Source organism: Pseudomonas morbosilactucae (assembly GCF_023241715.1).
Classification (GTDB): domain Bacteria; phylum Pseudomonadota; class Gammaproteobacteria; order Pseudomonadales; family Pseudomonadaceae; genus Aquipseudomonas; species Aquipseudomonas morbosilactucae.
In genome coordinates this window covers 1-43,146 of record NZ_JALQCW010000011.1, presented here as the reverse complement: position 1 = coordinate 43,146, position 43,146 = coordinate 1, and the positions used below count along the sequence as shown (strand labels likewise).

Annotated in this window: 48 protein-coding genes and 2 pseudogenes; 33 read left to right on the top strand and 17 right to left on the bottom strand. The window is 62.5% G+C overall.

Features of this window, described 5'->3' with window-relative positions:
* On the top strand, positions 1–1,410 hold a 1,410-nt coding region (locus tag M1B34_RS06390), incomplete at its 5' end, for an AMP-binding protein (RefSeq protein ID WP_268264695.1).
* Between the two features lie 73 nt (positions 1,411–1,483).
* Here the strand turns inward: M1B34_RS06390 and M1B34_RS06385 are convergent.
* On the bottom strand, positions 1,484–1,861 hold the full coding sequence (locus tag M1B34_RS06385; RefSeq protein WP_123328535.1) for a hypothetical protein: 378 nt from the start codon (positions 1,859–1,861) through the stop codon (positions 1,484–1,486).
* Between the two features lie 198 nt (positions 1,862–2,059).
* On the opposite strand from M1B34_RS06385, the gene M1B34_RS06380 reads away from it, so the two are divergent.
* The 3 genes from M1B34_RS06380 to def all read left to right on the top strand — a co-directional run bounded on the left by M1B34_RS06380 (position 2,060) and on the right by def (position 3,911).
* Positions 2,060–2,251, top strand: a complete 192-nt coding sequence (locus M1B34_RS06380; RefSeq protein ID WP_123328534.1) for a CsbD family protein — start codon at positions 2,060–2,062, stop codon at positions 2,249–2,251.
* 173 nt (positions 2,252–2,424) lie between these two features.
* Positions 2,425–3,369: a YihY/virulence factor BrkB family protein gene (locus M1B34_RS06375; protein WP_268264694.1), complete on the top strand. Its 945-nt coding sequence runs from the start codon at positions 2,425–2,427 to the stop codon at positions 3,367–3,369.
* Between the two features lie 2 nt (positions 3,370–3,371).
* Positions 3,372–3,911: a peptide deformylase gene (def, locus tag M1B34_RS06370; protein ID WP_123328532.1), complete on the top strand. Its 540-nt coding sequence runs from the start codon at positions 3,372–3,374 to the stop codon at positions 3,909–3,911.
* A gap of 13 nt (positions 3,912–3,924) precedes the next feature.
* Here def and M1B34_RS06365 read toward each other — a convergent pair whose 3' ends face one another.
* From M1B34_RS06365 to gstA, 3 genes are all read right to left on the bottom strand, one after another.
* On the bottom strand, positions 3,925–4,749 hold the full coding sequence (locus tag M1B34_RS06365; RefSeq protein WP_268264693.1) for a class I SAM-dependent methyltransferase: 825 nt from the start codon (positions 4,747–4,749) through the stop codon (positions 3,925–3,927).
* 60 nt (positions 4,750–4,809) lie between these two features.
* Entirely contained in the window at positions 4,810–5,247 is a 438-nt protein-coding gene (locus M1B34_RS06360) for a GNAT family N-acetyltransferase (RefSeq protein ID WP_268264692.1), read from the bottom strand.
* 275 nt (positions 5,248–5,522) lie between these two features.
* Positions 5,523–6,125 (bottom strand): glutathione transferase GstA, encoded by a 603-nt coding sequence (gstA, locus tag M1B34_RS06355; protein ID WP_123328529.1) that lies wholly within the window; start codon positions 6,123–6,125, stop codon positions 5,523–5,525.
* Between the two features lie 99 nt (positions 6,126–6,224).
* Between gstA and M1B34_RS06350 the strand changes: the two genes are divergently transcribed.
* The 3 genes and pseudogenes from M1B34_RS06350 to M1B34_RS33995 all read left to right on the top strand — a co-directional run bounded on the left by M1B34_RS06350 (position 6,225) and on the right by M1B34_RS33995 (position 8,920).
* Positions 6,225–7,097 carry a LysR family transcriptional regulator gene (locus M1B34_RS06350; protein WP_268264691.1) on the top strand — a complete coding sequence of 291 codons (873 nt, stop codon included), beginning with the start codon at positions 6,225–6,227 and terminating at the stop codon, positions 7,095–7,097.
* A gap of 503 nt (positions 7,098–7,600) precedes the next feature.
* Positions 7,601–8,374, top strand: a pseudogene (locus M1B34_RS34000) (PAS domain-containing protein); the annotation flags it as partial.
* A 6-nt stretch (positions 8,375–8,380) separates the two neighbouring features.
* Complete coding sequence (locus M1B34_RS33995) at positions 8,381–8,920, top strand: methyl-accepting chemotaxis protein (RefSeq protein WP_425273497.1); 540 nt, start codon at positions 8,381–8,383, stop codon at positions 8,918–8,920.
* A 69-nt stretch (positions 8,921–8,989) separates the two neighbouring features.
* On the opposite strand, the gene M1B34_RS06340 is transcribed toward M1B34_RS33995, so the two are convergent.
* The 3 genes from M1B34_RS06340 to M1B34_RS06330 all read right to left on the bottom strand — a co-directional run bounded on the left by M1B34_RS06340 (position 8,990) and on the right by M1B34_RS06330 (position 10,814).
* On the bottom strand, positions 8,990–9,505 hold the full coding sequence (locus M1B34_RS06340) for a hypothetical protein (protein WP_268264689.1): 516 nt from the start codon (positions 9,503–9,505) through the stop codon (positions 8,990–8,992).
* Between the two features lie 164 nt (positions 9,506–9,669).
* Positions 9,670–10,299 carry a glutathione S-transferase family protein gene (locus M1B34_RS06335; RefSeq protein WP_268264688.1) on the bottom strand — a complete coding sequence of 210 codons (630 nt, stop codon included), beginning with the start codon at positions 10,297–10,299 and terminating at the stop codon, positions 9,670–9,672.
* Positions 10,300–10,382: 83 nt separating this feature from the next.
* The gene (locus M1B34_RS06330) at positions 10,383–10,814 is read right to left on the bottom strand and encodes a PACE efflux transporter (protein WP_268264687.1); all 432 of its coding nucleotides are present in this window, start codon (positions 10,812–10,814) and stop codon (positions 10,383–10,385) included.
* Positions 10,815–10,946: 132 nt separating this feature from the next.
* Between M1B34_RS06330 and M1B34_RS06325 the strand changes: the two genes are divergently transcribed.
* The gene (locus tag M1B34_RS06325; RefSeq protein ID WP_123328524.1) at positions 10,947–11,858 is read left to right on the top strand and encodes a LysR family transcriptional regulator; all 912 of its coding nucleotides are present in this window, start codon (positions 10,947–10,949) and stop codon (positions 11,856–11,858) included.
* A 3-nt stretch (positions 11,859–11,861) separates the two neighbouring features.
* Here the strand turns inward: M1B34_RS06325 and M1B34_RS06320 are convergent, their stop codons facing one another.
* The gene (locus M1B34_RS06320; protein ID WP_268264686.1) at positions 11,862–12,791 is read right to left on the bottom strand and encodes a LysR family transcriptional regulator; all 930 of its coding nucleotides are present in this window, start codon (positions 12,789–12,791) and stop codon (positions 11,862–11,864) included.
* Between the two features lie 66 nt (positions 12,792–12,857).
* Here M1B34_RS06320 and M1B34_RS06315 point away from each other — a divergent pair, with 66 nt between their 5' ends.
* Positions 12,858–13,466, top strand: coding sequence for a LysE family transporter (locus M1B34_RS06315; RefSeq protein WP_268264685.1), 609 nt, complete (start codon positions 12,858–12,860; stop codon positions 13,464–13,466).
* A 6-nt stretch (positions 13,467–13,472) separates the two neighbouring features.
* Here M1B34_RS06315 and gntR read toward each other — a convergent pair whose 3' ends face one another.
* The gene (gene gntR, locus M1B34_RS06310; RefSeq protein WP_123328521.1) at positions 13,473–14,504 is read right to left on the bottom strand and encodes an HTH-type transcriptional regulator GntR; all 1,032 of its coding nucleotides are present in this window, start codon (positions 14,502–14,504) and stop codon (positions 13,473–13,475) included.
* 215 nt (positions 14,505–14,719) lie between these two features.
* On the opposite strand from gntR, the gene M1B34_RS06305 reads away from it, so the two are divergent.
* Both M1B34_RS06305 and M1B34_RS06300 read left to right on the top strand, forming a co-directional pair.
* The gene (locus M1B34_RS06305; protein WP_123328520.1) at positions 14,720–15,253 is read left to right on the top strand and encodes a gluconokinase; all 534 of its coding nucleotides are present in this window, start codon (positions 14,720–14,722) and stop codon (positions 15,251–15,253) included.
* 84 nt (positions 15,254–15,337) lie between these two features.
* A complete protein-coding gene (locus tag M1B34_RS06300) occupies positions 15,338–16,690 on the top strand; it encodes a GntP family permease (protein WP_123328519.1) in 1,353 nt (450 codons plus the stop codon).
* Positions 16,691–16,793: 103 nt separating this feature from the next.
* Here M1B34_RS06300 and alaC read toward each other — a convergent pair whose 3' ends face one another.
* Positions 16,794–18,005 (bottom strand): alanine transaminase, encoded by a 1,212-nt coding sequence (gene alaC, locus M1B34_RS06295; protein WP_123328518.1) that lies wholly within the window; start codon positions 18,003–18,005, stop codon positions 16,794–16,796.
* A gap of 259 nt (positions 18,006–18,264) precedes the next feature.
* Between alaC and M1B34_RS06290 the strand changes: the two genes are divergently transcribed.
* From M1B34_RS06290 to M1B34_RS06280, 3 genes are all read left to right on the top strand, one after another.
* Positions 18,265–18,927: a LysE family translocator gene (locus M1B34_RS06290; protein WP_268264684.1), complete on the top strand. Its 663-nt coding sequence runs from the start codon at positions 18,265–18,267 to the stop codon at positions 18,925–18,927.
* Positions 18,928–18,995: 68 nt separating this feature from the next.
* A complete protein-coding gene (locus tag M1B34_RS06285; RefSeq protein WP_268261705.1) occupies positions 18,996–19,484 on the top strand; it encodes a GyrI-like domain-containing protein in 489 nt (162 codons plus the stop codon).
* Positions 19,485–19,595: 111 nt separating this feature from the next.
* Positions 19,596–20,093, top strand: coding sequence for a GNAT family N-acetyltransferase (locus M1B34_RS06280; RefSeq protein ID WP_123328515.1), 498 nt, complete (start codon positions 19,596–19,598; stop codon positions 20,091–20,093).
* Positions 20,094–20,147: 54 nt separating this feature from the next.
* Here M1B34_RS06280 and M1B34_RS06275 read toward each other — a convergent pair whose 3' ends face one another.
* Complete coding sequence (locus M1B34_RS06275) at positions 20,148–20,633, bottom strand: GNAT family N-acetyltransferase (RefSeq protein ID WP_185039072.1); 486 nt, start codon at positions 20,631–20,633, stop codon at positions 20,148–20,150.
* A 186-nt stretch (positions 20,634–20,819) separates the two neighbouring features.
* On the opposite strand from M1B34_RS06275, the gene M1B34_RS06270 reads away from it, so the two are divergent.
* The 4 genes from M1B34_RS06270 to M1B34_RS06255 all read left to right on the top strand — a co-directional run bounded on the left by M1B34_RS06270 (position 20,820) and on the right by M1B34_RS06255 (position 23,429).
* The gene (locus M1B34_RS06270) at positions 20,820–21,254 is read left to right on the top strand and encodes a YybH family protein (protein WP_268264683.1); all 435 of its coding nucleotides are present in this window, start codon (positions 20,820–20,822) and stop codon (positions 21,252–21,254) included.
* Positions 21,255–21,321: 67 nt separating this feature from the next.
* The gene (locus M1B34_RS06265; protein WP_123328512.1) at positions 21,322–21,666 is read left to right on the top strand and encodes a YciI family protein; all 345 of its coding nucleotides are present in this window, start codon (positions 21,322–21,324) and stop codon (positions 21,664–21,666) included.
* 30 nt (positions 21,667–21,696) lie between these two features.
* On the top strand, positions 21,697–22,188 hold the full coding sequence (locus tag M1B34_RS06260; RefSeq protein WP_268264682.1) for an SRPBCC family protein: 492 nt from the start codon (positions 21,697–21,699) through the stop codon (positions 22,186–22,188).
* On the top strand, positions 22,188–23,429 hold the full coding sequence (locus tag M1B34_RS06255; protein ID WP_123328510.1) for an RNA polymerase sigma factor: 1,242 nt from the start codon (positions 22,188–22,190) through the stop codon (positions 23,427–23,429). Before M1B34_RS06260 ends, M1B34_RS06255 begins: the two co-directional genes overlap by 1 nt.
* A 51-nt stretch (positions 23,430–23,480) precedes the next feature.
* On the opposite strand, the gene M1B34_RS06250 is transcribed toward M1B34_RS06255, so the two are convergent.
* A complete protein-coding gene (locus M1B34_RS06250; protein WP_268264681.1) occupies positions 23,481–24,206 on the bottom strand; it encodes an SDR family oxidoreductase in 726 nt (241 codons plus the stop codon).
* Positions 24,207–24,317: 111 nt separating this feature from the next.
* Between M1B34_RS06250 and M1B34_RS06245 the strand changes: the two genes are divergently transcribed.
* The gene (locus tag M1B34_RS06245) at positions 24,318–25,160 is read left to right on the top strand and encodes a LysR family transcriptional regulator (RefSeq protein WP_268264680.1); all 843 of its coding nucleotides are present in this window, start codon (positions 24,318–24,320) and stop codon (positions 25,158–25,160) included.
* A 7-nt stretch (positions 25,161–25,167) separates the two neighbouring features.
* Here M1B34_RS06245 and M1B34_RS06240 read toward each other — a convergent pair whose 3' ends face one another.
* Positions 25,168–26,022, bottom strand: coding sequence for a LysR family transcriptional regulator (locus M1B34_RS06240; protein ID WP_268264679.1), 855 nt, complete (start codon positions 26,020–26,022; stop codon positions 25,168–25,170).
* Positions 26,023–26,111: 89 nt separating this feature from the next.
* Between M1B34_RS06240 and M1B34_RS06235 the strand changes: the two genes are divergently transcribed.
* Entirely contained in the window at positions 26,112–26,546 is a 435-nt protein-coding gene (locus M1B34_RS06235) for a multidrug/biocide efflux PACE transporter (RefSeq protein WP_123328506.1), read from the top strand.
* A gap of 12 nt (positions 26,547–26,558) precedes the next feature.
* Here M1B34_RS06235 and M1B34_RS06230 read toward each other — a convergent pair whose 3' ends face one another.
* Positions 26,559–27,206 carry a TetR/AcrR family transcriptional regulator gene (locus tag M1B34_RS06230; RefSeq protein WP_268264678.1) on the bottom strand — a complete coding sequence of 216 codons (648 nt, stop codon included), beginning with the start codon at positions 27,204–27,206 and terminating at the stop codon, positions 26,559–26,561.
* 168 nt (positions 27,207–27,374) lie between these two features.
* Between M1B34_RS06230 and M1B34_RS06225 the strand changes: the two genes are divergently transcribed.
* The 4 genes from M1B34_RS06225 to M1B34_RS06210 are packed head-to-tail and all read left to right on the top strand — an operon-like array spanning position 27,375 to position 30,862.
* The gene (locus M1B34_RS06225; RefSeq protein ID WP_123328504.1) at positions 27,375–27,983 is read left to right on the top strand and encodes a paraquat-inducible protein A; all 609 of its coding nucleotides are present in this window, start codon (positions 27,375–27,377) and stop codon (positions 27,981–27,983) included.
* Positions 27,983–28,597: a paraquat-inducible protein A gene (locus tag M1B34_RS06220; protein ID WP_123328503.1), complete on the top strand. Its 615-nt coding sequence runs from the start codon at positions 27,983–27,985 to the stop codon at positions 28,595–28,597. The genes M1B34_RS06225 and M1B34_RS06220 overlap by 1 nt, the downstream gene beginning before the upstream one ends.
* Positions 28,590–30,281, top strand: coding sequence for a PqiB family protein (locus tag M1B34_RS06215; RefSeq protein WP_268264677.1), 1,692 nt, complete (start codon positions 28,590–28,592; stop codon positions 30,279–30,281). Before M1B34_RS06220 ends, M1B34_RS06215 begins: the two co-directional genes overlap by 8 nt.
* Positions 30,278–30,862 (top strand): PqiC family protein, encoded by a 585-nt coding sequence (locus M1B34_RS06210; protein WP_268264676.1) that lies wholly within the window; start codon positions 30,278–30,280, stop codon positions 30,860–30,862. The genes M1B34_RS06215 and M1B34_RS06210 overlap by 4 nt, the downstream gene beginning before the upstream one ends.
* Before the next feature lie 12 nt (positions 30,863–30,874).
* Here M1B34_RS06210 and M1B34_RS06205 read toward each other — a convergent pair whose 3' ends face one another.
* On the bottom strand, positions 30,875–31,792 hold the full coding sequence (locus M1B34_RS06205; protein ID WP_268264675.1) for a LysR family transcriptional regulator: 918 nt from the start codon (positions 31,790–31,792) through the stop codon (positions 30,875–30,877).
* A gap of 198 nt (positions 31,793–31,990) precedes the next feature.
* Between M1B34_RS06205 and M1B34_RS06200 the strand changes: the two genes are divergently transcribed.
* The 6 genes from M1B34_RS06200 to M1B34_RS06175 all read left to right on the top strand — a co-directional run bounded on the left by M1B34_RS06200 (position 31,991) and on the right by M1B34_RS06175 (position 37,744).
* Positions 31,991–32,749 carry a 5-oxoprolinase subunit PxpA gene (locus M1B34_RS06200; protein ID WP_123328499.1) on the top strand — a complete coding sequence of 253 codons (759 nt, stop codon included), beginning with the start codon at positions 31,991–31,993 and terminating at the stop codon, positions 32,747–32,749.
* A gap of 94 nt (positions 32,750–32,843) precedes the next feature.
* The gene (locus M1B34_RS06195; protein ID WP_011062806.1) at positions 32,844–33,086 is read left to right on the top strand and encodes an acetyl-CoA carboxylase; all 243 of its coding nucleotides are present in this window, start codon (positions 32,844–32,846) and stop codon (positions 33,084–33,086) included.
* A 10-nt stretch (positions 33,087–33,096) separates the two neighbouring features.
* Complete coding sequence (locus M1B34_RS06190) at positions 33,097–34,470, top strand: acetyl-CoA carboxylase biotin carboxylase subunit (protein WP_123328498.1); 1,374 nt, start codon at positions 33,097–33,099, stop codon at positions 34,468–34,470.
* The gene (locus M1B34_RS06185) at positions 34,467–35,339 is read left to right on the top strand and encodes a 5-oxoprolinase subunit B family protein (protein ID WP_268264674.1); all 873 of its coding nucleotides are present in this window, start codon (positions 34,467–34,469) and stop codon (positions 35,337–35,339) included. The genes M1B34_RS06190 and M1B34_RS06185 overlap by 4 nt, the downstream gene beginning before the upstream one ends.
* Positions 35,336–36,310 (top strand): 5-oxoprolinase subunit C family protein, encoded by a 975-nt coding sequence (locus M1B34_RS06180; RefSeq protein ID WP_268264673.1) that lies wholly within the window; start codon positions 35,336–35,338, stop codon positions 36,308–36,310. The genes M1B34_RS06185 and M1B34_RS06180 overlap by 4 nt, the downstream gene beginning before the upstream one ends.
* A gap of 111 nt (positions 36,311–36,421) precedes the next feature.
* Positions 36,422–37,744 carry a purine-cytosine permease family protein gene (locus M1B34_RS06175; protein ID WP_268261692.1) on the top strand — a complete coding sequence of 441 codons (1,323 nt, stop codon included), beginning with the start codon at positions 36,422–36,424 and terminating at the stop codon, positions 37,742–37,744.
* 26 nt (positions 37,745–37,770) lie between these two features.
* On the opposite strand, the gene M1B34_RS06170 is transcribed toward M1B34_RS06175, so the two are convergent.
* Together M1B34_RS06170 and M1B34_RS06165 are read right to left on the bottom strand one after the other, a co-directional pair.
* Positions 37,771–39,381 (bottom strand): inorganic phosphate transporter, encoded by a 1,611-nt coding sequence (locus M1B34_RS06170; protein ID WP_268261691.1) that lies wholly within the window; start codon positions 39,379–39,381, stop codon positions 37,771–37,773.
* 225 nt (positions 39,382–39,606) lie between these two features.
* Positions 39,607–40,629 (bottom strand): transporter, encoded by a 1,023-nt coding sequence (locus M1B34_RS06165; RefSeq protein WP_123328493.1) that lies wholly within the window; start codon positions 40,627–40,629, stop codon positions 39,607–39,609.
* Between the two features lie 204 nt (positions 40,630–40,833).
* Here M1B34_RS06165 and M1B34_RS33990 point away from each other — a divergent pair.
* The 3 genes and pseudogenes from M1B34_RS33990 to M1B34_RS06155 all read left to right on the top strand — a co-directional run.
* Positions 40,834–41,586 (top strand): annotated as a pseudogene (locus M1B34_RS33990) (methyl-accepting chemotaxis protein); the annotation flags it as partial.
* A 165-nt stretch (positions 41,587–41,751) separates the two neighbouring features.
* Positions 41,752–42,519 (top strand): methyl-accepting chemotaxis protein, encoded by a 768-nt coding sequence (locus M1B34_RS33985; RefSeq protein ID WP_425273399.1) that lies wholly within the window; start codon positions 41,752–41,754, stop codon positions 42,517–42,519.
* A 109-nt stretch (positions 42,520–42,628) separates the two neighbouring features.
* Positions 42,629–43,075, top strand: coding sequence for a hypothetical protein (locus M1B34_RS06155; RefSeq protein WP_123328491.1), 447 nt, complete (start codon positions 42,629–42,631; stop codon positions 43,073–43,075).
* Positions 43,076–43,146 lie beyond the last annotated feature (71 nt).

Below are 43,146 nucleotides of genomic sequence, written 5' to 3'. Positions count from 1 at the left end.
TCGGGTGCCATCCGCGCCGGCCTGATCGTGGTCAACACCAACCCGCTGTACACCGCGCGGGAGATGGAACACCAATTCAACGACTCCGGGGCCAAGGCCCTGGTCTGCCTTGCCAACATGGCCACCTGGCCGAGGCGTGGTGCCAAGACCGGCGTCAAGCATGTGATCGTCACCGAAGTGGCGGACTTGCTGCCGCCGCTCAAGCGCCTGCTGATCAACAGCGTGATCAAGTACGTGAAGAAAATGGTGCCGGCCTACCACCTGCCCCAGGCGATTCGCTTCAACGATGCTTTGAGCAAGGGCCAGGGCCAGCCGGTCAAGGAAGCCAACCCGGCCAGCGGCGATGTTGCCGTGCTGCAATACACCGGCGGCACCACGGGCGTGGCCAAGGGCGCGATGCTGACGCACCGCAACCTGGTGGCCAACATGTTGCAGTGCAAGGCTCTGATGGGTGCCAACCTCAATGAAGGGTGTGAAATCCTCATCACCCCGCTGCCGCTGTACCACATCTATGCCTTCACCTTTCATTGCATGGCGATGATGTTGATCGGCAACCACAACATTCTGATCAGCAACCCGCGTGACCTGCCGGCGATGGTCAAGGAACTGTCGAAGTGGAAGTTCAGCGGTTTTGTCGGCCTCAACACCCTGTTTGTGGCCCTGTGCAACAGCGAAGCGTTTCGCAAGCTGGACTTCTCCGCCTTGAAAGTCACCCTGTCCGGCGGCATGGCCCTGCAACTGGCGGCCGCCGAGCGTTGGAAAGCCGTGACCGGCTGCCCGATCTGCGAAGGCTACGGCATGACCGAAACCAGCCCGGTGGCCACGGTCAACCCGATCCAGAACATCCAGATCGGCACCATCGGCATTCCCGTGCCTTCGACCTTGTGCCGGGTGATCAACGACGCCGGTGAAGAGCAGGCACTGGGTGAGATCGGCGAGCTGTGCGTCAAGGGCCCACAAGTGATGAAGGGCTACTGGCAGCGCCAGGACGCGACCGACGAAGTGCTCAGCGAAGGCTGGTTGAAAACCGGTGATATCGCGCTGATCCAGCCTGATGGCTATATCCGTATCGTCGACCGCAAGAAGGACATGATTCTGGTCTCCGGCTTCAACGTCTATCCCAACGAGCTGGAAGATGTGCTGGCGGCGTTGCCGGGTGTGTTGCAGTGTGCCGCCATCGGCGTGCCGGATGAAAAATCAGGCGAGACCATCAAGATCTTCATCGTGGTCAAGCCGGGCGCGACCCTGACCAAGGAAGAAGTGATGGCGCATATGCGCGCCAATGTCACCGGCTACAAAGTGCCCAAGGCCGTTGAGTTCCGTGATGCGTTGCCGACCACCAACGTCGGCAAGATCCTGCGGCGCGAGCTGCGAGACGAAGAGCTGAAGAAGCTTGGGCTGAAGAAGTAACGTCGCCCTCCAACAAAAAGCCCCGCTCATGCGGGGCTTTTTGTTGGGCGCTGGGGTCGTGGTCCCTGCAGTTTTACTGTTGGAACTGGGCGAAGTTGACGCCGGTGCCGGCCGGGCGGACGTCGGTGAGGAACGAGTCCTTGTCAGCGCTCAGTTCCAGGCTCAGGGCCGCCTTGCGTTTGCCTTCATTGCGTACCACCAGGCCTTCGAGTTTTTCCCGCAGGAACAGGGTCGGCACCTTCAGGTGCAGCAACTGGTCGCTGCTTGGGGTGTGCAGCAGCAGGTGAACCCATTCGTACTGACCGATGGCCAGGCGGGTGACTGGCAGGTCGAACCACCAGATGTTGCGGTTGCGGTTCAACTCCGCGAAGTGGCAGTTGTTGAGCCCCAGCACCGCACCGCCCAGTTCCAGGTTTCTGCGGGCAATGGCCGCCTTTTTATCGAGTTTCATAACATTCCTACGGGATTGGCTCTTCAGTACACGGCCTGAATACGTTGCGCATTCTCAAGGGTTGGCCGGCAAACATAAAGCCCAACCTGTCGTGGGCGACGAAATCGCCGGCTGAAAATAATTGAAACTCTGCGCAACACCCCAGGGTCAGTTTTTAGGTAACGCATTGAACCCATGATTGTTCACCGGAGAAACACCATGAGCAGCGCATCGGATAAAGCAAAAGGTTTGGCCAACGAAGCGATCGGTAACATCAAGCAAGGTGTCGGCAAAGCCACTGACAACACCAAGCTGCAAACCGAAGGCAAGATCCAGGAAAAGAAAGGTGAGGCCCAGCAAACCCTTGGCAAAGCCAAGGACGCGGTCAAGAAAACCGTCGACAAGGCTTGATAGTGTCGAGGGTGTGAATGCAGCACGACGCCATCCTCGGATGGCCGTTTGCATTCAGGCACGGCACTAAAACAGCCGAAATGGTTCAAAGTCGCCAACTGGGCTAATTTGATGTAGAAAACGGCCTCTGAGTCGCCCCCTGACCACGACCTATTGCGGCGAAAGGAGACGCTATGATTTTTCCGGATTTGAAAGGGTTACCCCTGCATCGCGTGCTGGTGCGCACGATCAAGGAGTTTGTCGACGACGAGATGTCCACCTACGCCTCGGCGCTGGCGTACCAGATGCTGTTCTCGTTGTTCCCCTTCATCCTGTTTCTGATTGCCCTGATCGGTTTCCTCCATCTGCCGGATTTCTTTACCTGGCTGCGTCTGCAGTCGGAGCTGGTGTTGCCGCCCCAGGCCCTGGAGCAGGTCAACCCGGTGATCGACCAATTGCAGCAGTCCAAGGGCGGCCTGTTGTCGGTGGGTATCGTGATTGCCTTGTGGACCGCCTCGGCGGGTGTACGGCTGATGATGAGCGCAATGAACGCCGCTTACGATGTGGTCGAGGCGCGGCCGATCTGGAAGCGTTTCCCGCTGTCGATTTTCTACACCATTGGCATCGCCGGGATGTTGCTGGTCGCCGCCGGGCTGATGGTCCTGGGGCCGCAGGTGATGGCCTGGCTGGCAGGGCAGGTCGGGCTGGAAGACTTTATCGTGACGCTCTGGACCGTCCTGCGCTGGCCGCTGATCGTGCTGTTGCTGATGATCGCGGTGGCCTTGATGTATTACGTGATGCCCGATGTGAAGCAGGAATTCCGCTTTATCACCCCGGGTTCGGTGCTGGCGGTGGTGGTGTGGATCATCGCGTCCCTGGGTTTTGGTTATTACGTAAAAACCTTCTCTGACTACAACGCCATGTATGGCAGTATCGGCGCGATCATCGTGCTGTTGCTGTACTTCTACATTTCCGCGGCGGTGCTGCTGCTGGGCGCGGAGATGAACGCGGTGATCGAACACATGTCGGCCGAGGGCAAGAATCCTGGTGAAAAGGACCCCGCCGAGCATGAAACCAAACACCACGTATCGGGACTGGGCCGAGACCACTCGCTCAAGCCGACCACTGACGAAGCCTGAACATGATCCGTGAAATCCTCAAGATGGGTGACGAGCGCCTGTTGCGTATCGCACCACCGGTGCCGCCCGAGATGTTCGACAGCCCGGAGCTGTGGCAACTGATCGACGATATGTTCCAGACCATGGAAAGCGTCGGCGGGGTGGGCCTGGCGGCACCGCAGATCGGCGTCGACCTGCAGTTGGTGATTTTCGGTTTCGAGCACAGCGAGCGTTACCCGGACGCCGAAGCGGTGCCCCAGACTATTCTGATCAACCCCTTGATCACGCCCCTGAGCCCGATCCTGGAAGAAGGCTGGGAAGGCTGTCTCTCGGTGCCGGGGCTGCGGGGGGCGGTGCAGCGTTATGAACACATCCGCTACGAGGGGTTTGATCCCAAGGGCGAGCCCGTGGTGCGAATCGCCTCGGGGTTTCATGCCCGGGTGGTGCAGCACGAGTGCGATCACCTGATCGGCCGCCTCTACCCGTCGCGCATCAGCGACTTCAGCAAGTTCGGCTTTACCGAAGTGCTGTTCCCCGACCTGGACCCCGCTGCCGACGATTGAGCCGGCGACGCGCTCAAGCCCCGGGCTTGATAAAGCGCAGGGTCATGCGATCCGACTCCCCGATGGCCTGGAACCTGGCCTTGTCCTGTTCCCCGAGCTTGAACGCCGGGGGCAGGGTCCAGACACCGTCGGGGTAGTCCTTGGTGTCTTTGGAGTTGGCATTGATCTCGCTTTGCCCGTCGAGGACAAAGCCTGCGTCGGTGGCCAGTTTCACCACGTACGCGGTGGTCAGGTAGCCGCTGTGCTTGATGTCTTCCAGGGACGCACCGTCCTTGGCCCGGTGATCCACCACACCCAACACGCCCCCTGGCTTGAGGACCTTGAAGAACGCCTGGAACAGGTTGGGCGCGGTGTCGGCCAGCACCCAGTTGTGCACATTGCGAAAGGTCAGGACTCGATCGGCCGAGCCGGGCGGGCCGAGTACCGGGGCCTTGGGATCGAATTCGACGAACGCAGCCTCGCCGTAGCGGGCCGGGTCGGCGGCGAACTTCTGGCGCAGGCCGTCGGCGGATTTTTTGTAATAGTCACCGCTGGCCGGCGCTTGCACGGCGGCAATGTACTGCCCTTGCCGCTTGAGCAGCGGCGCCAGCAACTCGCTGTACCAACCGCTGCCAGGGGTGATTTCGATCAGCCGCTGGTTAGCCTGCAGGCCAAAAAACTCCAGGGTCTGTTGGGGGTGGCGATAGACGTCCCGGTCGCTGTTGCCGGGGGCGCGCCAGGAACCGGCGAGGACTTTGGCGTATTCCTGGCGGGTCAGGGCCGGGGCAGATTCGCTGGCTTGAGACACATTGCTCAGCATAAGGGCACTGATGGACAGCGCCAGAAGCATGGGTTTCATGGATCATCCTGATAAGTCACGAAGTGCCGGCGAGGCTAGCACGGGCCTGGCGTGGGCCGATCAGCCAATATCTTTGGTGCTTCTAACCAACGGTTCTATACCCATGGCCACCAGGCTTTTACTGCGGCTGTAGCGGGCCAGTCGGTCGGCCAGGGCCTGGGGTAAACAGGGGGAGGTGGAAAACCCCATACGTTGATACAGCGCTTGCAAGTCCGGGTGGCAGAACAGCCACACCGGTCCTTCGAGCGGGCCGAGGGCCTGTGCCACCAGTCGCTCGGCAAGTCGCCGGCCACGGTGTTGCGGGGCGACGAACAGGCCTGTCAGCCAATGCCCCTGGGCGACGGCTGTCAGGCTCATGCCGGCCAGCAGTTCATCGCGCCTGGCCACCCACAGTTGCCCCTCGCCGGAAGCGCGCATGGGTGAGCCGTGCTGGCGGTAGAACTTGTTCAGCAGCGGGCGCTCAAGGTCGGTCAGCCGGGCGATGTTCAGGTGAGGCATGGTCGTTCCGGGTTGGGCAGCGGGGGCGGCGGATTATAAAGGAACCCCCAGGCGCCATAGGTGGTATACCTGACGTCTATCCCGCATCAGTGGAGTGAGCATCATGTCCAAAGGTATGAATTCCAAGAAAGCCGCGAAAAAGAAACCGGCCAAGACCGCCGATGAAAAGCGCGCCGACAAGAAAGCCAAGAAAGTCGAAGTGAATGTCTTCGGTCATTGATCGCTCCCTCCGAAGCCCGCTTGGCGGGCTTCCTCTTTTCTCTCCCCGAATCAAATCAGCTCAGCTCCAGGACCAAGGCCTCCTGCACTGAGCGCCGTTCACCAATCCGCACCTGAAAGCGCTCCAGCCCGGGCCATTGCTGCAAGTCGATGGCAAAGCCCTCGGTCCAGCGCAGCACGCTGAACAGATAGGCATCCGCCACTCCGAAACTTCCCCCTAGCAGGTAGTCCTGGCGCACCAGGGTCTGGTCAAGCAAGGCGAAGCGCTTGAACAGCCGTTCGCGGAACAGGGCTTTGACGGCGTCATCAATCGCCGTGCTGAACAGCCAGGCCATGCCCCCATGCACTTCGCTGCTGATGAAGTTCAGCATCTCTTGCAGACGCACCCGCTCCCAACTGCCATTGGCCGGGGCCAGGCCAGCCTTGGGCTGCAGGTCCGCCAGGTATTGCAGGATCGCTGGGCCCTCGGTCAGCACCTGTCCGTTGTCCAGTTCCAGGGCGGCGACGTAACCCTTGGGGTTGATGGCCAGGAAGTCCCGGCCATCGGCGGTGAGTTTGCTGCGGTTATCGACGCGCACGGGATCAAAGGCCAGCCCCAGTTCGCGCAGCACGATATGGGGCGCCAGCGAGCAGGCTTGGGGGGCGTAATACAGCTTCATCGGCAAGGTTCCTGATAAGGGTGCGCGCCAGTGTCCGGGCGGCCATTGTCCTGGGTAAAATTAATCTTTCAGAAAACTGCCATAAGGACAGCTACTGGCATGATGAACCTGATGCATTGGCGGCTGCTGGTGGCGATCGCCGACAGCGGCAATATCACCCGCGCCGCCGAGCGGGTCGGCATGACCCAGTCCGGGGCCAGCCAGGCTTTGGCGCTGCTGGAAGACATGCTGGAGGTGCAGCTGTTCAGCCGGGAAAACCGGCAAACCCTGCCCACCGCCATCGGCCTGCAGGTGATTGAACAGGCCCGGTTGATGCTCGGCGCGTTGGAGAACATTCGCAGTCGTGTGGAAAACAGTCGGGAGATCCAGCGTGGCACCTTGCGCCTGGCCAGTTTTCCCATGGTCCTGGCGGCGTTTCTGCCGCCGTTGCTGCGGCGCTTCAAGCAGCTTTATCCGGGCATTCAAGTGGTGGCCCTGGAGGTCAGCGACGACGAAGTGGAAGCCTTGCTCAGCGCTCAACTGGTGGACCTGGGCGTGGTCCTCAACCCCGCGCCGGTGCGTAACGCCGGGTTGTTGGGGCGCGACACCTGGGTCGCGGTGTTGCCCCAGGGCCATCCTTTGGCCCGGCGGGCCGGTGACGGTGCGGTGCCCTTGGCGGAGTTGGTGGCCCAGCCGTTTGTGCTGGCCACGGGCGGCTGTTCGGTGAATGCCCGCAGCCTGGCGGCAGACGCCGGCTTGTGCTTGGCGGATGTGCGGGTTGAAGTGCGCGACTGGAGCAGTGCCTTCACCTTGGTGCGGGAGCAGGTGGGTGTCAGCCTGGTCCCTGAGATGACCTTGCCGGACAGCCGCCAGGGCCTGCGCATCCTGCCCCTGGCCGAGCCGCTGCATCGTGAGTTCGGGCTGGTGGCGGCCCCAGGCCGTGAGGCCTCACCGGCGGTGCGGGCGCTGCTGGAGATGTTGGCGCAAGCCTGAGTCAGTTCGCGCTGGCATAGGCCAGTGGACCTCGGCGGTGCGAGCCTTGCTGAGGGTTTAAATAATGGCTGATTAATGGCCTTGCATAGCAACCATGGCTGGCTATGCTCATTTGTGTCCGTTTATGTAGCCGATTATTTGAACAGTAAAATAAGGTCAGCTAGTTGCTGCTTGCTGTTCAAGAGGGTTATCCAAAAACCGTTAAGGACAGGTTGAACATCTCTGAAGAGTTCGCCACTCAAGGCGCCGTGATGATAAGGGAGTTGTTGCTTAAATGGACTTACTTGCCCCAGTTAGGTTGAACCGGCTAACGGTTCGTCAAGAAAAGGATGGCTTGATAAGAGCGTTGCATTATGGACTCTCCCATTAATCATCATTTATCACCTGACACTTTCTCCTTATTGGAGAGAGGCGCTTGCCATGTTTCATGGAACGTTGTGTGGATCAGTTGAAAGACTCGGAACTTCCGTCAATCAAAAGACAGCGTTGAAGGTGATACAACCATGTTCAATCTACATCACAAGGCTGACCTGCTTGAGATCGAGCGATTTACCTGTGCCCTGACCGAGGCCAATGCCAAGTTACTGGCCATCAGCCGTTCCATGGCACTGATCGAATTCTCGCCCGATGGCATCGTGCTGGATGCCAATGACAACTTCTGTAAGACCATGGGGTATTCCGTCGAGGAGTTGCGTGGCAAGCACCACCGGATTTTCTGCGAAGAGGCGTTTTACCGCAGTGAGGCCTACAGCACCCTGTGGCGTGACCTGGCCCGTGGCGAACCCCTCAGCGGTACCTTTCTGCGTTTGGGCAAGAGCGGCCAGGAGATCTGGCTCGAAGCCAGCTACATGCCGGTGTTCGGCCCCGATCGTCAGGTCCGGAGTGTGATCAAGGTGGCCGCGGATGTGTCTGAGCGCATCCATATCGAACATGAAAACCAAAGCCTGTTGAATGCCATTGGCCGTTCCATGGCAGTGATCGAATTCACGCCCGAAGGCAAGGTCATCAGCGCCAACGACAACTTCCTCAAGACCATGGGCTACGCCCTCAATGAAATCGTTGGCCAGCACCACAGCATGTTCTGCCACCGCGCCGAAGCGGAGTCCGCAGAATACCGAGCGTTCTGGGCCTCCCTCAATCGTGGCGAATACCACTCCCACCGCTTCGAGCGAGAAAACAAATACGGCCAGACGGTGTTCCTCGAGGCCTCCTACAACCCCCTGTTCGATGCCAAGGGGCGCTTGTACAAGGTGGTCAAGTTCGCCAGCGATATCACCCAGCAGATGACCACCTTGCAGAGCGCCGCCGAGTCCGCCCACAGCACCTCGGTGCAGAACGATGCCTGCGCCCAGAAGGGCTCGCAGGTGGTGCAGCAGACGGTGCAGATCATCGAGCAAATCTCCCGCGACCTGAACGAGGCGGCGGTCAGTATTGATGCGGTGAGTAAGCAGTCGGACATCATCGGCAGCATTGTCCAGACCATCCGCAGCATCGCTGACCAGACCAATCTGTTGGCCCTTAACGCCGCCATCGAGGCGGCCCGGGCCGGTGAGCAAGGTCGTGGATTTGCCGTGGTGGCCGATGAGGTGCGCAGCCTGGCGGCGCGGACCAGCCAGGCGACCCTGGAGATCGTCGATGTGGTGCGCCGGAACCACGACCTGTCCCTGAGTGCGGTGACCAGCATGCAGTCGAGCCTGAGCCGCACCGGGCTGGGGGTGGAGCTGGCCAATGAGGCGGGGGAGGTGATCCTGGAGATTCAGCAGGGCTCACGGCACGTGGTGGAAGCCATCGCCCAGTTCAACTCCACCCTGCAGTTGCAATAATTCGGCTGCGTCAGTTTGGCCTAAAAAAAAGGGTTCCCAGTGGGAACCCTTTTTGGCCTGCGCCAGCTATTACAGCGAAGCGAGGAACTTGTCTTCAAGCTGGGCGCCGGTGCTGCTGGTGCCGTTATCTTTGTCGGCTTGCGCCAGCTTCATCTTGTCTTCCATGCGCTCGGCAATCTGCTTGCCGATGGCCAGTTGCTGCTCTGGCGACATGGATTGCAGGCTTTCCTCGGTAATCCCCAATTCCTTGAGGATCTGGTCGCGCATCCGCTGTTCAGGGGACTTGCTCATGTACTCCTTGAACTCGGCGGTGGCGGAGGCATCCGTGGCCGTGGTGGCTTCCGGCGTGCTGGTGGCCGGCGGCGTGGCTTGCAGCAACACGCGAGTCTTGGCGAACGCCGCTTCGACGTTATCGTCCACGGTGCTGCTGGCCTTTTGCACGGCCTGGGACGCTTGGAACGTCGCCGCATTCTGTACGTTTTGCATCAAGCCGCTGTAGATAGCGCTGGCGGCTGCGGTAGTCGGGTCCATATCGGAGCGCTGGCTTTTCTGCACCGCGGAGGACGTTTGGGCGTTGACCAACATGATTGGGCACCTGTCTGTGAGAGCTGTCCCGGGATAGTCAGCAAGTTCCGTGCCGTTGTATGGCGGCCTTTAATATCAATGACTTGGCTCAAGAGCCCTGCAAGTGCCTGCCTGCAAGCGGAGAGGTTTTGCCGCTTTCAGGCAAGCGCTATGGGGGCAGGGGCTCAAGGAATGCCGTTGCACCCATGCAGAACGAAGCCTGGGCGTTCGCTGAGGCGCTGGTAGTAGGCGGCAACGGCGGGGTAATCCGGGTGCTCCATGGGCGTCATCTGCCAACGATGCACCGACAGCCCGAGCACGATGTCGGCCAGGGTCAGTTCCTCGCCGAGCACGAAGGCGCCGCTGCGGCTCAACTGTTGTTCCAGGATCGCCATCTTGCTGTTCCAGCCCTGAAGGCCGGCGGCAATGCGTTGAGGGTCCTGAAACTCCGGGTTTTGCCGCACCAGAGCGACAAAGGCGTAGCTCCAGGACGGATTGAGCTCCGTGGCCTGCCAATCCATCCACTGTTCCACCAGGGCCCTGGCCCGTGGTGCTTGCGGCAACAGGCGCTGGCCCGGGGTCTTGTTGGCCAGGTAGCGGCAGATGCTGTTGGATTCCCACAGCACGCCGGCTTCGTCAATCAGCACCGGCACCTGGGCATTGGGGTTGAGTTCGAGAAAGGCCGCGGCCTGGGTGGACTGGAAACCGCTGCCCCAGTCTTCGCGTTGGTAGGCAAGCCCCAGTTCCTCACAGGTCCACAGAACTTTCCTGACGTTGATCGATGACGCTTTACCGAGAACCTTGAGATGTTCCATGACGCATCCTTGGCGGTATTGGAGGGCCTGGAGAATCTAACAGCGCGGTTGCGCTTCGGCGATGGGGACTTTGCCCGTTTTCTTCAGGCCGGGTCCGGCAGTGCCGAAGCCGGAAGGCCGAAGACCCGGTCGAACAACCAATTGAAGGCGAAGGTGTAGCAGGGGATGAACAGGATCAGTGCCAGGTCGAGGAGAAAGGCTTGCAGCAGGCTGATGTCCATCCACCAGGCAATCAGCGGAATCAGGAACATGATCAGCGTCAACTGGAAGCCGACGGCATGGGCGATGCGCCGCTTGACCGTGCGGGTGCGCGAGACCTGGCGGCTTTCCCAGCGCTCGAACAAGGTGGTGTAGATGAAGTTCCAGGTCACCGCGATGCTGGTGATGGCCACGGCCAAGGGGCCGGTGCTGCTGGGGGAGGTGCCCGAAAGCAGGGCCAGGCCCAGGGCCGAGAAGGTCATGCCGAAGACCTCGAACAACGACACGTACACCAGTTTGCGCTTTACGCCTTGCATGCCTGCTTCCTCTTTGCGAATACGGCTGGCCAGTTCGATTAGCATCGAGACTGGCGCGGGGCGCAGAAGATAGCTTCACTATGGCTGACAGAAAAAGTCGGTAGCTTTCAGTTTTACTGATAGGTTGTTCCCATGAATTTTTCCAGTGACAGCATTCAGTTATTCCTTGCCGTGCTTGAACGCGGCTCCTTTTCCGCCGCCGCCCGTTCCCTGGGCAAGGTGCCTTCGGCGGTGAGCATGGGTATTGCCAACCTGGAGGCGGAGTTGGGCTATGCGCTGTTCGATCGCAGCCATCGCGAGCCGGTGCCCACGGCGCTGGCCCTGGCTCTGGCGCCCCATGCGCGGTTGATCGCCGACCAACTCAAGCAGCTTCAGGTGCATGCCATCGAACTGTCCCTGGGGCTGGAAAGCAAGCTGTCGATCGCAGTGGTGGATGACATCGACAAACAGCGGGTACTGGCGGCCATCAAGTTGATTGCCGAGCGTTATCCGTTGCTCGACGTGGAGGTGCTCAGCGCCCCCCAGGATGACGTGCTGCAACTGCTGCACAGTGGTCGGGTCAGCGTGGCCGTGGCCTTTGCCGGTCTGAGCGTGAATGCCTTGGAGTACTTCCAGTACATCGGCAGCGAGCGAGTGATTGCCTGCCTCTCGCCCCGGCACCCCGTGTTTCTGGCCAGCGATGGTTCGCTGTTCCTGGAGGAGTTGATCCGGGTTCGCCAGGTGGTGGTGGCCAGCCGCGACCTGCCCATCAGCGATACCCGGCCTCTGGTGGGCGAGTCGCTGTGGCGCACCGACAGCCTGGCCATGGCGGTGCACATGGTGGAAGCGGGGATTGGCTGGGGCAATTTCCCCTTGTCGGTGATCCAGCCGTGGCTGGACGCCGGGCGCCTGCAACGGCTGCACTTCAAAAACATCGAGAACGGCCTGCAGTTGCCGGTGCATGCGGTGTGGCTGAAGAACCAGCCGTTGCAGAAGGGCGCCTTGGCGTTGGTGCAGTTACTCAGTGGCGAGGACCCGGCACTGGGTGCGCCACCCGCGCTATAGGGCTTAGGCCAGGGCCTGCTTGCGTAACCAGAGCAGTAGTTGCCCGGCTGCCGAGTCATCGCTTATCGCCTGCGGCGACAGCAGGTAGTAGGCACTGCCGTCGGCGACGAAATCGAAAGGCGCGCACAACAGCCCGCTGGCCAGATCGTCCCGCACCAGTTGCCAGGGCGCGATGGCCAGCCCCAATCCCGCCACCGCAGCTTGCAGGCTGAAGTAGAAGTGTTCGAAAACCTGTTCCTGTTGCACCGGGCTGCAAGGTCGTTGTTGGATCTGGAACCACTGCTCCCAGGCCTGCCGGCGCGTGGCGCTGTGCAGGCGCGGTGCCTGGCTGGCCAATTGTCGCTGGCCCTGTTCCAGCGGCGCCCATTGAGCCTGCTGCTGCGGTCGGCACACCGGGCCTATGGCTTCGTCGAACAGCCAATGCGCCTGGGTGTCGCTGCTCCAGGCAAAGTCGTTGCGGCGGATCGCCAGGTCGATCCCGGCATTGAACGAGAAGGGCCCGCCGCCCGCCACCAGTTGGATCGACAGCCCTGGGTGGCAGGCATGGAAATCCGCCATGCGCGGGATCAGCCAGCGCATCAGCAGGGTGGGTTCGCAGGACAGCACCAGCGGCGCCTCGGGGCTGGGTGCCCGCAAGCGACTGGCGGTGCTTTCGATCAGGTCCAGGGCCTGGGTCACGCTGTGCAGCAAGTCGGCACCGGCCGGGGTCAGAAATACCCGGTGACTGCGGCGTTCGAACAGAGCGATGCCCAGGTCTTCCTCCAACGCGCGCACGGCGCGGCTGATGGCGCCGTGGGTCAGGTGCAGGGCGGCGCCGGCCTGGGTAAAGCTTTCCAGGCGCGCCGCCGCTTCGAAGCAGCGCAAGGCACTGAGGGGCGGCAGGCGTCGTCGCAATATCTGTGAGTTTTTATCACCGAGAGTGTCAGTTTTCATCGTTGGCTGTCCCCATGCCGATCCCCATACAGTAGCGCCTGATTCTATAACCAAGGCGCATGCAACGTGACCGAACTGTTAGCCGTAATCACCATCACCGTCCTCGCGGTACTCAGCCCCGGGGCCGATTTTGCCCTGGTCACGCGCAACAGCCTGATGCTTTCGCGCCGCCATGGGGTGCTCACAGCCCTGGGGATCGGGCTCGGAGTCATGGTGCATATCGGCTACAGCCTGTTGGGTGTGGGTGTGCTGCTGCAGCAATCGCTGCTGTGGTTCACCGGGCTGAAGATCGCCGGGGCCATGTACCTGATCTACCTGGGGGTCAAGCTGTTGCGCTGTCCGGCGCAAGGCGGGGCGGAGGTGGCGAAGGCCGCGACCGAGATGTCGTCCTGGGCGGCCTTGCGCAGCGGCGTCCTGACCAACGCGCTGAATCCCAAGACCATGATTTTTGTCCTCAGCCTGTTTATGCAGGTGATCGAGCCAGGCACGGCATGGCCGGTGCAGGTTGGCTATGGGGCGATCATCGTCTTGGCCCACGTGCTGTGGTTCGGCTTGGTGGCGCTGTTTTTTTCGACACCGGCGATCGCCAGCCAGTTGGTGGCGTACAAGCGCCGTATCGATCAGTTGTTCGTGGGTTTTGGGTTGTTGCTCAGTGCCTTGAGCCTGAAGCCCTGAGGCGGCTCAGGTGCTCTCCCGCACCTTCAGCTCAAAGCCCATGTCTACCACTGGCTCGGCCACGGCATTGCCGGCCATCAGGGTCAGCATCTGTTCCGCGGCGCGGCGGCCAATGGCTTCGCGCGGGGTGCTGATGCTGCTCAGGCGCGGCACCATGTGGGCCGAGGAGGGCAGGTCGTTGAAGCCCAGCACCGCCACCTGTTCGGGGATCTTGATACCGCTGCGCATGGCTTCCAGCAGGGCGCCGTGTGCCAGGTCGTCGTTGCCGAAGAAGATCGCGTCGACCTGGGGCTGGCTGTGCAGCAATTGCAGGAACAGCTCGCCGCCCAGGCCCACGGACGACGGGCGTGGGGTCAGCACTTCGAGGTCGGGGTTGTAGAGCCCCGCCTGTTGCAGGGTTCGGCGGAAGCCTTCGCCACGCAGCAGGGTGCGCTGGTCCAGTTGGGCGCCGATGTAGGCCAGGTGCTTGCGCCCACGGGAGATCAGGTGCCGGGCAGCGGTTTCGCCGGCGCTCAGTTGGGAGAAACCGACGCAGTTCAGGCCCGCGCCGGCGTCCAGTTCCATCATGTACACGCAGGGGATGTTGCTGGTCTCGATCATCCGCCGGGCGCTTTCGGTGCGATCGAAACCGGTCAGCAGCAAACCCCGCGGCTGATAGGCCATGTAGTTGCGCAGCAGGTTTTCTTCTTCATCACGGGAATAGTGATAGTTGCCGATCAGCACTTCGAAGCCCTTGGGACGCAGCACCTGATGGATGGCTTCCAGGGTTTCGATAAACAGCAGGTTGGACAGCGACGGCACCAGCACCACCACCGATTGGCTCTGAGCCGAGGCCAGGGCGCGGGCGGCGGGGTTGACCACGTAGTTGAGCTCGCGGGCGGCCTGCTGGACCTTTTCCACCAGTTCGGTGGCCACGCTGCTGATACCGCGCAGGGCTCGGGACGCAGTGATCGGACTCACGCCTGCCAGGCGCGCCACCTCATTGAGGGTGGGGCGGCCAGTGGTGCGCGTGTTTTTATCGTTTTTGTGGGTGGTCATCAGACGGCTTGCCAAACAAAATTCAAGTCACTAAGGTAGCGCTGTCTCAAAACAGCTGCAATGCGTGAGCGCGGTCTGCCTGATCTGCGCTCTTTGGTTTCGGGGCCTATATACGCGGCAACCCACAAAAATGACAAGAAGGCGTCGGCAGAAACTATTTTTGCACTAGGCTTTCACAGAGCGAAGGTAGCGCTGTCTGCGCGCTGAGGTGTTACATGAGTCAATCCATCACGGCCCTGGTCATCATGGGCGTTGCCGGTTGCGGCAAGTCCAGCGTCAGCGAAGCCCTATGCCAGCGCAGCGGCGCCACAGCCATTGAAGGCGATACGTTCCACCCTGCCGCCAATATCGCCAAGATGAGTGCCGGTATTCCCCTGAACGACGACGACCGCGCCGGCTGGCTCGACAGCCTGTGCGATGAACTGCGTCGCGCCCTGGCTGCCGGCCAGCGTCCGGTGCTGACCTGTTCGGCGCTCAAGCACCAGTACCGCGAGCGCTTGCGCAGCGCCACGCCGGGCCTGGGCTTTGTTTTCCTCGAATTGACCCCTGAAGTGGCGGCTGACCGCGTGGCTCACAGGCCCGGGCATTTCATGCCGTCGACCTTGATCGACAGTCAATTCGCGACCCTTGAATCCCCCGTTGGCGAACCGCGCACCCTGGCCCTGGATGCCAGCACCCTGAGCGTCGCCAGCCTGGCTGAGCGGGCCCATGCCTGGTGGCTGGAACACGGCCTGGAACCATCACGTTAAGTGCTGGTTCGAAAAGGTAGCGCTATCCCAATCGGCTCACGTTTTTAACGCTTTAATAAAAACAACAAACCGGAGGCAAACCCCATGTTTGGCATGTCCCAAGAGACCTATCTGCTGGTGGATGCAGTGGTCACCATCATCGGGCTGATCGTGCTGATCACCCGTTTCAAGCTGCACCCCTTTATTGCCCTGACCATCGCCGCGGGTTTCCTCGGCCTGACGTCGGGCATGCCGGTGGACAAGATCATCAAGGCGTTCCAGGACGGCTTTGGCGGCGTGCTCGGTTTTGTCGGCATCATCCTGGCCCTGGGCACCATGCTCGGGAAAATGATGGCCGAGTCGGGCGGGGCGGATCAGATTGCCCAGACCCTGATCCGTGCCTTCGGCAAGGAGCGGGTGCAGTGGGCAATGATGTTCGCCGCCTTCCTGGTGGGCATTCCGCTGTTCTTCGAAATCGGCTTTGTCCTGCTGATCCCGCTGGTGTTCATCGTTGCACGGCGTACCGGCGTGTCGCTGATCAAGATCGGTATCCCGTTGCTCGCCGGCCTGTCGGCGGTTCACGGCCTGGTGCCTCCGCACCCGGGTCCGTTGCTGGCCATCGGCGTGTTTGGTGCCGATATCGGCAAGACCATTCTGTACGGTCTGATTGTGGCGTTGCCGACGGCGATCATTGCCGGTCCGATCTACGGCACCTTCATCTCCAAGTACATCCCGGGCAACCCGTCCCAGGAATTGGTCGACCAGTTGGCGCGTGAAAATACCTCGCAGAACCTGCCGAGCTTCAGCGTGACTTTGCTGACGGTGTTGCTGCCGGTGTTCCTGATGCTGCTCAAGACGTTCGCCGACGTGGCGCTGCCGGACGGGCATTTCTTCCGCATCTGGATGGACATGATCGGCCACCCGATCAGTGCCTTGCTGCTGGCTTTGCTGCTGTCGCTCTACACCTTCGGCTACAAGCAGGGCATCGGCTCCAAGCAGATTCTCGGCTTGCTCGACGCCAGCCTGGCGCCGACGGCGGCGATCATCCTGATCATCGGTGCCGGCGGTGGCTTCAAGCAGATGCTGGTGACCAGTGGCGTAGGTGACGTGATCGGCCATATGGCGGTTAACGCGCAAATCTCGCCGATCCTCCTGGCGTGGCTGGTGGCGGCGGTGATTCGCATCGCCACCGGTTCGGCCACCGTGGCGACCATCACGGGCGCGGGCATCGTGGTGCCGGTGGTGGGGATGATCCCCGGGGTCAACCGTGAGCTGCTGGTGCTGGCCACCGGCGCCGGCTCGTTGATCTTGTCCCACGTCAACGACGCCGGGTTCTGGCTGGTGAAGCAGTACTTCAACATGACCGTGGCCGAGACCTTCAAGACCTGGACAGCGATGGAAACCATCCTGTCGGTGGTGGGCCTGATCTTTATCCTGCTGTTGTCGTTGGTGGTTTAAACGGCTTCGCCGGCAAGCCGGCTCCTACAAAGTGGGGGCCAGTTGGTGAAACAGGGGCACAAAAAAACCGCATCGCTGCGGTTTTTTTGTGGCTGAAGGGTTATCAGCTTTTCTGCACCAGGCCATCGGCGCGGAACATGCCGCGAATACCGCGGACGGCCTGACGAATCCGGTCCTGGTTCTCGATCAGCGCAAAGCGCACATGATCGTCGCCGTACTCACCGAAACCCACCCCTGGCGAGACGCAGACCTTGGCTTCGGCCAGCAGCTTCTTGGCGAACTCCAGGGAGCCCAAGTGCGCGTAGGCCTCGGGAATCTTGGCCCAGACGTACATCGAGGCTTTCGGGTTCTCGACCATCCAGCCCAGCTCGTGCAAGCCCTTGACCAGCACATTGCGGCGCTGGCGGTATTGCTCGGCAATGTCCTTGACGCACTGTTGGTCGCCTTCAAGTGCGGCGATGGCTGCTACCTGCAGCGGGGTGAAGGTGCCGTAGTCGTGGTAGCTCTTGATCCGCGCCAGGGCGTTGACCAGCTCCGGGTTGCCGACCATGAAGCCGATGCGCCAGCCGGCCATGTTGTAGCTCTTGGACAGGGTGAAGAACTCCACCGCGATGTCCTTGGCCCCGGGCACCTGCATGATCGACGGGGCTTTCCAGCCGTCGTAGACGATGTCGGCGTAGGCCAGGTCGTGGACCACCAGCACGTCGTACTGCTTGGCCAGGGCAATCACCCGTTCGAAGAAATCCAGCTCCACGCATTGGGCGGTGGGGTTGGACGGGAAGCCGAGGATCATCATCTTCGGCTTGGGGATCGAGCCGCGAATGGCCCGCTCCAGCTCGGCGAAGAAGTCCACACCGGGCACCAGTGGCACCGAGCGCACCTGGGCGCCGGCAATCACCGCACCGTAGATGTGAATCGGGTAGCTGGGGTTGGGCACCAGCACGGTATCGCCCTGGTCCAGGGTCGCCAGCATCAAATGCGCCAGGCCTTCCTTGGAGCCGATGGTGACGATGGCTTCGCTTTCCGGGTCGATGTCGACCTCGTAGCGGTCCTTGTACCAACGGGAAATAGCGCGGCGCAGACGCGGAATGCCTTTGGAGGTGGAGTAGCCGTGGGTGTCTTCACGCTGAGCGACGGTGACCATTTTCTCCACGATATGGGGAGGTGTGGCGCCGTCCGGGTTACCCATGCTCAAGTCGATGATGTCTTCGCCGCGCCGACGCGCAGCCATCTTCAGCTCGGCAGTGATATTGAACACGTAAGGGGGGAGTCGATCGATGCGCGCAAAGCGGCGCGGCGAACCTTGTTCGGCCATTGTTGCCTCGAGAGTACGTAAGCGCCCGGAACCGTCCGAGCGACGTTGGCCACTGCGGTGGCCTGCGGCGCTGAAGATAAGGGCGCTGGCCGGCGCTTGTCCAGAGGGCGAGAAAAAATAGTTCAGGGGCGGGGCGGGCGTTTTCCCGGGTATTTGCGAGTGCGCCGGTTTTGCCGCTATAACGTGCACGCTTCTTGCCTGACTCAGCAGCGCTCCATGACGGGGCACTCTCGAACAACCGCATCAAACAGGATCAATCATGGAGTTTACCAGCGGCTTTTTGCTGAGCCTTTCGTTGTGCCTGGACATCGGCGTGGCCAATATCGCGATGATCACCCTGGCCATGCAGCGTGGCTATTTCCAAGGCTTCTGCCTGGGCCTGGGCACCTGTGTCGGCGATCTGATCTACGCCGTGCTGGCCCTGGCCGGCATGACCGTGCTGCTGCAATACGAAAGCGTGCGCTGGGTGCTCTGGGTCGGCGGTTCGGCGTTGCTGGTGTACTTCGCGGCGAAGATGATCTACGCCGCCATCCATCACAGCTCGGTGCTGGTCGAGGCCGGTGAGGTGGACAACGGGTCGCCACGCAAAGAGTTTTTTCGCGGGATTTTCCTCGCCATGTCATCGCCTACCGCGATCCTCTGGTTCGCCGCCGTGGGCGGGACCTTGATTGCCCGATCCGGGGGCGGCGGGGTGGCCAGTTCCGGCTTGTTCCTGGCCGGGTTCTTCTGCGCCGGGCTGGTCTGGACCATGGGCTTGTGCCTGGCTGCGACCCAGGGCGGCAAGCTTCTGGGGGATAAATTGCTGCGCTACTCTTACCTGGCATCGGCGGCGATCTTCTGCTATTTCGCGGTCTACGTGATCCTTTCGGGTTACCAGGAATTTATCGTGGGGGCCGCCTCGGCCGAACTGCCAGGGCTTTGACGGGGGATTTCGGGTTTGCTTTCTATACTGGATGCCGAACCCGTTTTTCACTGCCAGGAGTGGTTTTCATGGATGACCTAAAACAGGGCGTCGCCCTGCAGCCGCGCTTCGAAAAGGAGCGTTTTTTATTGGTTGCCGGCTTTGGCCAGCGTTTTACCCAGGACACTTCCGGGGCGATTCCTGAGCTCTGGGAGCGCTTTGTGCCCCACATCGGCAAGGTCCCGAGCCAGGTGGGCGAGGTGACCTACGGCGTCTGCTGCAACACCGACCAGCAGGGCGGGTTCGACTACATCGCTGGGGTGGAAATCAGCAAGCTCGATGACCTGCCGGAGCGTTATCGCTGGGTCGAGGTGCAACCGCAGCAGTACGCGGTGTTCGAGCACCAGGGGCCACTCCACGGGTTGCCCCAGACCTTTCAATACATCTGGAACACTTGGCTGCCACAGTCAGGCCGCACGGCGGCGGATGCACCGGGGTTCGAGCGCTACAGCGCCGATTTCAATCCGCGCACCGGGGCGGGCGTGCTGGAAATCTGGGTGCCTCTCAACGCCGCCTAATGGCCACCCTGACGGGCGCATGCGGGCGTCCGCCAGGGGCTGAGTGATCGATAAGACGGGGCGATTGCTCTATGATTGCGGCTCTTTTTTCTACGCAGCCCCGTGTTCGCCATGACCTCATTCCCCGTTGTTATCCGCCAGGTCCAGCCCACTGACCTGGACCGTTGCTTTGCCATTGAAACCCAGGCCTATGAAGGCGACGAAGCGGCTACCCGGGAAAAGATCGCGATCCGTATCGCCACCTGGCCCCAGGGTTTTATCGTTGCAGAGGCATCGGGCGTAGTGGCCGGTTTTATCAACGCCGGCGCGGCGTTCGAGGTGGCCATGGCCGATGAGGCCTTTAAGGAGCTGATCGGCCATGACCCGGCAGGACCCAACGTGGTGATCATGTCCGTGGTGGTGCACCCGGACTTCCAGGGGCGCGGCGTGGCCAAGCAGTTGATGCAGGCGTTCATCCAACGCATGACCGAGATGGGCAAGTCGAGCATCCACCTGATGTGCAAGGAGCGCCACGTGCCGCTCTACCAAGGCTTCGGTTTTGTCTACATCAAGGCCTCGGATTCGGACCATGGCGGCATGGCCTGGCACGAGATGCTCCTGCAGTTGTAACGCCCGCTCCAGACGGGGCTTGGCCGTCGCGCGAGCCCGGCCCCGGTCGTTGATTCAGAACCTCAGCGCCATCCGCCGTTCGTAACCGATGCGGCCTCGGTAGGCTTCGCCGCTGTCGATCCAGCCTTGTTGCCGGTAGAGGTTGAGGGCGGCCTGATTACCGGCATCCACCGACAGCATCAGGCTGTTGATCTCTGGCCAGGTTTGGCGCGCGGCGGCGGGCAGGGCGTGCAGGAAGGCCTTGCCGTAACCCCGCCCCTGGAACCTGTGGTCCACCTGCAAGGCGTGCAGCGTGGCGCTGTCGGCGTCGGCCCAGGCTGGCAGGCAGGGCGGGCGCCTGAGCAGCAGGAAGGCCACGGGGTATTCCTCGGCCAGCAGGGCAAAGCCCTTGATCCCCGGCCCGCGTGCGTTCAGCAGGGTGTAGAGCGCGGAGTCGATGTCCCCGGAAAACGCCTTTTGCTGTGGCAGCACTTCCAGGGCCTGCAGTTGTTCGCGCTGCTGCTCGTTGAGCTGTTCATAGGCGACGAGTCGAGTGCTCACAAGGGGGCTCCATGGCCGGGCAAAGTAGGCGGCGATTCTAGCGATTTGCCCGGCGCCTGAATTATTTTTCTGTGGCCTGTCGATTAACCGGTTCGCCAGACGACTAAGGGTGTCTGGAGGTTTCTGGCGCTGTCCGAAAAGGCCGCGCCTGGAGCTTCTACCGTTCACTCAGTCGGGAGATTCGCCATGCACAGTCATGCCACAGACGCGCAGATCCGCACCTTGATCGACGCCTGGCAATACGCAGTGATTGCCAAGGATATCGAACAGATCGTCAGCTATTACGCCGATGACATCACCTCTTTCGACGCCGTCGGCGCCTTGCAATTCAAGGGCAAGGCGGCCTACCGGGCGCACTGGCAAGAATGCATGAAGGTCTGCCCCGGCCCGGGCATCTTCGAGTTCCATGAATTGCATGTGGTGTCCGCCGAGGACAGCGCCTTTGCCCATTGGCTGGCCCGCTGCGGCGGCACTGACGAACAGGGTGAAACCAAGGCCTGCTGGATGCGCGTGACCGCCGGTTACCAGCGCCTGCAAGGCGAGTGGAAAGTGGTGCATGAACACTGGTCGGCGCCCTTCGATATGCAGAGCGGCACGGTGCTGTTCGACCTCGAACCCTGATCGTCGGGTGGTTCGCCAAAGTCCGAAACAGCAGCCATAGTGGATCAGCCTTTGCCGGGAGAACCTCATGAAATATCTCTGCCTTGTGTACAGCGACGAGCAGTTGCTGCACAGCTTGCCCGAGAGTCCCAAGGATGCCGAATGCCTGGCCTACGCCGAGGCGGTGCAAGGCAGCGGCCGCATGCTTGCGGCCCAGGCCCTGGAGTCGGTGCAGACCGCCACCACGGTGCGTATGCGCGGCGGCAAGCTGTCGATCACCGACGGTCCGTTCGCCGAAACCAAGGAGCAATTGGCCGGCTTCTACCTGATTGAAGCCCGTGACCTGAACGCTGCCATCCAGGTGGCCGGGAATATTCCGGCGGCCCGGGTCGGCAGCGTCGAGGTCCGCCCCGTTCGTGAATTGAATCCCTGATAACACCCCTAAAAGAACAGGAGTTTCGCGATGAGCCACGACCTGTCGGGCCGCTCGCCCGCCCCCTTTGAACTGTCCATCAGCCGCCTGATCGATGCACCGCGTAATCGCGTATTCCGCGCCTGGACCGAGCCGCACCTGCTGGCCCAATGGTGGGGGCCCCACGGCATGACCACCCCGGAATGCGAAATGGACCTCTGGATCGGCGGCCAGTTTCGCACCCTGATGCGCGCGCCCGATGGCAGCGAGTACCCGACCATGGGCGTGTTTCTGGAGATCGTCGCGCCGTCGCGGCTGGTCTTCACCGACGCCTACCTGCCGGGATGGATCCCGTCCGCCAAGCCGTTCATGACCGCGCAAGTGACCTTTGAGGAACAGGACGGCCAGACCCTGTACACCGCCCGGGCCATGCACTGGTCCGCGGAGGACCGCCAGGCCCACGAAGCCATGGGTTTTCATGAGGGCTGGGGGCAGAGCCTGGAGCGCCTGGTGGCCCTGGTCACCCAAGGGATGAAGGACTGATGCCGACGCCGCCGGGCGCAACCGTCCCAACCCGGGTGGAGACGGTTTACCGCACGGAGTCGCGGCGGGTTCTGGCGACCCTGATTCGCCTGCTGGGGGATTTCGATTTGGCGGAAGAGGCCTTGCACGAGGCCTTTTTTGTCGCCGTGGAGCGTTGGCAACGCGATGGCGTACCGGACAACCCGCGAGCCTGGCTGGTGTCCACCGGGCGTTTCAAGGCCATCGACGGCCTGCGCCGCCGCGCCCGTTTTGCCGCGTCCCAGGCCTTGCTGGCCAGCCAGTTGGAAGAACTGGAACAGGCGGACTGGAGTGGCGAAGAGGTGGAAGACGATCGCTTGCGCTTGATTTTTACCTGTTGCCACCCGGCGTTGGCGGCGGACGCCCAGGTGCCGCTAACCCTGCGGGAAATCTGTGACCTGACCACCGAGGAAATCGCCCGGGCCTTTCTGGTGAGCCCGGCCACCATCGCCCAGCGCATCGTGCGCGCCAAGGCCAAGATTCGCGATGCCGGTATTCCCTATCAGGTGCCGTCCATGGCCGAGCTGCCCGAGCGCCTGGAGAGTGTGCTACGGGTGATTTACCTGGTGTTCAACGAGGGTTACTCGGCGTCCATGGGCAGTGAGCTGACCCGCGATGAACTGACCCGCGAGGCCATTCGCCTGGGGCGCTTGCTGATGGAGTTGCTGCCGGAGCCCGAAGTCATGGGGCTGCTGGCCCTGATGCTGCTGCATGAGTCACGACGCCAGGCGCGGGTTTCGGCCAGCGGTGAGCTGATCCTGCTGGATGAGCAGGACCGTTCGCTGTGGAATGCCGAGGCGATGGCCGAGGGGTGTGCGCTGGTCGAACGGGCCTTGAGCTATCGACGTAGCGGGCCCTATTGCCTGCAGGCGGCCATTGCCGCGGTACACGCCGAGGCGAGCAGTGCGCAGGCCACCGACTGGGAGCAGATTGTCGGCCTGTATGACGTGCTGTTGCGGCGGGTGCCCTCGCCGGTGATCGAACTCAACCGGGCCGCAGCCATTGCCCAGCGCGACGGGCCTTTGGCGGGGCTGGAGCGGGTGGAGGCGATTTTGCAGCGCGGGGATCTGCAGGATTACCACCTGGCCCACTCGGCCCGTGCCGAGTTTTGCCGGCAGCTAGGCCAGGTGGAGCAGGCACGGGCGTCGTATGAGCGCGCGCTGGCCTTGACCCAGCAACTGCCCGAACGGCGCTTTATCGAGCGCCGCCTCCAGCAGCTTTAAGTGCTGGCAGTCGGGTGCTGGTGACCGTTGGAGCGCGCCCGGGAATGAGCGTCAGGCCTGCTGGTGGGTGGCAGCCAGGACGATTTCGCGGATGCACACGTGGGGCGGCTGTTCGTAGGCGAACTGGATCGCCCCGGCCACGTCCTCGGCGCTGAGCACGGTGCCGCCCATGTCCTGTTTCCAGGCCTGGTAGCCGCTCTTGATGCCTTCGTCGGTGGTGTGGCTCAGCAGTTCTGTCTCCACCGCTCCTGGAGCAATGGTGATGACCCGCACATTGTGTGGCGCCAGCTCTTCGCGCAGGTTTTCCGACAGGCCATGGACCGCGAACTTGGTGCCCACGTAGGCCACGTGATTGGGGAAGGTCTTGCGCCCGGCCACCGAGCTGACGTTGATCAGGGTGCCGGCCTTGCGCTCGATCATCCCGGCAACCACGGCATGCACACCGTTGAGCAGGCCTTTGACGTTGACGTCGAGCATGCGGTCCCACTGTTCGGGGTCCTGCTTGCTCATTTCCCCCAGGAGCATCACCCCGGCGTTGTTGATCAAGGCGTCTGCCGGGCCGAACCGGGCTTCGGCGTCCTGGACCGCCGCCAGCAGCGCGGCACGATCGGTGATGTCGACGCCGCGGCTCAGGGTATTGGGCAGGCCCAGAGCCTCCAGGCGTTCGATGCGTCGGGCCAGCAGCAACAGCGGATGGCCGGCCGCCGACAGGGCCCGGGCAACGGCTTCACCGATACCGGAACTGGCGCCAGTGATGATGACCAGTGGCTTGCTCATGGGATGACTCCTGAAATAAGAAAAACAAATGACGAGTGCTGGTCGGCAGTGTATTTACTGCGTGCATAACTGAAAAATGCCTTATTCCTCTCTCTGGTATCGGAATTTCCTATGGATATTCGCCATCTCAAAGCCTTTCTCGCGGTGTTCGAGGAACGCAACATCACTGTCGCCGCCCAGCGCTTGTTTATCAGCCAACCCACCTTGTCGGTGACCATCAAGCAACTGGAAGAGGAACTGGGAACCACGCTGTTTGTGCGTCAACCCCGTGGTGTGGAGGTCAGTGAGCAGGCCCGGGTTTTGTATCCCCAGGCTCGGCGCATGGTGGCTGAAGCCGAGGCCCTGGGCCGACTGTTTCGCGGCCAGGAAGACCGCTCGCCACTGACGTTGGGGGTGGAGGGGGACGTTGCCGACAGTCAGGTGGGCGCCTTTGTGCGTATGGCTCACCAGGCGTTGCCCGGGCTGTTGCTGACCCTGCAAGAGGGCTGTGTGGGCGATGCCCGGCTGGCGGTGGAGGAGATGTGCTGCGAGGACGAATTGTTTCTGCCGCTGTGGGAAGAGTCCTATGTATTGGCGTTGCCCGCAGCCCATCCCATGGCCCAGTCGCCGGCCGGGCAAGCCTGGGTGCCGATCGATGACTGGATCACCTGCCCGCAGCACCCTTCTCACCAACGCTTGATGGCACTGTATGGCCGTTCGCCGCAGACCCTGGCCGGGCATGCCGGATCGCTGAAACAGGCCCTGCACCTGGTGGCCGCAGGCGTGGGCGTGGCGATGCTGCCCCAATCCCTGCTGCTGGGGCGGGAAGGGGTGGTGACCCGCGCTCTGCACCTGCCGGCACCGAGCCGGCGGGTGGGGCTGTGCTACGCCGCCCAGTCCCTGGAATCAGGCACCTTGCGCACCTTGCTGGAGTACTTCCAGAGCCACCCACCAGCGCGCACAGTTGCCGCCTGACGGCGGGTTATTCGAGCATTTTCGCCAACAGCCAACTGCCCGCCGGGCCCGGTGGATGCAGGCGCGACCACAGTGCGTCCACCGCCACCGGGCGGGGCCAGCCACGGGCGTTCAGTTCTTGCAGCGTGCCGGCGCCAAAACGCTCCACCAACCAGCGGGGCAATGCGGCCCAACCGAAGCCGCCTTGGGCCATTTCCAGCAGCATCAGGTAGCTGGCCGCCGACCAGACCCGGCCCCGCGCGCGGCTTTCATAGGGGTTGATGATTGTTGCCAGGCGCAGTTCGCGGTGCTGTTCCAGGTTCTCTGGGTGGAGCTGTTTGAGTTGCGCCAGGGGGTGATCACGGGCAACGAACAGGGCGATTTCGGTGCGCTCTTCCACGGTGGCGTGTTCCAGGTCCGCCGGGTAGCTGGGTTGCATCTCGGCAAAGGCGATTTGCGCCCGGCCGCTTTGCACCAGGGCCACCAGGTCTTCGCATTCGGCAATCAGGCATTCCAGTTCCAGGTCCGGGTAGCGCGCTTCGAACGCTTGCAGCGACGCTTCGAAACGATCCGACTGATAGGTGTCGGACAGGGCCACTGTGAGTTTGGCTTCCACGCCCTGGGACAACTGGCTGGCGGCCATTTCCAGGCGGCTGGTGGCGGCCAGGATCTCTTCCGCACGCTGCAATAACACGTAGCCCGCTGGGGTCAGGCCGGGTTTGCGGCTGCTGCGGTCGAAGAGTTGCACATTGAGGTCGATTTCCAGGCTGGCTACGGCGGCGCTGATGGTCGACTGGCTCTTGCCCAACTGGCGTGCCGCTGCGGAAAACGAGCCCTGGGTGGCCGCCTGGACAAAGGCCAGCAGCACTTCATGTGAGGCCATGAACTATCGCCTTGATCGATGGTTATTGGTTATGAAGTATCGGGCCGCTCCTGGATGATCGCAACCTCATTCACTCACGGAGCAGGACCATGAACACCTCTAAATCGTTGACCGAACGGGTTTGTCAGGCGGTGGGTTTCGAGTTGCTGGCGGTATTGATCTGCACCCCGTTGCTGGCGTGGGTGATGGACAAACCCATGGTCGACATGGGCGCGGTGACCATTGGCATCGGCCTGCTCGCCCTGGCCTGGAACGTGGTTTTCAACGCCCTGTTCGACCGTGGGCTCAAGCGCTTCGGGCTTGCCCACAACGGCTGGACCCGGCTCGTGCATGCCGTGCTGTTCGAGGGCGGGCTGGTGGCGGTGGGGGTACCGCTGATTGCCTGGTGGCTGAACGTCAGCCTGTTGCAGGCCTTTCTCCTGGACATCGGCGTGCTGCTGTTTTTCCTGCCCTACACCTATCTCTACCACTGGGCCTACGACGTGCTGCGGGCCAAGTGGCTGCAACAGCACCTGGCGCACTAGGAGTCGATCGCTTCAGGCGTTGCGGTGCTGGCGTTCAATGGCTTCGAGGTACGCCTCCATGGCCCGGGGCGCTTCTTGCAGCAGGAGCACATGCTTGAGTTGGCTGTGCTCCTGGGCCAACTGGAACAGGCCCATAGGCAGGCCAAACATGGCCAGTACATAGGTGGCCCGTTGCTCGGTGCTGGCCTGGGGCAGGCGCAGGCTGAAAATTTGCTCATAGACGCTTTTCACCCGGGCATGCAGCTCGGGCGCCTGGAGCTGGCCGGTGGCGAAGCCCGGGTTGATCATCTGCAACAGGTCGGGGTGTTGTTCGAGGTAATGCAGGATCGGCAGGATCATGCGCTCGATCACCCCCCGGCAACTCATCTCCCGCCACTGCTGTGCATCCACCGCCAGCAACGGCTCGGTGATGTGGCTCACGGCGACGATATGGCGTTGCCCCAGAGCATCGAGTACCTGTTGTTTATCAGCGAAGAAATGGTACAGCGAGCCGATGGAGGTGCCGGCTTCCCGGGCGATGCCGTGCATGGTCAGGTTGGCCACGCCGTGGCTGAGCAGCAGCCGTGCGCAGGCATCGAGAATCGCCATGACGCGTTCATGCCCGCGAGTCTGCTTGGGCGCACGCTGAGGTTTGACGGGGAGGGGCGTGGAGTCGGTCATGGTCTGCGAAAATTCCCGGGGCGCCTATTATGGCGTAGATGCTGGCGCACAGTCCGTAAACAAGAAGAGTCCTCAAACAAAACTAGACACTGTCCTCTACTTTTGTCGAAAATACGCGCCGGCCGGTTCCTGCCCTGAACCTGCCGCCCACCCGGCCCTCTGAAGACCATGACTATTTCTCGTCCCTGGATCATTTGCGAACACTGCGATTCGGTATTCGAACCGGTGCCGCTCGCCAAAGGCCAGACCGCCCAGTGTTCACGCTGTGGCGCGGTCTTGGTGCGCGCGCGGCATTTGAATGTGCAGCAGTTGTTCGCCCTGTCGATCACCGCAGCGTTGTTGTTCGTGTTCGCCAACCTGTTCCCAGTGATCCAGATCAGCCTGGAGGGCCTGAGTAACGAAGCTACCCTCTGGCAATCGGTAGAGGCCCTGGCCCATGGCCGTATCAGCCTGATTGCCGCCGTTGCCGGGTTGACCATCATTCTTGCGCCTTGCCTGCAGATCATCCTGCTGTGCTGGGTGCTGGGCCATGCCAACGTCGGCCGCGCGGCGCCGGGCTTCAAGGCCTGCATGCGCGCCCTGGAACACTTGCGGCCCTGGAGCATGCTGGAGGTGTGCCTGCTGGGGATCCTGGTGGCCATCGTCAAGCTGGCGGGCATGCTCGATGTGCATCCGGGGCTCGGCTTGTGGGCCTTGTCGATGCTGACGGTGCTGATCATCCTGATTTCCGGCAAGGGCATCCGCAGCCTTTGGGACGACCTCGAGGGCCGCTATTGATGAGTGCACCGCCCTATGCCCGTGACTTGGGCCTGATGCTCTGCCACACCTGCGGCCAGGCGTGTGAGCAGCATCAGCACCACTGCCCGCGCTGTGAATCGCCCGTGCACGCGCGCAAGCCCAACAGCCTGAGCCGCACCTGGGCCTTCCTTGTGGCCAGCGTGATCTTTTACATCCCGGCTAACCTGTTGCCGGTGATGCACACCAGCATGTTTGGCAGTGGCAGTGAAAACACCATCATGAGCGGGGTGGTGGAGTTCTGGAAACACGGCTCCTGGGACATTGCCCTGTTGATTTTCATCGCCAGCGTGGTGGTGCCCTGCATCAAGTTTTTTGTCCTCGGCACCTTGCTGGTCACATGCCAGCGCCGCAGCCGCTGGGCCCAGCGTGAACGTGCCCGGCTCTATCGGTTTATCGAGTTGATCGGCTACTGGTCCATGCTCGATGTGCTGGTGGTGGCCCTGGTGGCGGCCCTGGTGCAGTTTCGGGCCCTGAGCTCCATCGATCCGCGGATGGGCATTCTGTTTTTTGGTTTGGTGGTGGTGCTGACGATGTTGGCGGCCATGAGTTTCGATCCCCGGCTTATCTGGGATGTAGAGGTTGAAGATGTCTGATCATCCAGGTTCCAACGCTTCAAAGCCCCAGGCCGCCCCGGGTACGCCAGCGGTCAGGACGCGCCGTTTCAATGTCTCGCTGGTGTGGCTGGTGCCCATCGTCGCGGCCTTGGTAGGGCTGTCCATGGTGGTCAACAAGTCGCTCTCGGCCGGGCCGGAAATCACCATCAGCTTCCAGACGGCCGAGGGCCTGGAGGCCAACAAGACCCAGGTCAAGTACAAGAACGTGGTGATCGGCAAGGTGACTTCCATCGCCTTGAGCGACGATCGCCGCAAGGTGCTGGCCAAGGTCGAACTGGACCAGTCCGCCGAACCCTTCACCGCTGACGACTCGATGTTCTGGGTGGTGCGCCCGCGCATCGGCGCCAACGGCGTGTCCGGGGTCGACACCTTGCTGTCCGGGGCCTTTATCGGCGCCGATGCCGGCAAATCGGAGAAACGCAAAAACAGCTTCAAGGGCCTGGAAACCCCACCGCCGATCACCTACGGGCAGAAAGGCAAGCGCTTCACTCTGCACACGGACGACCTGGGCTCCCTGGACATCGGCTCGCCGGTCTACTACCGGCGCATCGAAGTCGGGCAGGTGGTGTCCTATCAGTTGGCCAACAGCGGCAAGGGCGTGGATGTGAAGATCTTCGTCAACTCGCCCAATGATAAGTACGTCACCACCGACAGCCGTTTCTGGAACGCCAGCGGTGTGGATGTGACCCTCGGTGCCAACGGCCTGAAGGTCAACACCGAGTCGGTGTCCTCGATCCTCGCTGGCGGCATTGCCTTCGTCGAACCCAAGTACAGCCCCGATGCCAAGCCGGCCCCGGAACACGCCGAGTACACGCTGTTCGGCGATCAGGAAACGGCCCTGGCACCGCCTGATGGCCAGCCGCGCTACATCCGCATGCGTTTCGACCAGCCCCTGCGTGGACTGGCGGTCAATGCACCGGTGGAGTTCCTTGGGGTCAACGTCGGCAAGGTGGTGTCCATGGACCTGGACTACGACGAGCAACGTCAGTATTTCCCGACCCTGGTGGGGGCCGTGATCTACCCGGATCGCCTGGGCAAGGCCCACGAAAAACTGCTCAAGGAGTTCGGCGGCGAAGACGATGCGCGCTCCGCCCAGTTGATCGCCGCGTTCGTCAAGCAGGGCCTGCGGGCCCAGGCGCGCAGCGGTAACCTGCTGACCGGCCAGCTCTACATTTCCCTGGATTTCGTTTCCAAGGCCAAGCCTGTGACATTCGATGCCAGCGCACGGCCTCTGGAAATCCCGACGGTGCCGGGCAGCCTGGACAAGCTGCAGGAGCAGTTGCAGGCCGTGGTGGAGAAGATCAGCAAATTGCCGATCGACGCCATCGCCAATAACCTCAACGCCAGCCTGGGGGAAATGCAGAAGACCCTGAAGCAGGTCAACGGCGACGTCTTGCCGCAAATGCGTGACACCCTGGAACAGACGAAAAAGACCCTGGCCAGTGCCAACGACAGCTTCTCTGAAGACTCGCCGCAACGCCTGCAATTGGGCCAGGCCATGGAAGAGGTGCAGCGCACCGCCCGCTCGGTGCGGGTACTGACCGACTTCCTTGGCCGTCATCCCGAGGCGCTGATTCGCGGTCGCCTGAAAGACAATCAACCGGATGCCTACCAGTCTCCGTCCACCTCGGTTCGTGAATCCGCGTCGGAAGCCCAGCCATGAAAAAACCAGCCCTGTTGTTGTGCCTGAGCCTGGGACTTGCCGCTTGCAGCTCCGCGCCGACCCATTACTACACCCTGATGCCGCCGGTGGCCGAAGGCAGCGCTGCGGCCCGGACCGGCAGCCTGCAGTTCGAAATGTCCACGGTGCGTATTCCGGTCCAGGTGGACCAGCCGCAGTTGGTAGTGCGTCAGGACAGCGGCACCCTGGCGATCCTCGAAACCCAGCGCTGGAGCGCGCCCCTGGTGGACGAGTTCCACGACGCCCTGGCCAGCCAGATGGAGCAGAAGCTCGGCACGCGTAACCTCGAAGGCTTGCCCAAGCAGCCCGGGCGCCCGGTGCTGTCGTTGCAGACCGATGTGCGGCGCTTCGAATCCCTGCCCGGGCGTTACGCGCTGATCGATGTGGTCTGGAGCCTGCGCCTTCGGGGCGAGGGTGGTCCGGCCCGCAGCCTCACCTGTAGCAGCCAGATCCGCCAGCCAGCAGGTGTTGAACTGAATAGCCTGGTGCAGGCCCACCAACAGGCCATTGCCCAGTTGGCCGGGCAGATCGCCGCCACTGCACAGCGCTGGACCTGTCCCTGAAGGCAGGCATCGTTAGCGGCGGGCGGAGAGTTGCTGGGGCGCCAGGAACGCATCGTGGAAGTAATCGCGCAGCGCCTGCATGGCCGGGGTGAAGGCCCGTTCCCGGTGCCAGGCCAGGCCCACGCTCATGGGGGTGACGGCATCGCTGAGGGTCAGGGTTTCGATGCGCTTGCCCTCCAGCGACCAGGGCCGATGCACCAGGTCTGAGAGGATCGCTACGCCGCTGCCGTTGGCCACCATGCTGCGCACTGCCTCCACCGAGCTGGTGCGCACCCGCACCTGAGGCTGTTGATGGGCCTGTTCCCAATAGCGCATGGCGCTCTGCTCGGCCTCGTCGACGGTCAGCAGGATGAAGGGTTCTTTAGCGACGTCCGCCAGGCTGACGCTGGCCCGTTCACAGAGCGGGTGGTGCGCCGGCAGCCACAGCCGGCGTTCGGAGTTGAACAGGGTTTCCGAGACAATGTCCGGGTGAGTCAGGTTGGCGGTGAGCACCACCGCCATGTCGAAACGCCCCTCCAGCAACCCTTGCTCGATGGCCCGGCGTTCCTGTTCATGCAGCTCGATGGTGACGTCCGGGTGCCAGTGCTCCAGGCGTTGCAGGTGGTGTGGCAGGAAGTAGCCGATCACCGTGTAGCTGGCCGCCAGGTGCAGCACACCGCTGGCTCGGTAGTCCGGCAGCGGGCTGTTCAGTGCATCGTCGACACTGCGCAAAATCACATAGGCCCGGTTGAGAAAATGCCGCCCGGCGTCGGTCAGGTTCATGCCCTGGGCTGAGCGCACGAATAACTGCACGGCGAGCATCGCCTCCAGCTCCTTGATCGCCGTGGTCACTGCCGACTGGGAGATATTCAAGTGGATCGCCGCCTGGGAGATCTGCCCGATTTCCGCAGTGGCCACGAAGTAGCGCACCTGGCGCAAGGTCAACGACATGTTCCATTCCCCATCACTCTGTATGAGCCGGCTTGCCGGCGAAAGCGATCCAGCAGACGCCGTTGCCATAAAAGGCAACGCTGCCTGGTAGCTTTATCTGTTTTTCAGAAGATGCTCTATCTGATAATAGATCTTCCCAAGGGGTCAAGGCCGCTCTAATTTTCACTGCACGAAGTCACGAGAGTTGGAGCAACAGTGATGCAGGCAGTGGATTTCAATTCGGACATGGGCGAAAGCTTCGGTCCCTGGACCATCGGCGATGGCGTTGATACCGAGCTGATGGGCTTTATCAGCTCGGCCAATATCGCCACCGGATTTCACGCTGGCGATCCTGGCACCATGCGCCGCACCATCGAACAGGCCAAGCGTTTGGGGGTCGCCATTGGTGCTCATCCGGGGTTCCGTGACCTGGTGGGTTTCGGCCGCCGGCACATCAATGCACCGGCCCAGGAATTGGTCGACGACATGCTCTATCAGCTCGGTGCCCTGCGTGAGCTGGCCCGGGTCCAGGGCCTCAAGTTGCAGCACATCAAACCCCACGGCGCGCTCTACATGCACCTGGCCCGGGACGAGGAAGCCGCGCGGCTGTTGGTGCAGAACCTGCGCAAGCTGGAGCCTGAGCTGCTGCTGTATTGCATGCCCAATTCGGTGATCTGGCACGTCGCCCAGGAGCTGGGCCAGCCGGTGATCCGCGAGTTCTACGCCGACCGCGATTACGACCTCAGCGGTTCCATCGTCTTCACCCGCCAGGTGCGCGCCCTGGACCCGGCGGCCGTGGCGGCCAAGGTGCTGCGCGCCTGCCAAAGCGGCCTGGTGCGTACCGTTGAAGGCGAGGACCTGGCCATCGAGTTCGACTCCATCTGCCTGCACAGCGACACCCCGGGCGCTCTGGATCTGGTGGAGGCCACCCGCACGGCGCTGGATCAGGCCGGCATCGAGGTGCGAGCACCGCGCTGAGGCGCATCCACACGAAGCACCGCGCGCAGACGCGGGTTTCACCTGGTTTTGATTTTTTGCCTGCCTTTCTACAACTATTCCAAAAGGAACAGACATGGCCGAATACAGTGTTATCACCCCCTTGCCGGGCACCTTTTATCGCAAGGCCACTCCGGAATCGGCACCTTTCGTCGAGGTCGGCGACTCCGTCAGCGCCGATACCGTGATCGGCCTGATTGAAGTCATGAAGCAGTTCTCCGAACTGACCGCCGGGAGCGCGGGTCAAGTCAGTGCCTTTTTGGTGGAAGACGGTGATCCGGTGGAACCGGGTCAGGTCGTCGCGACGCTCGAACAGTGAGGGCCGGGGCATGACTGGATCAATTAACAAATTACTGGTGGCCAACCGTGGCGAGATTGCCGTGCGCATCATTCGCGCGGCCAAGGCCCTGGGGATTCCTACCGTTGCCGCTTGCAGCGAGGCGGATGCCGATTCCATGGCCGCACGCATGGCCGATGACGTGCAGATCATTGGCCCGGCGCGGGCCGACAAGAGCTACCTGAATGTCCAGGCCCTGCTCGGTGCCTTGCAGGCCAGCGGTGCCAATGCGGTGCATCCGGGCTATGGCTTTCTTTCCGAGAACGCCGACTTCGCCGAGGCGGTGGTCAAGGCCGGAGCAATCTTCGTCGGGCCCAGTGCCGAGACCATCCGCCGCATGGGCGACAAGGCTGAAGCCCGGCGCACCGCGCAGGCGGCGGGAGTGCCGGTGGTACCGGGCTCCCCGGGTGAACTCTTCGACCTGGACGCCGCGCTCAAGGCCGCTGAAAGCGTGGGCTTTCCGCTGTTGATCAAAGCCAGTGCCGGCGGTGGCGGGCGGGGGATTCGCCTGGCTCAGGATGCGGCGCAGTTGGCCGAGGAATTCCCTCGGGCGCAACGGGAAGCCCAGACGGCTTTCGGCAATGGTGCGGTGTACCTGGAACGTTTCATTGGCCGTGCGCGGCACATCGAAGTCCAGGTGTTGGGCGATGGTAAACACGCCGTGCACCTGTTCGAGCGCGAGTGCTCGCTGCAACGGCGGCGGCAGAAAATCTTCGAAGAAGCACCGTCGCCGGTGCTCAGCGCCGAGCAGCGTGAGCAATTGTGCAGCAGCGCCGTGCGCCTCACCGAAGCCTTGGGCTACCAGGGCGCCGGCACCCTGGAATACCTCTACGACGACAGCACCGGCGAGTTTTTCTTTATCGAGATGAACACGCGGATTCAGGTGGAGCACCCCATCAGTGAACTGATCACCGGCATCGATCTGGTCCAGGCCATGTTGCGCATTGCCGGGGGCGAGCCCCTGGGTTGGCGCCAGAGCGATATCCAACTCAATGGCGCGGCCTTGCAGATGCGCTTGAATGCCGAAGACCCGGCGCGGGATTTCTTTCCCAGCCCAGGCAAAGTCGAGCAACTGATCTGGCCGGAAGGGGCGGGGGTGCGGGTCGATAGTCACTTGTACCCGGGCTATGTTGTGCCACCTTATTACGACTCGCTGTTGGCCAAGCTGATCGTCCACGGGCGTGACCGCGGCGAGGCCCTGGCCCGGGCGCGGCTGGCCGTGGAACACACCACCTTGACCGGCATGGCCAGTACCTTGTCGCTGCACCGTGAACTGCTGGCCGAACCCTGGCTGCAGCAGGCCGATTTTCACACGGGAACCCTGGAAACCTGGCTGGCCGAGCGCCGCGCCGGAGGTGTCGCATGAGCCAGCCGATCCGCTACAGCTTTGGTGCCGACGAGCATCTGTTCGCCGAAGTCAGCGACAGCATGTCCCTGGAAGCCTTCTTCAAGGGCATGGCGGTGACCCGCGCCGTGGAGCGCCTGGAGTTGGATGGGGTACTGGATGTGTGCCTGGCCAATGCCTCGTTCCAGATCCGCTTCGACCCGGACCGCATCGCCCCGCACGCCCTGCTGGAGGCGGTGCAGCAGGCCGAGGCCGGGGCGGTGGCCGAGCGCAGCCTGCACACCCGGATCATCGAGATCCCGGTGCTCTACAACGACCCCTGGACCCATGAAACCCTGATGCGCTTTCGTGACCGGCACCAGGACCCCAACGCCACGGACCTGGAGTACGCAGCGCGGATCAACGGTCTGGCGGACGTCGATGCTTTTATCGCCGCCCACAGCGGTGCGCCCTGGTTCGTCTCCATGGTGGGGTTTGTTGCCGGGCTGCCGTTCATGTTCCAGATGGTTGAGCGTGAGCGGCAGTTGCAGGTGCCCAAGTACCTGCGGCCGCGCACCGATACGCCAAAACTGACCCTGGGTCATGGCGGCTGTTTCGGCTGCATCTACTCGGTGCGCGGTGCCGGCGGCTACCAGATGTTCGGCGTCACCCCGGCCCCCATCTACGACCCGCAGCAGCAACTGGCTTACCTCAAGGCGCACATGGTGTTCTTTCGCCCGGGGGACATCGTGCAGTTCAAACCCATCGACCGCGAGGCTTACGACCAGGCGGTGGCCGAAGTCGAGGCCGGGCGCTTTGACCTGCGTATTCGCGAGGTGGAGTTTTCCCTGGATGCGTTCATTGCCGACCCGGTCGGCTATCCCAAGTCGCTGCAGGAGGTGCTGGCATGATCAAGGTCATCAAACCGGGCCTGGCCACATCGGTGCAGGACCTGGGTCGCGAAGGTTTCTATCACCTGGGGATTCCGCCGTCTGGCGCCTTGGACCAGTACGCCCTGAGCGCGGCCAACCAGTTGGTGGGCAACCCGGCAGGCGCGGCTGGGCTGGAGTGCACGCTGCTCGGGCCGGAGCTTGCGTTCAGCGCCGACGCCCTGGTGGCGGTTTGCGGCGCCCATATGACGCCCAAACTCGATGGTGTGGACATGCACCTGGACACCGCTTTTTCGGTCAAGGCCGGGCAAGTGCTGCGCTTCGACTTTCCCAAGGCTGGGGCCCGAGCGTACCTGGCGGTGGCCGGTGGCATCGATGTGCCGCTGGTGTTGGGCAGTCGCTCGACCTATGCCCTGGGCGCCCTGGGCGGTTTTCAGGGGCGGCGTTTGGCGGCTGGGGATGAGCTGCCGGTGGGTGTCGCCAGCGGCAAAAGCCGTCCCGGTGCCAGTTTGCCCATGGCGCTGCGCCAATCCCTTGGGGGCGAAATCACCCTGCGGGTAGTGCCGGGCCTGTACTACGAACGCTTGAGCGACGCGGCCAAGGTCAGCTTCTTCGCCGAACCCTGGACCGTGGGTTCGGAAGCCGACCGTATCGGCTATCGCTTCAAGGGCGGTAGCGCCCTGAGCTTCCAGCCTCGGGAGCAGCCGTTCGGCGCGGGTTCCGATCCGTCGAACATCGTCGACAGTTGCTACCCCATCGGTTCGATCCAGGTGCCGGCAGGGCTTGAACCCATTGTCCTGCACCGGGATGCGGTGTCCGGTGGCGGCTACGCCATGATCGGCACGGTGATCAGTGCCGACCTCGACCTGATCGGCCAGATGCAGCCCAATCAGAAGGCCCGCTTTGTGGCGGTGACCCTCGAAGAAGCGCTGGAAGCTCGGCGCTCCTATAAGAAAAAGCTCAGCTGTCTGAGCAAGCTCTTCCCTTCCTGATTCTGCCCGCCGCATCGCGCGGGCCATGCCAAAAGGTAAGCCAACGCCGCACTTCGGTGCGGTGACGGCTGCCCGCGCTTCAACCCTTGATTGGTTCTGGAGTTCACGCCAATGGCAGCTTTATCGCAATCGAATCAAACCGGGCAGGACCCGACCAGCGTTGCCGTGCCCAGTGAGGCGCGCATGGGGCGACTGTCCCTGACCATGGCCTGGTGGGCGGTGTGCAGCGCGATGTTCTACATCGTCGTCGGCGCTTCCCTGGCCCTGTCTTACGGCACCCGCAATGCACTGATCGGCATGCTCCTGTCGGTGCTCAGTTATGGCCTGGTGAACACTGTGCTCAGCCGCTTCGCCATGCGCAGCGGGCTCTCGGTGGCGCTGTTTTCACGGTTGTTGTTTGGCAGCACCGGGGCCTGCCTGGCGACCTTGATTTTCTTCTCCACGGCGATCTATTACGCGGTGTTCGAAGGTTCGGTGATCGCCGTGGCCCTCAACCACCTGTACCCGCAACTGCAGTATCCGCTGGCGGCGCTGGTGGTGGTGCTGTACAGCGTGCCGCTGATCCTGGGCAGCGTGCAGCACTGGCTGGACAAGCTCAACGGTGTGCTGTTGCCGGTGTATCTGGGTGGCTTGCTGTTCGCCGTGGGCCTGTCCATCAGCCGTTATGGCTACCAGCCGCAATGGCTGGATTTCGGCCCGGCCAATCCCAGTAGCACGGGCTGGTGGGACTGCTTCGTGGCCTACATGGGGGTGTGGATCCTGATGCTGTTCACCTTCGACTACGCACGTTTCGGCAAGCCGGCAGACGCCGCTTATCACGGTCGCTGGAACTTCGGCATGCCGTTCTACGCGGTGACCTTTTTGCTCAACGGCGCCGCGGGGATCTACCTGGTGAGCAGCATTCCCCATGAAGGCGCGCTCAATGAAGTCTCGGTGGTGATGGCGATCTTGCAGTTGATGGGGCTCTGGGGGCTGTTGTTCGTCTGGGCCACGCAAACCCGGATCAACACCGCCAACTACTACCTGGCGACCTTGAACATGCAGGCGTTCTTCGGTCGTTTCGGTCTGCGCGGCTCCTACCTGATGTGGGCGGTGGCGGTGGGGATCATTGTCTACGGCCTGATGCTGGCGGATGTGTTCGCCTACCTGCTCAAGGCCCTGGCCTATCAGGGGATCTTTGTCGTGGCCTGGGTCGGCGTGGCCCTGGCGCAGATTCTGTTGGGGCGTACCGACGTGGCGGCGATTGATCGCGTGGCGGCCTTCAACCCGGTGGGGCTGACAGCCTGGTTCGGCGGCACGGCCCTGGGGCTGATGCTGATGTGGGCGGGGGGCGGCCTGGCCAGTTTCTCGGCGCCGCTGACCGGGGTCCTGGCGTTTGCCTTGCAGGCCGGGCTGGCCAGTCGCTTGCGGGGCCGCTTGCCCGCCGTCGGCTGACAGGGCGGCGGGCAAGCGGGCGCTGATCAGAACAGTTGGGTGAACAGCCAGTACAGGCTGCCCGACAGCAAGATCGCCGCCGGTAAGGTCAGGACCCAGGCCATGGCCAGGTTGCGGATGGTGCGCATCTGCAACCCGCCGCCATTGGCCACCATGGTTCCGGCCACCCCCGAGGACAAGACGTGGGTGGTCGATACCGGCAGGCCGAACATGTCCGCCGCGCCAATGGTCAGCATGGCCACGGTTTCTGCCGAGGCACCCTGGGCGTAGGTCAGGTGGGTCTTGCCGATCTTCTCGCCGACGGTCACCACAATGCGTTTCCAGCCGACCATGGTGCCCAGGCCCAGGGCGATGGCCACGGCGATCTTCACCCACAGCGGAATAAAGCGCGTGGCGTTGTCGATCTGCTGCTTGAACAGTTGCAGCTTGCCCTGGGTGTCGGCGTCGAAATTGCCCACCGCGTTTTTGTCCATCAGGCGAATGGTTTCGCTGGTCAGGTACATGTCGTTGCGCACGTTGCCCATGGCTTCGGCGGGCACCTTGGACAGCGAGCCGTAACCCTTGACCTCGCTGCCGATGGAGCCGGCCAGGGCGGCCAGGGCCGGGATCAGTTCGGGGCTGGCCTGTTTGCTGCGCACGTATTCGGAGAGCACGGGACGCGGGTCGGCCGGTGCCGGTTGCGGTGCGCTTTTCACCAGGGCTTGCTGGGTGACTTCGGCCACAGCGGCGAACTGCAGGGCCTGGTCTGCCGGCATGGTGCGGTTCAGCGCATAGGCCATCGGCAGGGTGCCCACCAGGATCAGCATGATCAGGCCCATGCCTTTTTGCCCATCGTTGGAACCGTGGGCGAACGACACTCCGGTGCAGGTCAGGATCAACATGCCGCGAATCCACCACGGCGGCGGGGTATTGCCTTTGGGGGCCTTGTACAACGCACGGTTCTTCACGAACAGGCGCAGGGCCAACAGCAGCAGGGCGGCGAAGACGAAGCCGATCAAGGGCGAGAACAGCAGGGCGTAGCCGACCTTGGTGGCCTGGCCCCAGTCCACGCCGCTGGTGCCGTCACGGCCGTGCATCAGGGCATTGGCCACGCCGACGCCGATGATCGAGCCGATCAGGGTGTGGGACGACGAGGCCGGCAGCCCCAGCCACCAGGTGCCGAGGTTCCACAAGATGGCGGCGATCAGCAGGGCGAAGATCATGGCGAAACCGGCCGATGAGCCCACCTGCAAAATCAGCTCCACGGGCAACAGGGCGATGATGCCGAAGGCCACCGCGCCGCTGGACAGCAAGACCCCGAGGAAATTGAAGAAACCCGACCAGACCACCGCGAAGTGCGGCGGCAGCGAATGGGTGTAGATCACCGTGGCCACGGCATTGGCGGTGTCGTGGAAGCCGTTGACGAACTCAAAGCCCAGAGCGATCAGCAGCGCCACGCCCAGCAACAGAAAGGGCGTCCAAGTGGTGACCGTGGTGCCCAGTTCGTGCATGTCGTGCACCAGGCTGTAGGCGGTGAACAACAACCCCATGGCCAGCACGGCAAAGAACACCACAAGGGTGAAGGGGCCAGGTTTTTTATCCAGTGAGGGGCGTGTCTCGGGGCGGGAGGTGGCGGCAGTCAGGGATGGGGTGGCCATGGCCGGACAATCCTGTGGGTGGGAGGAATGTCGCCCATGATCGTTGCCAAATGTTACAGAGAGGCTGCCTCAGATCATGGTTTACGCGATTGAGCCGTTCCGTTGATCAGGTCGATCCCGCGCGGCCATCGTGCTCATCCCGCTCATCCCGTAGGAGCCGGCTTGCGCGAAGAGGCCCTCAAGCCTGGCACCTGCCTTGGGGGCGCCTTCGCCGGCAAGGTGGGGTCAGTAGTCCTGGCGCTTGCGAAAGGCCCAGCGCCCGGCGATCACGGTGAAGGTGGCCACCAGCGCCACCAGGATCCAGAAGCCCTCCGGGTCTCCGGAAAAGGGAATGCCGCCCACGTTCATACCAAAGAAGCCGGCGATGATGTTGATCGGCAGCGCCAGCACCGTGACCACGGTCAGGGTGAACAGGGTGCGGTTGCTCTGCTCGTTGAGGTTGGCGGCGATCTCTTCCTGCAGCAGTTTGATGCGCTCGCCCAAGGCGGTGAGGTCGTTGATGATCAGGGCGAACTCTTCGGTGGATTTGCGCAGCTCCTTGACGTCTTCCTTCTGCAGCCATTGCGGTGGCCGGTTGAGCAGCCGCAGCAGGGAGCCGGGCTCCAGGGCCAGCAGCCGTTGCAGGCGCACCAGCACCCGACGCATGGCCCCCAGTTCGGCGCGGTTGCTGGCGACCCGGGCCGCCAGCAACTGGTCTTCGATCTGATCGACGCTGAGGCTGGTCTTGCGCACGATCTGGGTCAGCACTTCGCCCTGGTCCCGCAGCAGGTGCACCAGCAGTTCCAGGGGGGAGCGAAAGCATTCGCCGGCCTTGACCGATGAGCGCAGCTTGTCCACCGAGTGCAGGGGCTGCAGGCGGGCGCTGATGATCAGGCGGCTGCGGGCACAGACCCAGAGCGTGGAAATGTCCGAAGACACCATGTTGCTGAGGTTGAACACCACGTCGTTGACCACCGCCAGCAGGGCCGAGTCCACGTGTTCGATGCGTGTGGAGCGCGACCCCTCGTGCAGGGCCTCGAAGAACTCCTCGGGCAATTGCAGGTGCGCCTTCATCCAGCGCTCGCACGCCGCGTGGGCCAGGTTAAGGTGCAACCAGAGGAATTCGTCGCCGTCGTCAGGGTGTTGCAGGGCCTGCAGGGCCTTGGCCGAGTCCAGCTCGCGACCGCGTTCGCCAGGGCGAAAACTGAAGCCGTACAGCAGGCCGAACAGGTCGGAATCACGGTGGCTTTGGTCGATGCTGTGGTTCATGGCGTCTCGCAGGAGAGAGGGCGCCTGTGGCTGGGTTTCACAGGTTCACTTGAGCCCTATCATCCCAAGGTTTTTTGACGTTTTTGTGACAGTTCGGCGAGCAATATAAGGGGGTCATAACCGGCAGTCGGCGTGGCTCAAGAAAGTCTTCGACGCGCCGATCACGCTGACAACACAAGGCACCTTTAGGTGTGCCCGACAGGGATGTCACGACGTTACGCAGGTGTTTTGGGCCTGCTTTATCCCCGCCATGAGATCCCCACGATGTCTTTGCAAAAATCCCTGAGAGCGCAAGTGCTCACCCTGTTGAGCGGCAGCCTGCTGGCGATGCTGTTGATCGCCTTGGCGTGTTTTCATTTTCTGTCCAGTGGCGTGCAAAGCTATCGCGCCCTGATCGACGGACCTTTGCACACCTCCCAGTTGATCGATGAAGCCAACCTGCAATTCAAGGTGCAGGTGCAGGAATGGAAAAACGTTTTGTTGCGCGGCAAGGAGCCTCAGGAACTGAACAAGTACTGGACCCAGTTCGAGGCGCGGCAGCGCGAGGTGCAGGACATTCTCGGGCAATTGGCGGCGACGCCTGGGGTCGACAGTGCGCTCAAGACCCGCATCGAGCGCCTGCGTGAAGAGCATCGCTTGTTGGGCAGTGCCTACCAGAAAGGGCGTGACGCCTACGTGGCGGCTGGGGCTGATGCGGCGGCCGGCGATGTAGCCGTCAAGGGCGTGGACCGCGCCACCAGCGAGCAGATGAGCAGCCTGGTCAGCGAGTTGCGCCAGCAGGGCGGCGCGCAGTCCTTGCTGATCAGTGCCGACGCCGAGCGCACGGTGTGGATCGGGATTCTGGTGATGCTGGTCTCGGGGGCGTTGATTGGTTTGTTCAGCCTGTGGCTGGTCAACCGCAGCCTGGTGCAGCCGATCCGTGAGTTGATCGAGTACGTGGCCCAACTGAGCCGTGGCCGTCTGTCCGAGCGCGTGGCCAGTACCCGCCAGGATGAGCTGGGCAAGCTGGCCGTGGCGGCCAACACCTTACGCGATTTCCTCGCGGAAACCTTTAACCGTCTGCAGCGCAGTGCCTCGGACCTGGACAGCGCCAGCGGCGAACTGAATGCGATTGCCGGGCTGATGTCCCAAGGCACTAATGAGCAATTCAACCGCACCGATCAGGTGGCCACGGCGATGAACGAAATGTCCGCGACGGCCCAGGAAGTGGCGCGCCACGCCGCCGATGCGGCGCGGGCCGCCGATGATGCCGATCACTCGGCGCAGCAGGGCGAGCAGGTGATGCAGGGCACCATTCACACCATCACCCAGATGCGTGGCGAGATTGCCAACACCGCCACAGTGATTCGTCGCCTGGAAAGCGACAGCGGACGGATCGGCAAGGTCCTGGAAGTGATTCGCGGGATCGCCGAGCAAACCAACCTGCTGGCCCTCAATGCGGCCATCGAGGCGGCCCGGGCCGGTGAGGCCGGGCGCGGGTTTGCCGTGGTCGCTGACGAAGTCCGTAGCCTGGCCCAGCGCACGGCGGCGTCCATCAGCGAGATCAATCAGATCATCCACACGGTGCAGACCGGTGCGGTGGATGCGGCCCAGGCCATCGAAAGCGGCCAGTCGCGCAGTGAGGAAAGTGTCGAGCAAGTGACCCAGGCCGGGGCGATGCTCGAACGCATTACGGCAGCGGTGGAGGCGATCCGCGACATGAACCGGCAGATCGCCACGGCGGCGGAAGAGCAGACGTCGGTGGCCGAGGACATTTCTCGCAACCTCACCGAGATCACCGCCATCGCCAGTACCAATCTCGACAACGTGCAGCGCACCGAGGCGGCAAGCCGCAACTTGCACGGCTTGTCTGGTCAGTTGAATGAAGTGACGGCGCGCTTGAGCGCCTGATGGGCCGGGTCTGTATCGACATGCTTACTGTGTCGATACACGATCACTCTCAAGCTGGACCTTGTGCTGTCGATGACCGGTTATCCCATCACCCGTCAGGACATTACCCATGGTCAGCCTCACCTCCGTCACCATTACCCAGCCCCTCACCAGCAGCACCACCAAAGCCGCGAGCAGCGATAGTGAAACCACCACCGACAGCACGGCGATCGGTGCCACCGACAGCACCAGCGATTCGAGCAAAGCGGCCCCGGCCGGCGGCGCAGCGCCGGCTGGCGACAGCAGTTCGAGCAGCAGCGAGGAGTCCGATACGGTCAAGGAACTGCGCAAGCAGATCGCCGAACTGCAAAAGCAGTTGCAGGAAGAACAGCGCCAGTTGCAGGCCGCCCAAGCCAAGGAAGAAAGCGCTGACGCCAAGGCTGCCAACGTGGCCGCCGCGCAATCTCAGGTTTCCTCCACCAGCGCTTCGCTGCAAACCGCCACCGCGGCCTTGTTGCAGGCCCTGCAGGACTCCGACAGCAGTACGTCCGGTTCGCTGGTCAGCACCACCGCCTGATTTTTCAGCGCACACAAAAACGCCGCGCGACCTTGGGGTCGCGCGGCGTTTTTTGTGTGGGGGTTACTTGT

Bases quoted from the DNA above. Each gene is read 5' to 3' on its own strand.
- M1B34_RS06290 (WP_268264684.1), top strand. From the start codon at position 18,265: ATGGAGTTTACCAGCGGCTTTTTGCTGAGCCTTTCGTTGTGCCTGGAC.
- M1B34_RS06360 (WP_268264692.1), bottom strand. From the start codon at position 5,247: ATGCCTCACCTGAACATCGCCCGGCTGACCGACCTTGAGCGCCCGCTG.
- M1B34_RS06220 (WP_123328503.1), top strand. From the start codon at position 27,983: ATGAGTGCACCGCCCTATGCCCGTGACTTGGGCCTGATGCTCTGCCAC.
- M1B34_RS06385 (WP_123328535.1), bottom strand. From the start codon at position 1,861: ATGAAACTCGATAAAAAGGCGGCCATTGCCCGCAGAAACCTGGAACTG.
- M1B34_RS06185 (WP_268264674.1), top strand. From the start codon at position 34,467: ATGAGCCAGCCGATCCGCTACAGCTTTGGTGCCGACGAGCATCTGTTC.
- M1B34_RS06280 (WP_123328515.1), top strand. From the start codon at position 19,596: ATGACCTCATTCCCCGTTGTTATCCGCCAGGTCCAGCCCACTGACCTG.
- M1B34_RS06215 (WP_268264677.1), top strand. From the start codon at position 28,590: ATGTCTGATCATCCAGGTTCCAACGCTTCAAAGCCCCAGGCCGCCCCG.
- M1B34_RS33985 (WP_425273399.1), top strand. From the start codon at position 41,752: ATGTCCCAAGGCACTAATGAGCAATTCAACCGCACCGATCAGGTGGCC.
- M1B34_RS06325 (WP_123328524.1), top strand. From the start codon at position 10,947: ATGAATTTTTCCAGTGACAGCATTCAGTTATTCCTTGCCGTGCTTGAA.
- M1B34_RS06300 (WP_123328519.1), top strand. From the start codon at position 15,338: ATGTTTGGCATGTCCCAAGAGACCTATCTGCTGGTGGATGCAGTGGTC.
- M1B34_RS06210 (WP_268264676.1), top strand. From the start codon at position 30,278: ATGAAAAAACCAGCCCTGTTGTTGTGCCTGAGCCTGGGACTTGCCGCT.
- M1B34_RS06330 (WP_268264687.1), bottom strand. From the start codon at position 10,814: ATGCAAGGCGTAAAGCGCAAACTGGTGTACGTGTCGTTGTTCGAGGTC.
- M1B34_RS06250 (WP_268264681.1), bottom strand. From the start codon at position 24,206: ATGAGCAAGCCACTGGTCATCATCACTGGCGCCAGTTCCGGTATCGGT.
- M1B34_RS06190 (WP_123328498.1), top strand. From the start codon at position 33,097: ATGACTGGATCAATTAACAAATTACTGGTGGCCAACCGTGGCGAGATT.
- M1B34_RS06255 (WP_123328510.1), top strand. From the start codon at position 22,188: ATGCCGACGCCGCCGGGCGCAACCGTCCCAACCCGGGTGGAGACGGTT.
- M1B34_RS06265 (WP_123328512.1), top strand. From the start codon at position 21,322: ATGAAATATCTCTGCCTTGTGTACAGCGACGAGCAGTTGCTGCACAGC.
- M1B34_RS06165 (WP_123328493.1), bottom strand. From the start codon at position 40,629: ATGAACCACAGCATCGACCAAAGCCACCGTGATTCCGACCTGTTCGGC.
- M1B34_RS06375 (WP_268264694.1), top strand. From the start codon at position 2,425: ATGATTTTTCCGGATTTGAAAGGGTTACCCCTGCATCGCGTGCTGGTG.
- M1B34_RS06195 (WP_011062806.1), top strand. From the start codon at position 32,844: ATGGCCGAATACAGTGTTATCACCCCCTTGCCGGGCACCTTTTATCGC.
- M1B34_RS06175 (WP_268261692.1), top strand. From the start codon at position 36,422: ATGGCAGCTTTATCGCAATCGAATCAAACCGGGCAGGACCCGACCAGC.
- M1B34_RS06240 (WP_268264679.1), bottom strand. From the start codon at position 26,022: ATGGCCTCACATGAAGTGCTGCTGGCCTTTGTCCAGGCGGCCACCCAG.
- M1B34_RS06235 (WP_123328506.1), top strand. From the start codon at position 26,112: ATGAACACCTCTAAATCGTTGACCGAACGGGTTTGTCAGGCGGTGGGT.
- M1B34_RS06365 (WP_268264693.1), bottom strand. From the start codon at position 4,749: ATGAAACCCATGCTTCTGGCGCTGTCCATCAGTGCCCTTATGCTGAGC.
- M1B34_RS06285 (WP_268261705.1), top strand. From the start codon at position 18,996: ATGGATGACCTAAAACAGGGCGTCGCCCTGCAGCCGCGCTTCGAAAAG.
- M1B34_RS06320 (WP_268264686.1), bottom strand. From the start codon at position 12,791: ATGAAAACTGACACTCTCGGTGATAAAAACTCACAGATATTGCGACGA.
- M1B34_RS06170 (WP_268261691.1), bottom strand. From the start codon at position 39,381: ATGGCCACCCCATCCCTGACTGCCGCCACCTCCCGCCCCGAGACACGC.
- M1B34_RS33995 (WP_425273497.1), top strand. From the start codon at position 8,381: ATGACCACCTTGCAGAGCGCCGCCGAGTCCGCCCACAGCACCTCGGTG.
- alaC (WP_123328518.1), bottom strand. From the start codon at position 18,005: ATGGCCGAACAAGGTTCGCCGCGCCGCTTTGCGCGCATCGATCGACTC.
- M1B34_RS06225 (WP_123328504.1), top strand. From the start codon at position 27,375: ATGACTATTTCTCGTCCCTGGATCATTTGCGAACACTGCGATTCGGTA.
- def (WP_123328532.1), top strand. From the start codon at position 3,372: ATGATCCGTGAAATCCTCAAGATGGGTGACGAGCGCCTGTTGCGTATC.
- M1B34_RS06380 (WP_123328534.1), top strand. From the start codon at position 2,060: ATGAGCAGCGCATCGGATAAAGCAAAAGGTTTGGCCAACGAAGCGATC.
- M1B34_RS06270 (WP_268264683.1), top strand. From the start codon at position 20,820: ATGCACAGTCATGCCACAGACGCGCAGATCCGCACCTTGATCGACGCC.
- gstA (WP_123328529.1), bottom strand. From the start codon at position 6,125: ATGAAGCTGTATTACGCCCCCCAAGCCTGCTCGCTGGCGCCCCATATC.
- M1B34_RS06180 (WP_268264673.1), top strand. From the start codon at position 35,336: ATGATCAAGGTCATCAAACCGGGCCTGGCCACATCGGTGCAGGACCTG.
- M1B34_RS06260 (WP_268264682.1), top strand. From the start codon at position 21,697: ATGAGCCACGACCTGTCGGGCCGCTCGCCCGCCCCCTTTGAACTGTCC.
- M1B34_RS06335 (WP_268264688.1), bottom strand. From the start codon at position 10,299: ATGGAACATCTCAAGGTTCTCGGTAAAGCGTCATCGATCAACGTCAGG.
- gntR (WP_123328521.1), bottom strand. From the start codon at position 14,504: ATGACCACCCACAAAAACGATAAAAACACGCGCACCACTGGCCGCCCC.
- M1B34_RS06230 (WP_268264678.1), bottom strand. From the start codon at position 27,206: ATGACCGACTCCACGCCCCTCCCCGTCAAACCTCAGCGTGCGCCCAAG.
- M1B34_RS06205 (WP_268264675.1), bottom strand. From the start codon at position 31,792: ATGTCGTTGACCTTGCGCCAGGTGCGCTACTTCGTGGCCACTGCGGAA.
- M1B34_RS06305 (WP_123328520.1), top strand. From the start codon at position 14,720: ATGAGTCAATCCATCACGGCCCTGGTCATCATGGGCGTTGCCGGTTGC.
- M1B34_RS06245 (WP_268264680.1), top strand. From the start codon at position 24,318: ATGGATATTCGCCATCTCAAAGCCTTTCTCGCGGTGTTCGAGGAACGC.
- M1B34_RS06200 (WP_123328499.1), top strand. From the start codon at position 31,991: ATGCAGGCAGTGGATTTCAATTCGGACATGGGCGAAAGCTTCGGTCCC.
- M1B34_RS06340 (WP_268264689.1), bottom strand. From the start codon at position 9,505: ATGTTGGTCAACGCCCAAACGTCCTCCGCGGTGCAGAAAAGCCAGCGC.
- M1B34_RS06155 (WP_123328491.1), top strand. From the start codon at position 42,629: ATGGTCAGCCTCACCTCCGTCACCATTACCCAGCCCCTCACCAGCAGC.
- M1B34_RS06350 (WP_268264691.1), top strand. From the start codon at position 6,225: ATGATGAACCTGATGCATTGGCGGCTGCTGGTGGCGATCGCCGACAGC.